The following is a 56,204-nucleotide window of genomic DNA, read 5'->3' as shown; positions in this document are numbered from 1 at the left end:
CGACGGACGCCGTGTCCCGGGTCGGGCGGAGGGGGCATCCTGGGAGGGGACTTGGACGAACCGAGTGGACCCGGCAGGCACCCGGCAGCACGCGTGCGTGAGGCGAGGAGAGCCCATGGCAACGATCCCGTCGCTCCCCAGCAGGGACGACGTCGCGCGTATCGCGCGCAGCACGACCGACATCACCGGCCAGCTCCTGGACACCGCGGGCAACCTCACCCGAATCGCCGTCAACACCTTCGATCCGAGGGACGGTTCGGGGGCGGAGGTGCTGCGGGTCCTGCGCGAGACGACCGCCGAACTGGCCGAGGCGAGCGCGTCGCCGCAGGCGCAGGAGGCGTTCTACCGGATGGTGGACACACTGACGCGGCTGGGGACGAGCGGGGCGCCCCTCGCCGTCCACCCGGTCAGCGAACCGGCCCGCGCGCTCCTCACCGCGCTCGGGGACAGCCTGCTGCCGCTCCTCGACGCGGTGGAGCCCGCGGTCGAGGAGGCGGCGGAGGCACTGGGGGAACTGGTGGACGCCTCGTCGCCGCTCCTGCCCGCGGCGGCGGGGATGGCGGCCGGCACGCTGCTGGTGCTCGCGCCGGTGATCCGGGCCGCGGCGGAGGTGCTGCGGGACTCGTCGCCCGAACTGCGGCGTATCGCCGACGCGTTGACGTCCGCGGTGGCTCCGCTGCTGCCGGTGCAGGTGGCGTTGGCCGAACGGGCCGCGGGGGCGGGGGCGGGGGTGGTGCGCGCGGTGGTGCCGCCGCTGGCGGACCTCACGGAGGTGGCCGCGGCCGGCTTCCGGGTAGGACGGCCGGTGCTGATCGCGGGGGAGGAGATGGTGGTCTCCGGCCTCGAACAGCTCCAGCCGCTGCTGTTCGCTTCCGCGGGGTGGGCGGGTCGGGTGGCACGGGTTGTGGCGGTGCGGGTGTCCGCGGCGGTTTCGCCTGCGGCGGGCTCGGCGGTGGTGGTGACGGGCCACCCAGCCTGACCCGCACCCGCGGACGGGCCTGGGGTGCGCGTCCGCGGGGGGCTTGGGGCCGGTTCGTCCGGTGCGGGCCGGTGGGGGCTGGCCGCGCAGTTCCCCGCGCCCCTTAGAGGCGGGGCTGAGGCCGGATTGTCGGGTGCGGGCCGGTGGGGGTTGCTCGCGCCGTTCCTCGCGCCCCTGATGGGGCGCAGCCCCTCTTGGGGGCGCGGGGAACTGCGCAGTCTTTTGGCTTTTCAGGGGCGCGGGGAACTGCGCGGCCCGCCCCCACCGGCCCGCAGGCGGCAGGGCCCCGCCCGGTAAGGTGGGCGTATGCGTGATCTTGGGGTGGGGTTCAGGTACTTGATGCGCGGCCAGCGCTGGGTCGCCGGGCACGGAAAGCAGTTCGGTTTCGGACTGATCCCCGGCCTCATCACCCTCGTCCTGTACGCCGCCGCCCTGATCGCCCTGGCCCTGTGGGGCACGGACTTCATCACCTGGGCCACCCCCTTCGCGGACGACTGGTCGAGCCCCTGGCTCGGCCTCTTCCGCGGCTTCCTGACGGCAGTCCTCTTCGCGCTCGCCCTGCTCCTGTCCGTCATCACCTTCACGGCCGCCACCCTGATCATCGGCCAGCCCTTCTACGAGAGCCTCTCCGAGAAGGTGGACCGGGACGTGTCCCCGGACGGCACGGCCCCCGAGTCCGGCCTCCCGCTCTGGCGCGAACTGGTGATCTCGACCCGCGACAGCCTCCGGATCGTGGCCAGGGCCCTGGTCTGGGCCGTACTGCTCTTCGCGCTCGGGTTCATCCCGTTCGTCGGTCAGACCGTCGTCCCGGTGATCGGCTTCTTCGTCACGGGCTTCTTCCTCACCGAGGAACTGACGGCGGTCGCGCTCCAGCGCCGCAACGTCGTGCTCCGCGACCGCCTCACCATGCTCCGTTCCCGCAGGATGCTGGTCTGGGGCTTCGGCACCCCGCTGGGCCTCGCCTTCCTCGTCCCCTTCGTCGCCGTCTTCCTGATGCCCGGCGCGGTCGCGGGCGCCACCCTGATGGCCCGCGACCTGCTGGGCGAGGAGACCCGCGAGGAGAACGAGGACGACCAGGCCCCCGCGGGCTCCCTCAGCGACTGACGTCACTCACCGGCGTCCGCCGCCACCGTGAGGATCGACCGGACCTGGGCGATGATGTCCAGCCGGTTCTGCACGAACTGCGCGTCGGTGACCGTCCCGCTCGCCGGATCGGTGTTGCCCGCCCCGAACTCCAGTACCGGAGTGTGGACATGGCCGCCGGGCAGCGAGCCCGCCAGGCCGAGCCGGTCCCGCAGGAGCGTCGCGCGGTACGCGATCTCGTTGGACAGGTAGTTGCCCCCGCCGCCCGACCGGGCCGTCGAGCCCGCGGTCGGCCCCTCGGGGCGTACGACGGGATCGGTCCCGCCCGCCGGGATCTCGGTCACCGACGTGTTGTCGTACACGGGGAAGCGTCCCGTGTCCGCCGCGACGATGTCCTTGTACGGCAGGGTCGTCGTCGTCCACTGCGGCTGCGAGGCCGGGTCGGTCACGGGGACGGTCTCGGTGCGGGAGAGGTTCTCGTTGTCGGGGAAGCCGCCCCGCCAGGCCCCGTTGGTGCGCTCGATGTCGATACGGCCCACCCGGCCCTGGCTGACCGTGGTGAACAGGTCGACATGGGGGAGGTGGGCGCGCAGGGTCCGTTCCACGGTCCCGTCGGCGAAGTCCTGCCAGCGGACCGGGAAGACGGCCGTCTCGATGCGCGCGGGACCGTCCGCCGTCCTGATCACCGTGCCGTCCAGGGCGAGCGCGGTCGCCCCCGACGGGTTGGAGATCCGTACGTCCCGGTCCAGCGTGAACGGATCGAACCCGGTCACCAGGATCCGCTTGACCTTCCTGGACCCGGATGCGGATTCGGCTGCGGACCCGGCTGCGGACGTGTCCTTGGTCGCGGACCTGGACCCGGAGTGCGGGTAGCGGATGGAGTCCTGGCCCCGTGACGTCCGCTCCAGCGCGGCCAGCAGTTTCGCGCGCCGGGTCTCGGTGAGCCCGAACTCCGGCTGCCACTGCCGTACTTCACGCGTCATGCCGAGCCGGGCCCAGTACAGCGGCCGGTCGTCGTCCCTGCTGAGGTCGCCGCCCGCGGGCCCGCGGCCCTGGGCCCGGTCCACCGCCCGCTGCCACAGCCGCGAGCCCTGCCGTTCGACCAGCCGCTCGGCCTGCGCGTACGAGCGGGCCCTGCCGAGGGCCCGGGCGAACTCCGGTGCCACCGTGTCGAATCCGGACCGGACGAGGATCTCCTGGGGCGCGGCCCGGTCGAGGCGCTGCTCCTCCACGGTGGGCGCGGCCGCGGGGTTCTCCGCGGCGAGGGCGGGCGGTGCGGCGAGTCCGGCCAGGAGAGCCAGGCCGAGGGCGCCGATCCGAACACGTATGTGCGTCAAGGCGGTTCAGGTCCTTCCGTCGCGAGTGGGGACGTCGTCGGATGGCGGCAGTATGCGCGACGCACGGGACGCACGCCATAACGCGTGAGCCCTGTGACGTGCGTGACCCCGTGAAGGTCAGCCCTCGCCCAGCAGCGTGAGGAAGTCCCGGAACGCCGCCGGCATGTCCACCGACTCCGGCGCGAGCAGCCACTGGTACTGCAGCCCGTCCATCACCGCGACGAGCAGCGGAGCCGCCCGCTCCGGCGTGAGCCCGCTCGGCAGCCGCTCCCCGTACTCGGTCCGCAGCACCTGTGCCATGTTCGCGCGTACGGCCTCGTACCGCTGCGTGAAGAACTCGCGCGCCGGATGCCCCTCCGTGACGCTCTCGCCGAGGAGCGCCGAGAAGGTCTGTACGATCCCGGGCCGCATGGCGTTGTACTCGACGAGCTGGCCGAGCAGTTCGAGCCGCCACCCGGTGCCGGGGACCGCGTCCCACTGGTCGCGCTCCGCCAGGACGGCGACGAGCAGCGCCTCCTTGGTGGGGAAGTGGTGCAGCAGCCCCTGCGGGGTGAGGGCGACCCGCTCGGCGACCGCGGCCAGGCTCGCGCCCCGGTAACCGCGCTCGGCGATCACCTCCAGCGTCGCCCGGAGGATCTCCGCACGCCGTTCCGTGCCCCTGGCCGATCTGGGCGCCCCGCTCGTCATGACGTCACCGTACGACGGACGGGGTCCCCCATGCGGCTTCCCATGACATAAATATAACGCGGACGTAACGAAACCTACCGATCAACAGGTGACGCGGGCAGGATGGCAGTGACGGATCGGTGCGCGACGGAACACAACGCGACGGACTCGACGCAACGGACTCAACGAGGAGGCACGGCCATGGCAGGAACGCGGCCCACCCCGGCCGATCAGGCGCGTGAGGCAGTGGTCGAGGCGGCTCTCGCCCGTCTCGACCTGGACACGAAGGCGCGGCTGCTCGCCGGCCAGGACATGTGGTCCCTGCCCGAGCTGCCCGGGATCGGGCTGAGGTCACTGGTCATGTCCGACGGCCCGATCGGCGTCCGGGGCGTGCGCTGGACCGCCGACGACCCGTCCGTCGCCCTGCCGTCCCCGACCGCGCTCGCCGCCACCTGGGACCCCGCCCTGGCCCGCCGGGCCGGCCGGCTCCTCGCCCAGGAAGCCCGCCGCAAGGGCGTCCACGTGCTGCTCGCCCCCACGGTCAACCTGCACCGCTCCCCGCTCGGCGGCCGGCACTTCGAGGCGTACAGCGAGGACCCGTACCTCACCGGCCGGATCGGCACCGGATACGTGACCGGTGTGCAGGAGGGCGGGGTCGGCACCACCGTCAAGCACTTCGTCGCCAACGACGCCGAGACCGACCGCTTCACCGTGAACAACGTGGTCTCCCCGCGCGCCCTGCGCGAGCTGTACCTGGCCCCCTTCGAGGCCATCGTCGAGAACGCCCACCCCTGGGGCATCATGACCGCCTACAACTCGGTCAACGGCAGCACGATGAGCGAGCACCGGTACCTCGTCGAGGAGGTCCTGCGCGGCGAGTGGGGCTTCGACGGCTACAACGTCTCCGACTGGATGGCCGCCCGCTCCACCGTCGGCGCCATCGAGGGCGGCCTGGACGTCGCGATGCCCGGCCCGGTCACCGTGTACGGCGCCAAGCTCGCCGCCGCCGTCCGGGCCGGTGAGACCGACGAGGCCAAGGTCGACGAGGCCGTGCGCAACGTCCTGCGCCTCGCCGCCCGCGTCGGCATCCTGGAAGGCGCGGAACCGGTCGTCACCGACCTGCCCGAGACCGTGGACGGCGAGTCCCTGGCCCGCGAGATCGCCCGCCGCGCCTTCGTCCTCGTACGCAACGAAGGCGCCCTGCCCGTCCCCGCCGGCCACTCGGTCGCGCTCATCGGCGCCGCCGCCCGTGACGCCCGCGTCCTCGGCGGCGGCTCCGCGACCGTCTTCCCCGCCCACGTCGTCTCCCCGCTCGACGGCCTGACCGCCGCACTCCCCGAGGGCACGCTGACGTACGCGGTCGGCGCCGACCCGAGCCAGGAACTGGCCGCCGCCGACAAGGGGTTCGAGTTGCGTGCGGTCTGCCGCGACACCGGGGGCGACGTCCTGGGCACGCGCTCCGCGCCGAGCGGCCACATCCAGTGGATGGGCAACGACCTGCCCGACGGCGTCACCCACGACCGCCTCGACAGCGTCGAACTGACCGGCACCTTCACCCCGCGCGAGAGCGGCCCCCACACGTTCGGGATCAAGGGGCTGGGCGCCTTCACGCTCACGATCGACGGCACGGAGCACTTCGACGGCGTCCAGAGCACCGACCTGGACGACCCGTTCGTGACGTTCTTCGGCGACCCCGTCGAGCGCGCCACGGTGGACCTGACGGCCGGCCGCTCCTACGACGTCTCCCTGCGCCACACCGTCGACGTCCCCGACGACGTGCCCATGCGGGTCATCAGCTTCACGCTCGCCCACCAGGAGCCCGCGCGCGACCCCGACGAGCTGATCGCCGAGGCCGTCGAAGCGGCCCGCGCCGCCGACACGGCGATCGTCGTGGTCGCCACCACCGAACGCGTCGAGTCCGAGGGCTTCGACCGCGCGGACCTCCGACTCCCGTGCCGCCAGGACGAGTTGGTGCACGCGGTCGCCGCCGCCAACCCGAACACCGTCGTGGTCGTCAACTCCGGCTCCCCGGTGGAACTGCCGTGGCGCGACGAGGTCGCCGCGGTCCTCCTCGACTGGTTCCCGGGCCAGGAGGGCGGCGCGGCCCTCGCGGACGTCCTCACCGGCGCCCACGAGCCCGGCGGCCGACTCCCCACCACCTGGGGCTCGCTGGACTCCGCCCCGGTCACCGAGGTCACCCCCACCGACGGTGAACTCGCCTACACCGAGGACGTGTTCATCGGCTACCGCGCCTGGGAGAAGGAGAACCGCACCCCGACGTACCCGTTCGGCCACGGCCTCGGCTACACCGACTGGACGTACGACGAGATCGACGTGACGGGTACGACGGTCACGGTCCGCGTCACCAACACGGGCACCCGCACCGGCCGCGAGACGATCCAGCTCTACCTCGCCCCGGCGGAACCCACCCCCGACCGCCCCGCCCGCTGGCTGGCGGGCTTCGCGAACGTCGAGGCCGCCCCGGGGGAGTCGGCCCACGCGACCGTCGACCTCCCGCCCCGAGCCTTCGAGGTCTGGGACGAGACGTCCGACGCGTGGACACCGGTGAAGGGCACCTACGAGATCGAGGCGTCCCACAGCCTCACGGACACGAGGCTGACGGCAACCTGTGTCTTTTAGTTTTTGCCTTTAGGGGCGCGGGGAACGGCGCAATCTTTTGTCTTTCAGGGGCGCAGCCCCTCCAGGGGCGCGGGGAACTGCGCGACCAGCCCCCACCGGACCCGCACCCGACAACGCGACCCCCGTCACCGGGACGGCGTACGGGACGTAACGACCCCGTACGCCATCTCCGCCAGCCGCGCCTGCCCGTCCACACTCGGATGGAACCAGTCCCAGTGACTCAACTGCGCGGTCCCGAACCGGTACTCGAAGACCGCCCCGCCGTCGAACCGGCACCGCCGCTCCTTCGCACACACCTCTTCCAGCACCGTGTTGTACGACTCCACCCGGTCCTGCACCCGATCCCGCCGCGACGTCGCCGCCGCACTCAACGAGTCCGCGTCACCGAGCATCGAAGGACAGATCCCCAGCTTCCAGATCTGCTTGCCCACCGGATTCGTCCGCCCCTGCGACCACAGCCGCTTCAGATCGGGCACGCTGGACACGTACACCTGCGTCTTCGGCAACGCCGACCGCAGCGTGCCCAGCGCGTCCTCGAACTGGCTGCGGAAGTCCGCGACCGACGTCATCGCGGACACCGACGAACGGCAGGCGTCGTTCGCGCCGGCCATCACCGTGACCAACTGGGGCTTCTTCGCCGCGGCCTGCGCCATCTGACCGGGCAGGTCCGCCATGCGGGAGCCGGTCACCGCGTAGTTCCAGCTGCGCTGCGAGGCCCCGGTCCTCCCCAGGAGCCGTACCGCGAGACTCTTCACCTTCGTGTCGGTGCCGGTCGCCCACGAGACCTCGGGGCAGTCGGTCAGCACCGAGCAGGCGTCGAACCCGCGGGTGATCGAGTCGCCGACGGCGGCCAGCGAGCGCGGGCTGCGGTCCCAGTCCGGCGTGGGCTTCGGTGAAGGTTTTCCGCTCCGCGCGTCAGTTCCTGTCGGGCCCGGGGAGTTGCCGCCGACCGCGTCGCATCCGGTCAGTCCCGCGACGCCGACGAGAGCCGCCACGACGGCCGCGAGGAGGCCCCGCGAACGGTGACCACGGTTCCGCATCCCCAGATCCCCTCGTTCATCACGCAACGACACTCCGCCCCGGAGCGTCCTCCCGGGTGAAACCTCCGTGTTTCCGGGCGCTTGGACCGACGGTACGTCACACTCCTTGCGCCCTCGCACGGTAGCCTCGGCACACGTGGCTGCCCTGCCACTGAACGATCCGCCAAGCCGCAAAGTGCCCGCTCTGTCCGGAGGTGCCAGTGACGACACGTGGAGTTCTCTACGTGCACTCCGCGCCGCGTGCGCTGTGCCCGCACGTCGAATGGGCGGTCGCGGGCGTGCTCGGTACGCGGGTCAGCCTCGACTGGATCCGGCAGCCCGCCTCGCCCGGGACCTGGAGATCCGAGTTCTCCTGGAAGGGCGAGGTCGGCACGGCCTCCAAGCTCGCCTCGGCGCTGCGCGGCTGGCAGATGCTGCGCTTCGAGGTGACCGCCGAGCCGTGCGCGACCGCCGAGGGCGAGCGCTACAGCTGCACCCCTGATCTGGGCATCTTCCACGCGGTGACCGGGATCCACGGCGACATCCTGATCCCCGAGGACCGCCTGCGCGCCGCCCTGGCCCGCTCCCAGCAGGGCGAGACCCACTTGGAGTCGGAACTCACCCGCCTCCTCGGCAAACCCTGGGACGACGAACTGGAACCTTTCCGCTACGCAGGAGAGGGCGCCCCGGTCCGCTGGCTCCACCAGGTCGTATAGGGGCGCTTGCTTCCAGGGGCGCGGGGAACGGCGCAATCTTTTCGCTTTTAGGGGCGCGGGGAACTGCGCGACCGGCCCCACCGGACCCGCACGCATCCACAACGCGAAGTGGCCCGGCCCCTCAAAGAGGAGCCGAGCCACTCACACCTGGCCAGGGGCCGAAGTCAGACCGTGCGGAACGCCAGCACCACGTTGTGCCCACCGAACCCGAACGAGTCGTTGAGCGCGGCGATCCGCCCCTCGACAGGCAGCTTCCGGGCCTCACCGCGAACGATGTCCGCGGTGGCCTCCGCCTCGGGGTCGAGGTTCTCGACGTTGATGGTGGGCGGCGCGATCCGGTTGTAGAGCGCCAGCACCGTGGCCACCGACTCCACCCCACCCGCACCACCGAGCAGATGCCCGGTCATGGACTTCGTACCGGACACGGCGAAGTGGTCGGCGTCGTCGCCGAAGACCTTCCGCAGTGCCTTCAGCTCGGCGACGTCACCGGCCGGCGTGGAGGTCGCGTGCGCGTTGACGTGCACGATCTCCGCCGGGTTCAGGTCCGTGCTGTCGAGCAGGTGCTGCAGCGCGGCAGCGATACCGCGGCCCTCCGGCTCCGGCTGCACGATGTCGTGGCCGTCGGAGGAGATGCCCTGGCCGACCGCTTCCGCGTAGACACGGGCTCCGCGCTTGGCGGCGTGCTCGGCCGACTCCAGGACCAGGACGCCGGCGCCCTCGCCGAGGACGAAGCCGTCACGGCCGATGTCGTAGGGACGCGAGGCGCCCTGCGGGTCGTCGTTGTTCTTGGACATCGCCATCATGTTGCCGAACGCGGCGATGGGCAGCGGGTGGATGGCCGCCTCGGTGCCACCGGCGACGACGACGTCGGCGCGGCCGGTGCGGATCATCTCGATGGCGTAGCCGATGGCCTCGGCGCCCGACGCGCAGGCGGAGACCGGGGTGTGCACACCGGCGCGGGCGCCGACGAGCAGCCCCACGTTGGCCGAGGGGCCGTTCGGCATGAGCATGGGAACGGTGTGCGGGGAGACGCGGCGTACGCCCTTCTCCTTCAGCACGTCGTACTGGTCGAGCAGGGTCGTGACGCCACCGATGCCGGAGGCGATGACCGTGCCGAGCCGGTCGGGGTCGACGGTCGCGCCCTGCTCGGCGGCGTCCGACGCCTCGGCGCCGGCCTTGTCGGTGAAACCTGCGTCGGCCCAGGCCTCCTTGGCCGCGATCAGCGCGAACTGCGCCGAGCGGTCGAGGCGGCGGGCCTGCGGGCGGGGAATGACCTCGCCCGGCTCCACGGCGATCTGTGCCGCGATACGGACCGCCTGGTCGGCGGCCCAGTCCTGCTCCAGAGGGCGGACGCCGGAACGTCCGGCGACCAGGCCCTCCCAGGTAGAGGCTGCGTCGCCACCCAGCGGTGTGGTTGCGCCGATACCGGTGACGACCACGGTGCGATTGGTCGGGCTCACGGGAATTCTTTCTCCAACGGATACGAGGATTCAGCGGCGCCACCGCCGGGTGGCGGGGCTAAGCGGGTCCGGTGCTGTCCGGTGTGGTTCGGCAGTGCCCCGAAGGGGCGCGGGGAACTGCGCGACCAGCCACAACGGACCCGCGGGCGAAGCAGTGCACTCTCAGCGGAGCGCTCAGCCCTGGTGCTTGAGGATGTACTCGGTCGCGTCGCCGACCGTCTTGAGGTTCTTGACGTCGTCGTCGGGGATCTTGACGTCGAAGCGCTCTTCGGCGGCGACGACGACCTCGACCATGGACAGCGAGTCAACGTCGAGGTCGTCGGTGAAGGACTTCTCCAGCTGGACGTCCTCGACCGGGATGCCGGCGATCTCGTTCACGATGTCGGCGAGACCGGCGACGATCTCTTCCTGAGTGGCGGCCATGTCAGGCGCTCCTTCTTGTGTATCCAGAGGGTGTGGCGGTACGACCGCCCGGAAAGTTCCGGACGGTGTGCCTAGGGGAGGGTAACGACCGTCGCGGCGTACACGAGACCCGCCCCGAAGCCGATGACGAGCGCGGTGTCGCCGCTCTTCGCCTCGCCGGTCGCCAGGAGCCGCTCCATAGCGAGCGGGATCGAGGCGGCCGAGGTGTTACCGGTGGTGCGCACGTCACGCGCGACCGTGACGTGTTCCGGCAGCTTGAGAGTCTTCACCATCGAGTCGATGATCCGCTCGTTGGCCTGGTGGGGAATGAAGACGTCCAAGTCGTCCGCAGTGAGTCCGGCGGCTTCCAGCGCCTCCTTGGCGACCTTGGCCATCTCGAACACGGCCCAGCGGAACACCGCCTGGCCTTCCTGCGTGATCGCGGGAAACTTGACCTCGCCCTTGGAGTCCAGGGGCAGCTGGGACACGTCCCCGCTCCTGAACCGGTCCCAGGGCACGGTCTGCTTGATGGTGTTGGACTTGTCGCCCTCGGAACCCCACACCGTGGGGCCGATGTGCGGCTCCTCGGAGGGGCCCACGACGACCGCGCCCGCGCCGTCACCGAACAGGAAGGCCGTCGCGCGGTCCTCCAGGTCGGTCAGGTCGGACAGCCGCTCGACGCCGATGACCAGCACGTACTCCGCGGAGCCGTCCACGATCATGCCCTTGGCGAGAGTCAGTCCGTAGCCGAAGCCGGCGCAGCCCGCCGAGATGTCGAAGGCCGCGGCCTTCGCCGTGCCGAGCTTGTCGGCGATCTCGGTGGCGACGGCCGGGGTCTGGCTGAAGTGGGAGACGGTCGAGACGACGACGGCGCCGATCTGCTCGGCGTTGATCCCGGCGTCGGCGATCGCCTTGCCGGACGCCTCGATCGACATCGCGGCGACGGTCTCCTCGGCGTTGGCCCAGTGCCGGGTCTCGATGCCGGAGCGCGAACGGATCCATTCGTCGGACGAATCGATGCGTTCGAGGATGACCTCGTTCGGGACGACACGAACCGGGCGGTAGCCGCCCACACCGAGGATCCGCGCGAACGGGGCGCCCTTGCGGGCCTTGATCTTCGACATGCTCAGTCGACTCCTTACGCGCTCAGGCCGAGGCGTGCTCGGCGATGAGCTCGCGAGCCGCTTCGAGGTCGTCGGGTGTCTTCAGCGCCAGCGTCTTCACGCCGGGCAGCGCGCGCTTGGCGAGACCGGTCAGTGTGCCACCGGGGCACATCTCGACCATCGCGGTCACGCCGAGTTCCTTGAAGGTCTCCATGCACAGGTCCCAGCGGACCGGGTTGGCGACCTGACCGACCAGCCGGGAGACGACCTCGGCCCCCGTGGTGACGGCGAGGCCGTCCTTGTTCGAGACGTACGTGAGCTTCGGGTCGGCCGGTGACAGCTCCGCCGCGGCCTGCGCGAGGACGTCGACCGCCGGAGCCATGTGACGGGTGTGGAACGCGCCCGCGACCTTCAGAGCCACCACCCGGCGTACGCCCTCGGGCTTGTCCGCCTCCAGGGCGGCCAGCTCCTCCAGCGTGCCGGCGGCCACGATCTGGCCCGCGCCGTTCACGTTCGCCGGGGTCAGGCCCAGCTTCTCCAGGTGCGGGATCGTCACTTCGGGGTCGCCGCCGAGCAGCGCCGACATTCCGGTCCGGGTGACGGCGGCGGCCTCGGCCATCGCCAGACCCCGCTTGCGCACGAGCGTCAGTGCGGCTGTTTCGTCCAGGACGCCCGCGAGGACGGCGGCCGTGATCTCGCCGACGCTGTGCCCCGCGACGGCGCCGGGTACCGCGGCGCCGGGCGCCGTGGCACCGAGTGCCGAGGCGGACAGGAGACCCGCGGCGACCAGCAGCGGCTGGGCGACGGCGGTGTCCCGGATGGCGTCCGCGTCGGCCTGCGTGCCGAAGTGGGCAAGGTCGAGCCCGATGGCGTCCGACCACGCGGCGACGCGGTCGGCGGCGCCGGGGAGGTCGAGCCAAGGAGTCAGGAAGCCGGGCGTCTGGGCGCCCTGGCCGGGAGCGACGAGTACGAGCACTCTCACACTCTCTCTTGTGAACGGGCACGGCCGCCCGTGGGGACAGGGACGAAGAACAGGAGGGGGAATTGTAGGTCCCCGACAAAAGCCTAGAGCTGGGGATCTCCATCGGCCAGACGCCCCAGGATCAGCGCGATCCGCAACGTGAACGCCGAACGTACGTCGGAAGGCGACCAGCCGGTGACGTCAGTCACACGTCGAAGCCGGTAGCGCACGGTGTTGGGGTGCACGAAGAGCATCCTGGCCGCGCCTTCGAGACTGCTCGCCTGTTCGAGATACACGCTCAGGGTCTCCAGGAGCGCCGACCCGGCCTCCTCGAGCGGTCTGTAGATCTCCTCCACCAGCTGGTCGCGCGCCGCCGGGTCACCGGCGATCGAGCGCTCCGGCAGGAGATCGTCCGCCAGTACCGGCCGGGGCGCGTCCTGCCAGGCGAAACACGCTTTGAGCCCGGCGGCGGCGGCCTGCGCGGACCGGGTCGCGGCCAGCAGGTCGGGGACCACGGGACCGGCCACCACGGCCCCCGCGGCGTACGGCCCGATCAGCGATTTGGCGACGGCCAGGGGGTTGTCGCTGCCGCCCGCGATGACGACCAGCCGGTCACCGAGGACGCCGGTGAGCACCTGGAGCTTGGCGTGCCGGGCGGCCCGCCGGATGGCCTCGACGGTCAGCTCGCTGTCGCCGTCGGGTGCCGTGCCCAGCACCACGCACACATGCTCGGGCGAGTTCCAGCCGAGGGCCGCGGCCCGGGACACCGCTCCCTCGTCGGCCTCTCCGGAGAGCACCGCGTTCACGACGAGCGACTCCAGGCGGGCGTCCCAGGCACCGCGTGCCTCGGCGGCCTGCGCGTACACCTGGGCGGTGGCGAAGGCGATCTCCCGGGCGTACACGAGCAGCGCCTCGCGGAGGACGTTCTCGTCGCCCGGGGCCGCGACCTCGTCGATCGCGGACTCCATCACCTCGATCGTCGTACGCACCATCTCCACGGTCTGGCGCAGGGTGATCGCCCTGGTCAGCTCGCGCGGCGCGGTGCCGAAGACGTCCGTGGAGATCGCCTGCGGGGCATCGGGATACCGGAACCACTCAGTGAACGCGGCGATACCGGCCTGTGCGACGAGGCCGATCCACGACCGGTTCTCCGGGGGCATCGCCCGGTACCAGGACAGCGTCTCGTCCATGCGTGCGATGGCCTGGGCGGCGAGACTGCCGGACGACTTCTCCAGCCGCTTCAGAGTCGCGGTGTGCGCGTGGGCGGCGCGCGCGGCGCGTTCGGTGTTGCTGGATTCGGGTTCGGGCACGGAACAAGACTGCCTTATCCGGACGGCAGGATGCGGCGGAGGGTCGCAGGCGGCACGCCCGGCGGGTCTACCGTGGGTCGCGTGATGGACGTACGGCGCGCCGGTGAGCGCTACCGCGGAGGCGACCCGGCGGCCGGGATCGAGTCCCTGCACGCCTTTTCCTTCGGCCCGCACTACGACCCGGACAACCTCCGCTTCGGTGCGGTCATCGCCTGCAACGAGGAACGCCTGGCGCCCGGCGCGGGCTTCGACGAGCATCCGCACAGCCACACCGAGATCGTCACGTGGGTCGTCGAGGGCGAGCTGACCCACCGGGACTCCACGGGCCACGAGTCGCTCGTACGCCCCGGGGACGTGCAGCGTCTCAGTTCGGCGGGCGGGGTCCGCCACGTCGAACGCAACGACGGCGAGGTGCCCCTGCGCTTCGTCCAGATGTGGCTGGCCCCCCTGGAGCCGGGCGGCGACCCCGCGTACGAGGTCGTCCACGGCATCGCGGACTCCACGCCGTACGCGCTCCCGGCGGCGGGGGCGATGCTCCACGTACGCCGCCTCGTCCCGGGACAGCGGACCGCGATCCCCGACGCACGCTTCCTGTACGCGCATGTCGTACGCGGCGAAGTGCTGCTGGGCGGCGAGGTGCTGGGCCCCGGGGACGCGGCCCGTGTCGGGGACGCGAAGGATCTGGAGGCGGTGGCGCGCGGGGCGGCGGAGCTGCTGCTGTGGGAGATGGCGACCGGCTGAGGGCCGGACGTCACCGTACGGGCGGCGTCACCGTGCAGACGGCACCATCGTGCGGGCGGCGTCAGCGGGTGGGCAGGCGGGCCATCGCCGACCGGCTCTCGTCGTCGGCGGGCCGGTAGATCACCACCCGCTGGTCCAGATCCTGGATCGGGGTGAGCACCTCGAAGTCCACCGCGATCTCGCCGGCCTCGGGATGCCGCATGACCTTGCGTCCGCGGCCCTTGACCTTGACGTCCCGCTCGGCCCACATCCGCGCGAACTGCTCGTCGTGCGTACTGAACTCGACGATGAGGTCGCTCAGGGCCCGGTCCTCGGGATGCGCGGCCCACGCGGCACGCAGATGGGCCACCCCCTCCCGTACGACGCGTTCGCGGTCGACGTACAGCTCGCGGGTCCGCGGATGCATCAGGCACATCCACATCGAATTGCGCTGCGACGGCGGCAGGGCGGCGAAGTCCACCAGCAGCCCCGCCATCTCACGGTTCCAGGCCAGGATGTCGTAGCGGTGGTTCAGCACCATGGCAGGCAGGGGTGACAGGTCGCCGACCAGCCGGGCGAGGGTCGGCGCCGCGGTGGTGGCGGGCTCGTCGGCGTCGTCGGGGCGGCGCTGCCGGGACAGGTCGAAGAGGTAGGCGCGTTCGTCGGGGGTCAGGCGCAGGGCCCGCGACAGCGCGGCCAGCACGTCCACCGAGGGCCGCAGTCCACGTCCCTGTTCCAGCCTGACGACGTAGTCGACGCTGACCCCGGCCAGTTCGGCGACCTCCTCGCGGCGCAGTCCCGGGGTCCGCCGGGACCGCCGGCGCGCGGGCAGCCCGAGGTCGTGCGGGTCCAGGCGTTCGCGCCGGGTCCGCAGGAACGCGGCCAGTTCCTGTGTCGCGTCCACGGTGCGGTCCGTCGAGCGGGTCGTCGAGCTGGTCGTCATGTCCGACCCAACAGTCAGGGTGGGACCGCTGTTCCCAGGAAGATCCTTCCCTTACCCCTGTCCCGGGGCGCTCGCAGACTCGCTGTCGACGACGGATCACGAGCGAGCACAGGAGAAACACCACCATGTCACTCACCCTCGACACCTACCGGCTGCTGGGCCGTTCCGGGCTGCGGGTCTCACCGCTGGCCCTGGGCACGGCGACCTTCGGCACCGAGTGGGGCTGGGGCGCCGAGCGGGACGAGGCGCGCAGACTGTTCGACCTCTACGTGGAGCGCGGCGGCAACTTCATCGACACCGCCAACACGTACACCGACGGCAGCTCCGAGCGCCTGCTCGGCGAATTCACCGGCGCCCGCGCCGGCGTCGGCCGCGAGAGCCTGGTGCTGGCGACGAAGTACACGACACTGCGCCGGCCCGGCGACCCCAACTCCGGCGGCAGCCACCGCAAGAGCCTGTTCGCGTCGGTGGAGGCCAGTCTGCGCCGGCTGAACACGGACTACCTGGACCTTCTCTACCTGCACGTGTGGGACTTCACGACCCCGGTCGAGGAGATCCTGCGCGGCATGGACGACCTGGTCCGCCAGGGCAAGATCCTGTACGTGGCGATCTCCAACGCCCCGGCCTGGCAGGTGTCGCGCATGCAGGCGATCGCCGATCTGCGCGGCTGGTCGCCCCTGGTCGCCCTGCAGATCGAGTACAACCTGATCGAGCGCACCGGCGAACGCGACCTGATCCCCATGGCCCGTGAGATGGGGCTCGGCGTGGTCCCGTACTCGCCGCTGGCGGGCGGGGTGCTCACCGGCAAGTACAGCCGCGACGACCTGACCGCGACGGACGCGGCGCCCGGCGACAGCACCCGCAAGAACTTCAACCTCGCCCTGGGCACGGTCACCGAACGCACCCTCGCCGTCGCCGACGTGGTGAAGGAGGTCGCGGCGGAACTGGGCCGCACGCCCGCGCAGGTCGGGCTGGCCTGGACGCTGCGGAACCCGGCTGTGACGGCGCCGGTCCTCGGCGCCCGCACCCCCGCGCAGCTGGAGGGCAACCTGGGCGCCCTGGAGGTCGACTTCACCGCCGCCCAGCTGGCCCGCCTCGACGGGGCGAGCCGTATCGGCCTCGGCTTCCCGCACGACATGCTCGCCGGTGACCACATCCGCCGGGTGACCGCGGGCGACCTGCGGATCGAGTCCCGCCGCTGACACCCGTGGCAGATGTCCAGGAGGTTTCGGGCCGCGCCGGCCGGCCGGGGTGCCCGGCGTCGTGAGGCCGTCGGTGCTCGCCCCGGAGGTGCGCTCGCCCGCCTTCGGTCCCTACTCCGTTGCTGCGGAACGGAGTTGCGCTTCTTTTCTCTTCGGTTCGGCGGGTCGCCCTGGGCGCCCGCCGTCCGTCGTTGCGCTTCTCTGCCGCCCGGTATCGGCGTACGGGCCGTTGTTACGCCCATGCGTCCCGTGTAAACGTCTTGTTCCCAATGTCCGTGAAGTCTTCCGGCTGAAAATGATCGGCCGTACGTTCGCTTCATCAGATGGTCTGACCATCACACCTACCGGTCCGGGAGGAATGGCGTTGGACAAGTCGATCAAGTCGGTCACGTTCGACGCGTTCGTGCGGCAGTCGACAAGTGTGAGCAGCGAGATCGTCGCCCACATCGAGACACTGATCAGCAGCGGTTCCCTGGCACCCGGCACCAAGCTGCCCGCCGAACGCGAACTGGCGCAGGTGCTCAAGGTCTCGCGGGCCTCACTGCGCGAGGCCATGCACGAACTGGAGGCCAAGCGGGTCGTCGAACGCAGGCCGGGCCGCGGCACCATCGTGCTGGAGGCACCCGCCCACGTACGCACTGTGTACGAGGAGATGCCCGAGTCCGAGCGGACCCTGCGCGATGTGGCGGAGCTGCGCGAGACGATCGAGCCCAAGTTCGCCCAGCTCGCCGCGGAACGCGCCACCAAGGCCGGCCTGTACGCGCTGGAACGGGTGCTGGAGACCACCGCCCGTGACGACCTCACCCAGGAGGAGTCCCTGAGGGCGGACATCACCTTCCACATGCTGCTCGCCCAGGCGTCGCAGAACCCGCTGATGGTGGCCCTCAACTCACTCGCCAACAGCTGGACGGAGTCGGTACGCGCCTTCTCCCACGGCACCGACGAGGCCAGGCGCTCCTCGCACCTCGGCCATCAGCTCATCTTCACCGCAGTACGGAGCGGCAACGGCGCCGCGGCCCGGGACGCGATGCTGGCGCACCTCGCGGACGTCACGCATCTCACGAAGAACAACCTGCCTTCGTTCTGACGTTCTGATCCGGCCCGGCAGATCCATCCACCGGCCCCTCCCCGAAAGAGCACCCCATGCACCTCCAGACCTTCCTCCGGCATGCCCGGCCGTCCCGCACCGCCGTCGCCGTCTCGGCCACCGCGCTCGCCCTGGTCGCCGTGTCGGCCTGCGGCTCCGACTCCTCCTCGACCTCCGCGGCGGCCGGGTCCGGCGGCACCACCGACTTCAAGGTGGTCCTGCCCTGGTACGCCGACGCCGAGGGCGGCGGCTTCTTCGCGGCGAAGGCCGAGGGTCTGTACGACGACCGGAAGCTCGACGTCACCCTGCAGTCCGGCGGCCCCCAGGTCTCGGCCACCCAGCTCGTCGCCGCGGGCCGCGCGCAGGTCGGATTCGCCGACGCCGCCGGGATCGTCCAGGCCCAGCAGCAGGGCATCCCGATCGTCGCGATCGGCGCCCTCTACCAGGACAACCCGGTCGGCGTGATGACACACGCGGACGCGGACATCAAGTCCTTCGACGACATGGACGGCAAGACCTGGGTGACGCAGACCGGCCAGCTCGGCCCGGCGTGGGTCAAGAAGAAGACCGGCATCGACTTCTCCACGCAGGTCTACCAGGGCTCCATCGCCAACTTCCTCAAGAAGGACAGCCTCGTCCAGCAGGGCTGGCCCACCAACGAGGCGTACCAGGCGGAGAAGGCCGGAGTGAAGGTCGACTTCATCCCGTTCTCCGACTCCGGCTACAACCCGTACAACGACGTCTTCTTCACCTCCGAGTCCTACCTCAAGAGCCACCGCGAGGAACTGACCGCCTTCCTCGCGGCGAGCATGCAGGGCTGGCAGGACTACATGGGTGACGTGAGCGTCGCCAAGACCGCCAACGCCGCCATCCTCAAGGCCAACGACCAGCAGACCAGCGGAAGCGTCTGGTACGCGTGGGACAAGCAGCGCAAGTACGTCGTCGCGGGTGACGGCAGGAAGCAGCTCGGCACGATGACCGCCGACCGCTGGAACACCCTCATCGACCAGATGAAGCAGCTCGGCCAGCTCAAGACCACCCCGAAGGCCGCCGACCTCTACGACTCCTCACTGCTCCCGAAGGTCGCCGCGCCGTCCGCCCTCCCCGCCGCGCCCGACGGTTCCTACTGACGGACTCCTGCCGACGGAAAGGAGCGACACCCATGAGTACAGCCACCGTGCACGACCCCGCCGCGGACCTCGGCCCGCTCGTCGACTTCGACGGCGCGGACAAGGTCTACAACAGCGGCTTCCGCGCCCTGGCCCCCATCGACCTGCGGCTGCCCCGGTCCGAGATCACCGCCCTGGTCGGCCCCTCCGGCTGCGGCAAGTCGACCCTGCTGCGCATGGCGGCCGGCCTGACCGCCCCGACCAGCGGCACCATGAACCGCCGCACCGACCGCATGTCGTACGTCTTCCAGGACCCGACCCTGCTGGCCTGGCGCTCGATCCGCGCCAACGTCGAACTCGTCGCCAGACTCCAGGGCGTACCCCGCGCCGAACGGCGCGAACGCGCACAGAAGGCGATCGACCTGGTCGGCCTCCAGGGCTTCGAGAAGTCCTACCCGCGGGAGCTGTCCGGCGGCATGAAGATGCGCGCCTCGCTCGCCCGGTCCCTCACCAGCGACCCCGAACTGCTGCTGATGGACGAGCCGTTCGCCGCCCTGGACGAGTTCAACCGGGAGAAGATGGGCGTCGAACTGCTCCACCTGTGGCGCACCCGCCAGGTCACCGTCATGTTCGTCACCCACTCCATCCCCGAGGCCGTGCGCCTCGGCCATCAGGTGGCCGTGATGGGGACGGGCCCGGGGCGCGTCATCGAGGTGTTCCGCTCCCCGAGCCCGCCCACCACGGACCCCGCCGCCCCGCGCGACGACGCCGCGCTGCGGGAACTGCGCACCGAGATCTCGACCATGCTGGGAGGCGCGGGGATATGACCGTGCTCGACACCGCGCGGACCTCCGTCGAGGACGCGCAGCCCGCCAAGTCCCCGCGCGCAGGGCGGCCCGTGGCCCTGCGGACCGTACTGCCGCCGCTGGGCGCGCTGGTGGTGATGATCGCCCTGTGGCAGCTCGTGATCGTCGCCTTCGACATCCCCGGGTACATGCTGCCCTCACCCATGACGATGGTGGACACCGTCCTGCACGAGGCCGACTCCATCCTCACGCCGACCTGGGTGACCCTGCGCGAGTCGGTGCTGGGCTTCGTGCTCGCGGCGGTGGTCGGCGTGAGCAGCGCGCTGGTGATGGGGCGCTGGCGGCTGATGGAACGCAGCCTGTACCCCTACCTGATCCTGCTCCAGACCATCCCGATCGTGGCGATCGCGCCGCTGTTCGTGGTGTGGCTCGGCCCCGGTATGGCCACCAACACCATGGTGGCCGCGATGATCGCGCTGTTCCCGGTGGCCGCGAACACCCTCCAGGGCCTGAAGTCCATCGACCGCAACCTCGTCCAGCTCTACTCGATGGCCGGCGCCCCCGCCCGCGTCCAACTGCTGTTCCTGCGGCTGCCGGGCGCGCTGCCGGAGATCCTGACCGGGCTGCGGGTCGCCGCCGGTGCCTCCGTGATCGGCGCGATCGTCGGCGAGTTCGTGGCCGGTGTCGGCGGCGGCGCGGGCGGCCTCGGGTACGTCATCACCGAGAGCGCGGTGCAGCTGCGTACGCCTCAGCTGTTCCTCGCGGTGTTCGGCGCGAGTGTCGTGTCGCTGCTGCTGTTCGCGGTCGTCGTGGGCGCCGAGAGGTTCCTGCTCGGCAAGTGGCACGAGTCGGCGCTGCCGACCGACGAATAGGCCGCCGACCGCAGGACGAGCCGCCCGCCGAAGCCCGGCGCAGCCGGCCGAAGCTCGCTGAAGCCCGCCGAAGAAGAACGACAGGAAATCACCATGAACGACGACAGCACCCGCATGTGGGCCGACCTCACCACCGAGGACGTCGCGGGCCTCGCCAAGGACCGCACCGTGGTGGTCCAGCCGATCGGAGCGGTGGAACAGCACGGCGCCCATCTGCCGCTGATCACCGACGCGTTGACCGCCGAGACCATCGCCCGCAGCGCGGTGCGCCGGCTCGGTCCCGACAGCGGCACCTGGGTCCTGCCGACCCTGCACTACGGCAAGTCCACCGAGCACCTGGGCCGCGCCGGAACCATCGCCATGTCCACGAACACCCTGCTGTCGGTCTGCCTGGACCTCGGCGAATCGCTTGCCGCCGGCGGAGTGCGCAAGCTCGTCTTCGTCAACGGCCACGGCGGACAGCCGAGTCTCCTGGACGTGGTGTCACGCGACATCCGGCACCGCTTCGGCCTGGAGGTCTTCTCCATCATGCCGTCGCGGTTCGCCCTCCCGGACACGGTGGAGGACCCCGACCCCTTCGGCATCCACGGCGGCTTCCTGGAGACCTCCCTGGTGATGGCGATCGCACCGGAACTCGTCAAGCCGGACAAGGCGGTCGCGGACGGACTGACGGTCGGCGCGTTCTACCGCACGCAGAAGCACCTCACCCTGGAGGGCGTGGTCCCCACCGCCTGGCTGATCGACGACGTGTCGGCCTCCGGTGTCGTCGGCGACCCGACCGGGGCGAACGCCGACACCGGCAGACTGCTCCTGGACCACTGGAGCGGCCTGCTCGCGGAAGCACTCACCGAGGTACGGGACTTCGCGTTCCCCGCGCTCGACGGGAGCACCGCATGACGGCCGGGCCGACCGAACCGGCCGAGCCGACCGAACTGACGGTCGTCAACGCCCTGTTGCTCACCATGGCCGACGGCCAGGACCCCTTCACCGGATGGTTCACGGTCGGCGCCGACGGCCGCATCACCGGCATCGGCCCCGGCGAACCCCCGGCCCTCGAAGGCACCGTGCTCGACGCGTCCGGGAAGATCGTCGCCCCCGGGTTCGTCTCCGCCCACAGTCACCTGCACACCTCGGGACTGCGCGGACTCGCGGCGGGGGAGACGCTCTACCCCTGGCTGCGCGCCAACAACGACATCCTGCTCGGCGCCGGCCCCGAGGACATGTACTGGTTCGCCCTGCACGGCTGCCTGGACTTCCTCGGCAACGGCATCACCTCGGCGTACAACTTCGCCCAGAACCGGGTGCTGTGGATGTACGACCGGGACACCCACCGCGATGTACCGGGTGCCGTCCACCCCGAGGAGTTCCTCACCCGCCAGTTCGACGCCGCGGCCCGCTCCGGGCTGCGCGTGATGACCGCGATCCGCCTGGACGACCAGGAGTTCGGACCCGACGGCGCCCGCGACAACTTCGCCGGGATGGCCGGCGAGGCACGCGGACGCATCCCGCGGGACGCCTTCCTCGGCGCCTCCGTCTACGGCGCCGTGCAGTGGTCGGACTCGCCGGACACGGCGGCCCTGGAAGCCGAGACCATGCGGCACCACGGGGTGCTCAACCAGGCGCACTTCGTGGAGACGGCCGAGAACATCGAGGCCCAGCAGGCCAAGTTCGACTGGTACGCGAAGGCCGGGGCGCTCGGACCGGACATGCTGTTCGGGCACTTCGTCCACCCCACCGACGAGATGATCGACGCGGTGGCGGCCAGCGGCAGCGCCGTCGTGTGGCAGCCGGCCTCCAACGGGCGGCTGGGCTCCGGATTCGCCGACATCGCCCGCTACCGCGAGCGCGGCATCCGCGTCGGCATGGGCCTGGACGACCAGTCCTGCACGGACGTCTCCGACCCCTTCCAGAACATGCGGATCGGCCTGTACGCGCTGCGCGCAGCGCACTCGCGGGCGTCGGTGATGATGCCGCGCGAGGTACTGCGCCTGCACACCCTCGGCTCGGCCGAGGTGCTCGGCGCCGACGACCGGATCGGCAGCCTCGAACCGGGCAAGTTCGCCGACTTCCTGGTGGTCGACCCGGCCGACCCGGACACCGGTCCGGTCTGGGACGCGTACGCGGGATACGTCCTGGCCTGCGGACTGCGCAACCTCAAGGAGGTCTACGTGGGCGGGCGGCGGGTCGCCGCCGACGGCCGGCCGGCGCATCCGCTGGCGGCCGACGCCACGGCGGAGACGCACGCCCGGATGGCCCGCGCGGCACACGACCGAGGGCTTCCCGCGCCCGTCCTGACCGCACCCGCCCGGACCGCTCCTGTCCGGACCGCTCCCGGCCTGACAGCTCCCGTCCCGGCCGCCGCGCACCCGCGTGGCGCCCTGCACCCCATGAACCACGCGGAGGAACGATGACGACCGCCGTACGCCGGCACCTCGGTGCCACGGTGGCCACGACCCTGTGGGGCCGCCTGCCCAGCGGCGACGACGCCCCGGTGCTCTCCGTCGAGCCGGGCGAGCAGATCACCCTGGACACCGTCAGCCACGAGGGCGTCATGGAGGACCAGGGCCGCGACCCCGTCACCTTCTTCGGCCGCCACGGGGTCGCCCCCGAGGACGTCCTGGCCGACACCGTCGCGATCGCCGCGAACGCCGCACACACCCCCGCCGACGGCCCGCACATCGTCACCGGACCGATCGAGATACGCGGCGCCGAGGTCGGCGACTACCTGGCCGTCCACGTCGACCGGCTCCTGCCGCGCACCTCGTACGGAGTGATCTCCAGCCGCCACGCCAAGGGCCTGCTCCCCGAGTCCTTCCCCTCGAACTCCCCGCTGACCAGTGTGTTCTGCTCGGTGCTCGGGCTGAACGGGGCAGATCCGGCCACCGCGCTGGCGACCCTGCCGCTCGTCCCCGGCGCGACGGAACGGCCCGTCCGCTTCCCCCTCGCGCCCTTCCTCGGCGTGATGGGTGTGGCCACACCCGGCCCCGAGCGGCTGCACTCCACCCCGCCGGGCCTGCACGGCGGGAACCTCGACATCTCGCTGCTGCGCGAGGGCAGCACCCTCTACCTGCCGGTGCAGGTACCGGGCGCCGGCTTCTACGCCGGGGACCCGCATCTGGCGCAGGGCAACGGCGAGATCGCGCTGACCGCCCTCGAAGCGCCGCTGCGCGCGACGCTGACATTCGACGTCGTGCCCGCGGCGCGCGCCGCGGAACTGTTCGGCGCGGCCCGCGGCCCCGTGGCGCGCACCCCGCAGTTCCTCGTGCCGACCGGCCTCGACCCCGACCTGGACGAGGCGGTCGCCGCCTGCGCCCGCAACGCCCTGGAAGTGCTGGGCGCGTCCTTCGGCATGGCTCCCGAGCTGGCGTACGCGTACCTGAGCGCCGCGACCGACTTCGACATCTCGCAGGTGGTGGACGTCGTCAAGGGCGTCCACGCCCGCATCAGACTCTCGGACTTCGCCCTGGTGGAAGGAAGTGCGTGGTGACGACGCACACAAGCACGACAGACACGACGGACACAGCGACCACTGCCGCCGACACGTGTGAGGTGATCGCACCCGACGCGGTGCCGGACGGACTGCTCGACGCCTTCTGGCGCTACGACGCGGCCCTGCTGGCCAACGACCGCACGACCCTCGACGAACTGTTCATGCCGGGCCCGCACACCGTCCGGGGCGACGGCCGGACGCTCCTCGTCGGCCACGACGCCATCGCGGGCTTCCGCTCGGCCCGCGCCAGGGTCCCCACCAGGGCCGTCGTCCAGCTGCACGTCCAGGTGGTCGCGCCCGACGCGGCCCTGCTGATGGCGAGCACCCGCGACGGCGACGCCACCGGCCTGCAGACCCAGCTGTGGCGGCTGCTCGACGGCGACCGCTGGGCCGTCGCCGCGGCCCATGTGAGCCTGCCGACCGCTGCCCCGCAGCCGGGTTCCGGGGCCGGGTCGGGCGCCGGGTCGGGCGCCTTCGACCGTACGGTCTGGCGGACCGTCGGAGATCCGCTGGCGGCGGCCACGGCACCCGGTCCGCTGGGCGGGTACGGCCTCGCCGTGAAGGACCTGTTCGACGTCGCGGGCCACCCGGTCGGCGCGGGAGTGCCCGCCTGGCTCGCCGAACAGCGCCCGCGTACCCACACGGCTCCCGCCGTCGCCGCGCTCCTCGAAGCCGGTGCCCACGCGGTCGGCATCGCCCGCACCGACGAGTTCGCGTACAGCCTCGCCGGAACCAACGCGCACTACGGCACACCGCCGAACCCGGCGGCCCCCGGCAGCGTCAGCGGCGGCTCCACCAGCGGCCCGGCCGCCGCCGTCGCACTCGGCCAAGCGGACGTGGGCCTGGGCACCGACACGGCGGGCTCGATCCGGGTACCGGCCTCCTACCAGGGCCTGGTCGGACTGCGTACGACGCACGGCGCCATCAGTACGGCCGGTGTCCTGCCGCTGGCCCCGTCCTTCGACACGGTGGGCTGGCTCACCCGCGACGTACGCACCTGCGCCCTGGTCGCCGAGGCCCTGCTCGGGCCGCCGCAGCCGGGCGGGGACGACGCGGTGGCCGCTCGCCGCACGGTACGGCTGCCGGTGCTGGAGGAACTCGCGAGCACGGAGGTACGGAACGCCTTCGCCTCCACCGTCGAGGCACTGTGCGACGCGGGAAAGCTCCCGCCGCCGGAGTCGGACGATCTGCAACTCCCCGTGCTGGAACGGTGGTTCACCGCCTTCCGTACGGTCCAGGCGTGGGAGGCATGGCAGGCCCACGGCGCGTGGATCACGGCTCGTCCGGGTGCGCTCGGCGCGGATGTCGGCAGCCGGTTCGCGCAGGCGGCCGAGGTGACCGAACGGCAGGCGGACCAGGCGCGCGAGGTCGTCGCCGAGGCCCGCGAACAGCTATGGACCCGGCTGACCGGCACCGTACTGGTGATCCCCTCGGCGTCCGGTCCGGCGCCGGGGCGTACCGCGACCGGTGAGCGGATCGAGGCGGAGCGGGCGGCGACCCTGCGCATGACCTGCCTCGCCGGGCTCGCCGGGGCGCCCGCCCTGTCCCTGCCCCTGCTGCGACTGCCCGACGGCCGCCCGGCCGGTGTGTGCCTGCTCGGCGCGCCCGGCACGGACCACGCCCTGCTCGCCCTCGCCGCCGGTCTGGAGGCCCGTCGATGAACACCGGTACCGAGGCGGTCGTCCCCGACGGCCGCGCACCCCTGCGGCACCGCAACCGCTGGCAGTTCCCCGGCAACGGCAACGGCACCGGCACCGGCACCAGCAAGGGCAACGGCGTCGCCGGGAGGGTGGACCTGCACCGCCCGCACCTGCCCGAACGGTCCGTCACCCTTCCCGCCCTGCCGGCGCCCCTGACCCTCGACCCGTCACGCACCGCCGTCATCGTCGTGGACCTGCAGAACGACTTCTGCGCCGCCGACGGCTGGCTGGCCGGTATCGGCGTCGACGTATCGGTCCTGGCACCGGCCATCGGCCTCGGCGCGCGGGCGGTCACCGGCGCACGCGCCGCCGGGATACCCGTGATCTGGCTGAACTGGGGCAACCGCCCCGACCAGGCCAACCTGCCGCCGGGCGTGGCCCACGTCTACGACCCGCGGGGCACCGGCGAGGGCATCGGCTCCCGCACGGCACCCTCGGGCGCCCCCGTGCTGACCAAGGACAGCTGGGGCGCCGCCCTCGTGGACGGGGTGAGCGCCGAGCCCGGTGACCTCCATGTGGACAAGTACCGGATGAGCGGTTTCTGGGACACCCCGCTCGACAGTGTCCTGCGCAATCTGCGCGTGGACACGCTGCTGTTCGCCGGCGTCAACTCCGACCAGTGCGTGTACGCCACGCTCATCGACGCCGCGTGCCTGGGCTACGACGTCGTCATGCTCGACGACGCGTCCGCCACGACCTCGCCGTCCTACTGCCACGACGCGACCCTCTACAACGTCCGCCAGTGCTACGGCTTCACCGCGTCGACCCCCGACCTGCTGGACGCCCTCACGGCGGAGCCCGCCGATCCGACCGCCCCGAACCCCGAGGACACCGTATGAGCACCCCGCCCATCCTCCGCCGCCTGGACCAGGTGACACCGCAGTTGATCTCACCCACGGACACGGTCCGGCTCGCCCTGCTGGCGGGCCCGGCCGACAACTCGCCGACCAGCGTGTTCTACGAGGTCTGGGAGCCCGGCGGTGCCCAGCCCGACAACTCCCACCCGGAGTCCACCGAGATCTTCGTGGTCCTCGCCGGCCACGGCACCGCCCACAGCGACGAGCACTCCGTGCCGATCGGCCCCGGGGACGTCCTCGTGCTGCCGCCGGGTTCGCTCCACCGCATCGAGAACACCTCGGCCACGGAACGCATGTACACCGTCACGATCATGGCCGAGGACGGCGGGGCCATGCCCGGCGGTTTCGCCTCGCTCGTCACCGCGGGGACGGACTCGGCCTGGGACGACGCCGACCGGGCGGTGCTCAGCGGCGCGGTTCGGCCAGGACCGCGTCCGTGAACGCGGGCCAGACCTCCGTCGCCCAGGTGCCGAACGCCCGGTCCGTCAGGGCCACGCACGCGAGCCCCGCGTCCGGGTCGATCCACAGGAACGTACCGGACTGACCGAAGTGGCCGAAGGTGCGGGGGGAGGACGAACCGCCCGTCCAGTGGGGCGACTTGGAGTCGCGGATCTCGAAACCGAGGCCCCAGTCGTTGGGGTTCTGGTGGCCGTAGCCCGGCAGGACGCCCTTCGTCCCCGGGTACTGCACGGTCATCGCCTCGGCCACCGTGCGCGGGTCGAGCAGCCGCGGCGCCTGCACCTCGGCGGCGAACCGGACCAGGTCGTCGACGGTCGAGACGCCGTCCTTCGCGGGGGAGCCGTCGAGGGTCGTCGACGTCATCCCGAGCGGTTCGAGCACGGCCTGCCTCAGATACTCGCCGAAGGGAATCTCCGTCGCCTTCGCGACGTGCTCGCCCAACTGCTCGAACCCGGCGTTGGAGTACAGCCGCCGCTGTCCGGGCGGAGCCGTCACCCGGTGTTCGTCGAAGGCGAGGCCGCTCGTGTGCGCGAGCAGATGCCGCACGGTGGCCCCCTCCGGCCCGGCCGCCTCGTCCAGCTCGACGGCCCCTTCCTCGTACGCGACGAGCACGGCGTAGGCGGCGAGGGGTTTGGTGACGGAGGCCAGCGCGAAGGGCTGTGCGGTGGGGCCGTGGGCCCCGAGCAGGGTGCCGTCCGCCCGCACGACAGCCGCCGCGGCGGTGGGGACGGGCCACTTCTCGATCAGCGCGAGGCTCTGCAGAGACATGAGCAAGAGCCTACGACCACGGTGAAGGCACGGGTTCCGTCTCTAGGGGCGCGGGGAACTGCGCGACCAGCCCCCACCGGGCCGCAGTCACAATCGAAGCCGCATAAGAGGATCCGGGGTGCGGACGAACCCCATCGACTCGTACAGCGGCGCAGCCTCCGCCGAGGCGGTCAGATCGATCTGCCCGACTCCCCGCTCCCGGAACCACACCACCAGCTCCTCCATACAGGCCCGCGCATACCCCCGCCGCCGCGCACCGGGATCCGTCGCGACACTGAACACGTAACCGATCCGCCCGTGCGGATTCCCGGGCCGCCCGATCCGGTACTCCAGGGTCCCCGCCACCAGCGCGGCCAGCGCCCCCACCCGCTCGGGATGATCGACGACGAAGGCCGCGAAACCCCCGTCGGGATCGGCCAGCCGACCCCGTACGGTGGCCAGGGACTCGGCGTGCCAGCCGGTGGACGTGTCCGCCCCCGGCATCGAGTCGATCAGTACCTGACGCAGTCGGAGCAGTTCCTCGGCGTCCTCGGGCACGGCCCGGCGTACAAGGCTCATGATCGGCACGCTAGCCACCGCGGCGGCCCCGTGTCGCCGGAATTTCATCCGCGTCCGCTTGCTTGGAGTGCACTCCAAGGTTTTAGCGTGGGGGCCATGACGGTGATGGAGACCACGGAACCCGGGACCGACATCTGCGTAGCCCCGCCGCAGACGCTGAGGCGCCCCGACGGCCGGGACCAGTACACGATCAGCGAGGTCGTCGCGTTCACCGGCCTGACGGCGCACACGCTCCGCTGGTACGAGCGGATCGGGCTGATGCCGCACATCGACCGTTCGCACACGGGCCAGCGCCGCTACAGCAACCGCGACCTCGACTGGCTCGACCTCGTCGGCAAGCTGCGGCTGACCGGGATGCCGGTCGCCGACATGGTGCGGTACGCGGAGATGGTGCGCGCGGGCGACGAGACGTACGCGGACCGCTTCGAGCTGCTCGAAGCGACGCGGCGGGACGTGCGGGCCCGGATCGCCGAGCTGCAGGACACCCTCGCCGTGCTCGACCGGAAGATCAATTTCTATGCGGACGCCGGGCAGGCCCTGGCGTCGGAGAGGTCCCGATGACGGACAGCAGGATCGCGAAGGCACCGCTCGGCACGGGCGGCCCCGAGGTCGGCGTGCAGGGACTCGGCTGCATGGGCATGAGCTTCGCGTACGGTCCGACGGACGCCGAGGAGGCCCGGGCCACGCTGGAGCGCGCGCTGGAACTGGGCGTCACCCACTACGACACGGCGGACGCCTACGGGCAGGGGGAGAACGAGCGGTTCCTGGCGCCGTTCTTCGCGGCGCACCGCGACGAGGTGGTCATCGCGACGAAGTTCGCCATGACGATCCCGCCGGACGAGCCGACGCGGCGCATCATCCGCAACGACGGCCCGTACATCCGGCAGGCCGTCGAGGCGAGCCTCAAGCGCCTCGACGTCGACGTGATCGACCTCTACTACATGCACCGCCGCGATGTGGACGTCCCCATCGAGGAGACCGTCGGCGTGATGGCCGAACTGGTCCGCGAGGGCAAGGTCAAGCAGCTCGGTCTGAGCGAGGTGACGGGCGGGGAGCTGCGGGCCGCGCAGGCCGTGCATCCGATCGCGGCCGTGCAGTCGGAGTGGTCGCTGTTCAGCCGGGACATCGAGGCGGGGGTCGTTCCGGCGGCCCGCGAGCTGGGCGTGACCCTGGTCCCGTACTCCCCGCTCGGGCGCGGCTTCCTCACCGGCTCCTTCACGGACGCCGACAAGGAGCTGACCGCGGGTGACTTCCGGCGTCAGCAGCCCCGTTTCACGGGCGACAACGCGGCGAGGAACGCGGCCCTGCTCGACTCGATCCGGACGGTCGCCGAGGCGCACGGGGCGTCCGTGGGGCAGATCGCGCTGGCCTGGGTGCATCGGCAGGCGGCTGTGCACGGGCTGCCGGTCGTGCCGATTCCGGGTACGCGTCGGCGTACGCGGGTGGAGGAGAACACGGCGGCGACGCGGATCGCTCTGACCGATTCCGATCTCGACGTCCTGAACGCGATCGCAGCCGACGTCGCGGGCACGCGCTACGCGGACATGACGTTCGCCTCGGCGGGCCGGGAGTAGCGCGGCCTGCGGATGCGGGGCGGGGCCGGTTCGTCGGGTGCGGCCCGTTGGGGGGCTTGTCGCGCAGTTCCCCGCGCCCCTTGAAGGCGTGGGCCGGCGCCGGTTCGCCCGGTGCGGCTACGTCGTGGCTGAGCGCGCAGTTCCCCGCGCCCCTGAAAAGCGGGGCTGCGCCCCTGCTTTTCATCTTCGGGCTGGCGGGAGTGCTTTTAGGGGCGCGGGGAACTGCGCGGCCAGCCACGACGTGCCCGCAGTCGGCGAACTTCCCCGCACCCCGAGCCCAGCTGCAAGCGTCAAAGCTCCGCCAAAAGCTCCGCTTTCTTGACCGAGAACTCGTCGTCCGTCACAAGCCCCGCCTCATGCAGCTCACCGAGGTGCCGGATCCGTTCGGCGATGTCCGCCGGATCGCGCCGGGCCCGCGGGGCCACCGCGACCGCCCCGGCGGCCGGCCCCGACGCCACGTCGGGCAGCACCGCAGGCCCCCCGGACCGCGCGGCCGCCAGCACGGCAGCCGCGAACGGCAGTGACTCGTGCACCGGCCCGTACCCCAGCCCGAACACGACCGCGGCCGGATCCTGATCCGCCTGCCCCGGCTGCGCGCCCGCACCCCCCGCCTCGCGCCGCAGCAGCCGCAGATGCCCCTCGAAGATCTCGGGCGAGCGCCACTCCACCCCGCACAGGTCGGCGACGGCGAACGTCTGGTCGCCGGCCTTCCACTTCGCGGACGAGGCCCCCGTCCAGAACCACCGGAAGGCCACGGACTTCCCGTCGAAGGACGCCTTCCCGTCGTACGCCTTGAACTGGAGCGGTGTCTCCGGTGCCCGTACGAGATAGCGCTCCACCGGATCCGCGTCCGGCGGCCCGAGCATCGCGCGCAGCTCGTCCGCGTAGTACTCGGCGAGCGTCTCGCGCTCGGCGGGCAGCACGAGCCGGTACGGGTCGCACACGTCCCTCAGTTGCCCCGCGGCCGCCTCCATCAACGGATCGGCGCCCGGCCGCGGCTCGGCGCGCAGGACGACCGTCCCGCGCTTGCCGGGCGTCAGCGTCACCGACGCGATCGCGTCGAGCGGGATGCGCCGCTCACCGAGCGCCTGGAACAGCTTCGGTGTGCGGATCCCCCGTTCGAAGCGGATGAGCACGGAGTCGGACTCGAACTCCCAGGCGGCATGAAATCCGGCCAGTACGTCACCCATGCGGGCCATCGTATGCGGCATGCGCTTCCTAGTCCCCTCCCTGAGCGGCCCGCACTTGTCTCGTCCTCTACGCGCGTCCGGCTTCAGCGGTGCCGGGCAGACCCTCCCGGCACACGTCGTCGTCGTGCGCGCAGCTGACCGCGCGGTACGCGCCAATACCGATCTCGGCGAAGTTCCGCAGGCTGTCGGTCCCGGGCTCGAAATACCCGGTGTGTCCCTTCGCCCCGCGCGCGGACAGCACCCGCGCGCCGAAGTCCGAGGACATCGGGTCGGCGCCGTGTCCGAGCCCGCCGACCTCCAGATGCGGTACGTCCTGGATCCAGTCGTCGGAGTCCCGTACGGCCCACACCCGGGCCGCGGTGCGCAGTTGCGCGGCCCGTTCGACCCGCATGCCGGGACTGCCCGCCACCGCTATGTCGGAGACCCGGGGCGGCAGCGAGTGGGCGGCCACACCGCAGACCACGGATCCGTAGCTGTGGCAGTAGAGCGCGACCCGTGAGCGGCCGGGCAGCGCGCGGACGAGGGCGTCGAGCCGGACCGCGCCCTCCTCGGCGCGGGTGCCGGTGGCGGCGTCCATGCCGAGCCCGTTCGGTGTCGTGTAGTCGGCCCACGCGATCACGGCGGTACGTGTCCGGGGGCCGGCCTCCCGCTCGGCGCGGTACAGCGCCTTGGCCATGCCGACCGGAGCGGTGTACTGGCGCTCGGTGCGCTGGAAGGTCAGCAGGTCGGTGTCGACGCCGGGCACCACGACCGAGACCCGCTCGGCCCCGCCGAGGTCTCCGAAGACCTCGGCGACGCGGCCCGACCCCATCGGGTCGAAGGCGAGGATGCGGCGCTCGCCGGCCATCAGTGCCTGGTAGCGGTGCATCCGGCGGCCCGCGTCGCGCTGGCCGATCGCGGAGAGCCGTTTGTCACGCATGCGGGCGATCTCGACCTTGCGTGCCTGGCCGAGGGCGATCCGGTTGGCGCGGTAGCGCAGGGCCACCGGCGCCCCGTTCATGTTGCCGACCGCGAGCGGATAGCGGGTGGCGAGCCGGGTCCGCTGGTGCGCGTCGAGCGAGGCGAAGAACTGGGCCAGCCGGATCGGCGTCGTCTCGTCCGGGTCCGGCAGCCGGTGCCCGCCTATGTGACCGCGGTCCCAGGCGGCGAGGGAGGCCGCGATCGGGGTCGCCGCCCCTCTGTGACCGCGTACCGCGGTCCAGCCGGTGGTCCCGAGCATCACGAACACCACGGCCAGCGCGAGCAACATGCGCCAGACGTTGAGTTGGGGGGTGGAGTCGAAGGAAGTCACTGAAAGGACACACTAGGAGAACGAGAGGGTCTCGCGTTAACCGAGTGAGGCGGATCACGTTTCCGTTGGGGTAATTGGGGCAAAGTGGCCCTGCTCTTTGCCGGGCCATCACACTGTGTACGCACATGGGGTGATCCGTACTCATAGGGTCACCACTTTGTGTGCAGCAGGAGTTACTCCGCGTCCCCGTGGCCGCTTCCGTCACGCGTGTGCCAGTTCTCGATCAACGCGGGCCCCATCCCGTCGAGATACGAGGCGGTCAGCTCACGCATCGCGGCCACGCTGAAGTCGTCGCCCGCGCCCCACCGGCGGGCCGCCAGCCGCATCACCCCGCCGAACAGGGCCACCGCCACGCGCGGGCGCGGATCGGCGTCCACGTCGATGCCCTCCCGGTCCGCGATCAGCCGGGCCAGCTGCTCCTCCAGTCCCTCGTGGCGGCGCAGATGGGTGGCGAGCAGCGCGGGGGTCGACTCGATCAACTGGTAGGTGCGCATGTGCAGTTCGATCGGCACGACGGCCTCGATCGCCTCCCCGATGGTGTCCCAGCTCGCCATGACGGCCCGGCGCAGCGCGTCCAAGGGTGCTTCGTGGGGCGGGCGTTGGCGTACCGCGTCGAGGAAGTGCGCCTCCGTCATCTCCTGGACGGCGAAGGCGGCCTCCTCCTTGCCGGCGAAGTAGCGGAAGAAGGTGCGCTGGGAGACGTCGACCGCCTCGACGATCTCGTCGACGGTCGTCCGCTCGTACCCGTGGGCCGTGAACAGTTCCAGGGCGGACCGCACCAGCGCGTCCCGCGTGCGCTGCTTCTTGCGTTCGCGCAGGCCCGGTCGGGGTGCCGTGTCCATGAGTCCTCTTTCCCGTCCCCCGGGAGGCGCCCAGGTGACCATCCGTCGCGCGTGTCCGCCCCGCGGATGACTTGTCAGTTACCGAATTGTGAATTGGTTTGTCAATTGTCAGCGGCTGTCACTAATCTCGAACGTATGACTAGTCAGACCACCGTCGACAAGACGGGCCCCGCCGACGAGGCCCCGGCCGCCTCCGGCCCGGCTCCGGCCGAGGGGCTGCGCGGCCACCCGTGGTTCACCCTCATCACCGTGGCCGTCGGCGTCATGATGGTGGCCCTCGACGGCACCATCGTGGCCATCGCGAACCCGGCCATCCAGAAGGACCTCGGTGCCACCTTCGCCGACGTCCAGTGGATCACGAACGGCTACTTCCTCGCGCTCGCCGTCACGCTGATCACGGCGGGCAAGCTCGGCGACCGGTTCGGCCACCGCCAGACCTTCCTCATCGGCGTGGTCGGCTTCGCGGCGGCCTCGGGGGCCATCGGGCTCTCCGACAGCATCGCCTTCGTGGTGGTCTTCCGGGTGCTCCAGGGTCTGTTCGGCGCGCTGCTGATGCCGGCCGCGCTCGGCCTGCTGCGCGCCACCTTCCCGGCCGAGAAGCTGAACATGGCGATCGGCATCTGGGGCATGGTCATCGGCGCCTCCACCGCGGGCGGCCCGATCCTCGGCGGAGTGCTCGTCGAGCACGTGAGCTGGCAGTCCGTCTTCTTCATCAACGTGCCGGTCGGCATCCTCGCGGTCGTCCTCGGCGCGGTGATCCTCACCGACCACCGGGCGAAGAACGCGCCGCGCTCCTTCGACCTGCTCGGCATCGGCCTGCTGTCCGGCGCCATGTTCTGTCTGGTCTGGGCGCTCATCAAGGCCCCCGCGTGGGGCTGGGGAGCCGCGCTGACCTGGTCGTTCCTCGGGATCTCCGTGGTGGGCTTCGCCCTGTTCGCGTTCTGGGAGAACCGGGTGCGCGAACCGCTCATCCCGCTCGCCCTCTTCCGCTCGGTGCCGCTGTCGGCCGGTGTGGTCCTGATGGTGCTCATGGCGATCGCCTTCATGGGCGGCCTGTTCTTCGTCACCTTCTACCTCCAGAACGTGCACGGGATGAGCCCGATCGACGCGGGTCTGCATCTGCTGCCGCTCACCGGCATGATGATCGTCGGCTCGCCGCTGGCCGGCGCGCTGATCGGCAAGACCGGGCCGCGCGTGCCGCTCGCGGGCGGCATGGCGTTCACGGCCGTCGCCATGTTCGGCATCTCGACCCTGGAGACCGACACCGGCAGCGGGCTCATGTCGATCTGGTTCGGACTGCTCGGCCTCGGCCTCGCGCCCGTCATGGTCGGCGCCACGGAGGTCATCGTGGGCAACGCGCCGATGGAGCTGTCCGGTGTCGCGGGAGGCCTTCAGCAGGCCGCCATGCAGATCGGCGGCAGCCTCGGCACGGCGGTCCTGGGTGCGGTGATGGCCTCCAAGGTCGACAACGACCTCGCGGGCAACTGGGCCGCCGCGGGCCTCCCGGAGCTCTCCCCGGCCGAGCTGGACCAGGCCGCGGAAGCGGTGCAGGTCGGCGCGCCGCCGGTGGCCCCGGGCACCCCGCCCGAGATCGCCGCGAAGATCACGGACGTCGCCCACGACACGTTCATCTCGGGCATGAGCCTGGCGAGCCTGGTCGCGGCGGGTGTCGCCGTCGTCGCCGTCTTCGTCGCCTTCCTCACCAAGAGGGGCGCCAACGCGGAGGCGGGCGCGGGAGTCGGCCACATCTAGTCCGGCACATCCAGTCCGGTTCCGGAATCCCTTTACACCCCGCCGAGTTCTCTCGGCGGGGTTTTCGCTTATCCGGGTGACACCTCTGCGTATGACTTTCATACCGCCCGTATCCCAGGTCAGAGTGGTCTCAACTGATCTGTACGGAACGGGCAGTTCGGTTGCAGTGGCGGCGTGCTGCCGGAGGGGGGCAGCACGCCGCGCAACCGCTTCAAAGAAGTACGCGTCTGAATTGACATGACCGGGGTACCCGACTTCCGAGCCCGAACCGACCGGCATTCGGTCGGCTCAGAGGTCCAGGGAGTTGATGATGGCGGGCTTCGGTCACACCACGCGCAAACACCCTCGCTCACGTAGCCGGACGAGGTCACGGAGCGGGCCGGACAGCGCGACGCTCGGAATCATCGGAGTCATCTGCGCGGTCGCCGGATTCTTTGTGCTGGGGATCATCCTCGGCCCGGCGGCCATCGTCTGCGGCTGGCTGGCAATGGGGCGCCGATGGAACGGCGCCCGCCCGGTACCGGCATTGATTGCCCTGGTACTGGGAGCGATCGACACCGTTCTGGCCGTCGTCTGGATGGTCGGATCGGCAGCCCCCGGCGGCATGATGTTCTGACCGGGCCGGACAAGCGAATGGTTCCCCGCCCCCGAAAAGGGGGCGGGGAACCGCGCGTTGATCCGGAATCAACGCGGTGACCAGCGCCCGAATGCTCCGGACCTCCTCCGTCAGCGCCTCGATCGCCGCGGTCTGCCGCCGTTCCTCCACGTCGTCGGACTCGAACCGCGAGATGAACCACGCCGCGATGTTGGCGGTCACCACACCCAGCAGGGCGATCCCGGAGAGCATCAGCCCGACCGCTGTGACCCGCCCGAGCCCGGTCGTCGGCGCGTGATCCCCGTACCCGACGGTCGTCATCGTGGTGAACGCCCACCACACCGCGTCGTCCAGCGTCCGGATGTTGCCGCCGGGCGCCTCCCGCTCGACGGACAGCACGGCGAGCGAGCCGAACATCAGCAACGCCACCACCGTGCCCACGACATAGGTGGTGAGCCGTATCTGCGGGGCGATCCGCGCCCGCTGCCCGACCAGCAGCAGGGTGGACACGAGCCGCAGCAGCCGCATCGGCTGGATCACCGGCAGCAGCACCGCGCACAGGTCGAGCCAGTGCGTACGCACGAACTCCCGGCGCCGCTCGGAGAGAGCGAGCCGCACGAGGTAGTCCAGGGCGAAGACGCCCCACACCCCCCACTCCACCGCCATGCACCAGAAGGTCACGTCCGGGTCGGCGGCGGGCCACACGATCGGCACGGCGTACGCGACGGCGAACACCGTCGCGAGCCCCAGCAGCACCCGCTGGGTCCGCCGCTCCCAACGGACTTGAGCCGACTGCTCTTCCATACCGGCATCGTAGAAAAGCCGAAAGGGCGGCGAACCCGAGGTCCACCGCCCTCCCCGCACTGTGCTAGGGCCTGTCTGACAATTCCCGTCTGCCGGGCGACGCCATGCACGCTCCCCCAGCCTCCGGCCGGGGGGACCCCCACTCGCCGCACCGGGCACAGAGCCAAGTACGTCCAGTACGAGGCTCTGTGCCCGGCACGGCGAGAGCACGCACCTGACGCCGCCCGGCCGCCCTCCGGGCGACGACGGGAATTGTCAGACAGCCCTTAGGCCACGCTCACCAGGGGCGCCCCGTCAGGGGCGCGGGGAACGGCGCGCCCGGCCCCCACGCACCCGCGCCCGGAGGCGCGACCCCGCGCGGAGCGCGACGCGTTACGCGTCCCCACCCGCGGCTCCGGGATCGGCCGCAGCCACATCGAGCAACTGATACCGGTCGATCGCCTGCTTCAGCAGCGACCGATCGACCTTCCCCTCGCGGGCGAGTTCCGTCAGGACCCCCACCGCGATCGACTGCGCGTCGATGTGGAAGAACCGCCGGGCGGCTCCGCGCGTGTCGGCGAACCCGAACCCGTCGGCGCCCAGTGACTGGTACGTCCCCGGCACCCACCGCGAGATCTGGTCGGGAACGGACCGCATCCAGTCGGAAACGGCCACGAACGGCCCCTCGGCGCCCGACAGCTTCCGTGTCACATACGGAACCCGCTGCTCCTCCTCCGGGTGCAGCAGGTTGTGCCGCTCCACCTCCACGGCCTCGCGCCGCAGCTCGTTCCAGGAGGTCGCCGACCACACGTCGGCCCGTACGTCCCAGTCCTCGGCGAGCAGCCGCTGCGCCTCGACGGCCCACGGCACGGCCACACCGGACGCCATGATCTGCGCCGGGATGGAGCCCGAGGTCCCCGCCGCGAAGCGGTGGATGCCCGCGAGGATGCCCTCGACGTCGACGTCCGCCGGCTCGGCCGGGTGCTGGATCGGCTCGTTGTAGACGGTGAGGTAGTAGAAGACGTCCTCGCCGTGCGGGTGCTCGTCGGACGAGCCGTACATCCGCCGCAGCCCGTCCTTCACGATGTGCGCGATCTCGAACCCGTAGGCCGGGTCGTACGCGACACAGCCCGGGTTGGTCGAGGCGAGCAGCTGCGAGTGCCCGTCCGCGTGCTGCAGACCCTCACCGGTCAGAGTCGTACGTCCCGCGGTCGCACCCAGTACGAAGCCGCGCGCCAACTGGTCGGCCATCTGCCAGAACTGGTCACCGGTGCGCTGGAAACCGAACATCGAGTAGAAGACGTACACCGGGATGAGCGGTTCGCCGTGCGTGGCGTAGGCCGATCCTGCCGCGATCAGGGAGGCCGTACAGCCCGCCTCCGAGATGCCGTCGTGCAGCATCTGACCGGTCGGCGACTCCTTGTACGCGAGGAGCAGATCCCGGTCCACGGCCTCGTACTGCTGCCCCAGCGGGTTGTAGATCTTCGCGCTCGGGAAGAACGAGTCCATGCCGAACGTGCGGTACTCGTCCGGTGCGATCAGCACGAACCGCTTGCCGATCTCCTTGTCCCGCATGAGGTCCTTGAGTAGCCGTACGAACGCCATGGTCGTGGCGATCGACTGCTGTCCCGAACCCTTCTTCACACTCGCGTACGTCTTGTCCTCGGGCAGTGCGAGCGGCTTCGAGCGCACGACACGCGTCGGGACGTACCCGCCGTTCCCCTTGCGGCGGTCGTGCATGTACTGGATCTCTTCGGAGTCCCGGCCCGGGTGGTAGTACGGCGGCGCGCCGGACTCCAGCTCCTTGTCGGTGATCGGCAGGTGCAGCCGGTCGCGGAAGCCCTTGAGGTCGGCGACCGTCAGCTTCTTCATCTGGTGCGTGGCGTTGCGGCCCTCGAAGTTCGGGCCGAGCGTCCAGCCCTTGACCGTCTGGGCGAGGACCACGGTCGGCTGGCCCTTGTGCGCCTTGGCCGCCGCGAAGGCCGCGTAGACCTTGCGGTGGTCGTGACCGCCGCGGCCCAGGTGCAGGATCTGGTCGTCGCTCATGTTCTCGACCATCGCCCGCAGCCGGTGGTCGTGACCGAAGAAGTGCTCGCGGATGTACGAGCCCGTCTCGGTGGCGTACGTCTGGAACTGGCCGTCGGGCGTGGTGTTCAGCTGGTTGACGAGCACGCCGTCGCGGTCCTGCGCGAGCAGCGGGTCCCAGCTGCGGTCCCAGACCAGCTTGACGACGTTCCAGCCGGCACCCCGGAACTGCGACTCCAGCTCCTGGATGATCTTTCCGTTGCCGCGTACGGGACCGTCGAGGCGCTGCAGGTTGCAGTTGACGACGAACGTGAGGTTGTCCAGGCCCTCGCGCGCGGCGATGGACAGCTGCCCGAGCGACTCCGGCTCGTCCATCTCGCCGTCGCCGAGAAACGCCCAGACGTGGGATGTGGAGGTGTCCGCGATGTCGCGCGCCGCCATGTAGCGGTTCATCCGCGCCTGGAAGATCGCCCCGAGCGGACCCAGACCCATGGAGACGGTCGGGAACTCCCAGAAGTCCGGCATGGAACGCGGATGCGGGTACGAGGACAGCGCGCGCGGGGCCTTCGACTTCTCCTGGCGGAACGCGTCCAGCTGCGCCTCGTCGAGGCGGTCCAGGAGGAACGCGCGGGCGTAGATACCGGGGGAGGCGTGCCCCTGGAAGAAGATCTGGTCGCCGCCGTCACCCCCGTCCTTGCCGCGGAAGAAGTGGTTGAAGCCGACGTCGTAGAGCGAGGCGGAGGACGCGAAGGTGGCGATGTGGCCGCCGACACCGATACCGGGCCGCTGGGCCCTGGACACCATCACGGCCGCGTTCCAGCGGGTCGCGTTGAGGATCTTGCGTTCGATCTCCTCGTTGCCGGGGAAGAACGGCTCGTCCTTGGTGGCGATGGTGTTGATGTAGTCGGTGCTGCGCATCTCGGGAACGGCCACGCGCTTCTCGCGGGCGCGTTCGATCAGCCTCAGCATGAGATAGCGCGCCCGCTCCCGGCCGCGCTGGTCCACGGCGGCGTCGAGGGAGTCGAGCCACTCCTGGGTCTCTTCGGGATCGAAGTCAGGGACCTGACTCGGAAGGCCGCCAATGATGATCGGGTTGCGATCGGGTCCGGAAGCCACGCTGTTCCTTCGCTCTCGGGGGGCCGCTTCTTCTCAGTTTTTTCTTTGCTTTTTCTCTGGTTTCCTGGGCGTCTGCACCGTTCCCCATCGTGTACCTCGGGAGCGGAAACGTCATCTCTACCGAGAGGTAACCGACACGTTCGAACCGTTCTCCCAAGGGCGGGTCCGGCAAATCGCAACGATACGCCCGACCCGTGACGCGTACCGCAAAGGCATTCGAGTCTCGTACCCTCGTAGGGTTCCGAAATTCACAAACCGGGCAGATTCCTGTGGTGTGCGTCACCAACGGCTGTGATTCCCTGACTGGAGTTGCGGCGACACGGCCTGGATCGTCACCGTTTCGGCGGTCTTGACGGCCGGGTACTTGCGCGATCCGCCCCGCCCGTGTGGACTACGGCCAATGCTGCGCGCACGCGCGTGGCTTGAACTTCCCCAGGATCTCGGCTTCGCCCGGGCCGGGGAGGACCCCATTACCGAACATGATCAGGAGGCAACCCGTGAGCGCGACCGCGGACCACGCGGAGGAGCGGACGAGCCTGGCCGCCAGGCTGGGATTCCAGCCCGAGCAGGTGGTCCAGGAGATCGGCTTCGACGACGACGTCGACCAGGAGCTCCGCTCGGCCATTGAAGAAGTAATCGGCAGCGAGCTCATGGACGAGGAGTACGACGACGTCGCCGACGCCGTTGTGCTCTGGTTCCGAGACGACGACGGCGACCTGACGGATGCGCTGGTGGATGCCACCACGTACGTCGAAGAGGGCGGCGCCGTCCTGCTGCTGACGCCCAAGACCGGCCGAGACGGTTATGTGGAGCCCAGCGACATCGCCGAAGCTGTGACGACCGCGGGTCTGTCCCAGACCAAGGGCATCAGCGTGGGGAAGGACTGGAGCGGCACGAAGCTGGCTACGCCGAAGACGGCGGCCAAGAAGCGCTGAGGCGCTGCCGAGGCCAGGAGGCCCCCGCCGACTCTGTCGGCGGGGGCCTCGTCCCTTTGGGGGCGCGGGGAACTGCGCGGCCAGCCCCCACCGGGCCGCACGGGGATCCACGGGCCTGTCTGTCGGGTGCGGCGCCGTCGTGGCTGAGCGCGCAGTTCCCCGCGCCCCTTACAGGGCCGGTGGGGCGCGTGGTCCGCTTTCGGGGGGTCTGCGTAGGGTGGGTGTCACCCGAACAGCCCGATCTACCGAAGGGACGCAGGACCATGGCGATCGAGGTCGGCGACAAGGCCCCGGACTTCGAGCTGAAGGACAACCACGGTGCCACCGTGAAGCTCTCCGACTTCCGGGGCGCGAAGAACGTGGTGCTGCTCTTCTACCCCTTCGCCTTCACGGGCGTGTGCACCGGCGAACTGTGCGAGCTGCGCGACAACCTGCCGCGGTTCGCCGACCGCGACACCCAGCTCCTCGCCGTCTCGAACGACTCCATCCACACCCTGCGCGTCTTCGGCGAGCAGGAGGGCCTGGAGTACCCGCTGCTGTCGGACTTCTGGCCGCACGGCGAGGTCTCGCGCGCGTACGGAGTGTTCGCCGAGGACAAGGGCTGCGCGGTGCGCGGCACCTTCGTCATCGACAAGGAGGGCGTCGTCCGCTGGACCGTCGTCAACGCCCTGCCGGACGCACGGGACCTGGACGAGTACGTGACGGCGCTCGACGCCCTGTAGGGCGTGGATGCCGACACTTCGGGATTCTTCGTGCCCCAGGCACTGCGGGGACGGGGAACCTCTCACTAGGATCGACACGTTGATCCGATACCAACGCACTACGGGGCTTCCCGCCCCCGGACACCAATGGGAGTACTCGTGGGAGTCAGCCTCAGCAAGGGCGGCAACGTATCGCTGTCGAAGGAGGCCCCGGGCCTGACCGCGGTCATCATCGGTCTGGGGTGGGACATCCGCACCACCACCGGTACCGACTTCGACCTCGACGCGAGCGCGATCCTGACGAACGCGGAGGGCAAGGTCAGCAGTGACGCCAACTTCGTGTTCTTCAACAACCTGAAGAGCCCCGACGGCTCCGTCGAGCACACCGGTGACAACACCACCGGTGAGGGCGAGGGCGACGACGAGCAGATCAAGGTCAATCTCGCCGGGGTCCCCGCCGACATCGAGAAGATCGTCTTCCCGGTCTCGATCTACGACGCCGAGAACCGCCAGCAGTCGTTCGGCCAGGTGCGCAACGCGTTCATCCGCGTCGTGAACCAGGCCGGCGAGGCGGAGATCGCCCGGTACGACCTCTCCGAGGACGCCTCGACGGAGACCGCCATGGTCTTCGGCGAGCTGTACCGCCACGGCGCGGAGTGGAAGTTCCGCGCCATCGGCCAGGGCTACGCCTCGGGCCTGCGCGGCATCGCGCAGGACTTCGGCGTCAACGTCTGAGCCGTTTCCCGGGGCCGCAGGACGGCCCCGAGTCGCTCCACCGCTTTCCGTCCGGCGCCGCACACTCCTAGTGCGGCGCCGGACGTGCTGCTACCACGGCACAACCAAACGGCTTCACCGGGGAGGACCAAACATGGGTGTCACGCTCGCCAAGGGAGGCAATGTCTCCCTCTCCAAGGCCGCACCGAACCTCACGCAAGTGATGGTCGGGCTCGGCTGGGACGCACGCTCCACCACCGGAGCGGATTTCGACCTCGACGCCAGCGCGCTGATGTGCAACTCGGGCCGGGTGCTCGGCGACGAGTGGTTCATCTTCTACAACCAGCTCAAGAGCCCCGACGGCTCGGTCGAGCACACCGGGGACAACCTCACCGGTGAGGGCGAGGGCGACGACGAGTCCATCCTCATCGACCTCCACAAGGTGCCCGCCAATGTGGAGAAGATCGTCTTCCCGGTCTCCATCCACGACGCCGACAACCGCGGCCAGACCTTCGGCCAGGTGAGCAACGCGTTCATCCGGGTCGTCAACCAGGCCGACGGCCAGGAGCTCGCCCGCTACGACCTCTCCGAGGACGCCTCCACGGAGACCGCGATGATCTTCGGCGAGGTCTACCGCTACGGCGGCGAGTGGAAGTTCCGCGCGGTCGGCCAGGGCTACGCGTCCGGGCTGCGCGGCATCGCCCTCGACTTCGGGGTCAACGTTTCGTAAAGCCGAGTGCGCGGCAGGCGACCCCTGTGGTCAGAGGGTCGGCCGTGGTGTCACGAAGTGGTGCCGGTGCGTGAGACGGCCCAGGTGGCAGAAGGCGCGTCACCTGGGTGGGGACCCCCTGGACCTGCGACTTTTCGAGCGAAAGGGCCCGGCCCTCTCCTTCGGGGAGTCGGCCCTCTAGACTTCGAGGTCAATGTTTCGTAAAGCCGGGTACGGCGGGGGGAAACCCCCTCCGGACTTCGTCCGGGGGTAGCCCCCCAACTCACGATTGGGTAGCCAGTGGTTCTGAAAACCTTCGGCTGGTCGTTCGCGGTCACCGCGCTCGGTCTGGTCGCAGCGGTTTTGATCGGCGGATGGACCGCGTTCGGGATCGTGCTGATCCTGTCCATCCTCGAAATCTCGCTGTCCTTCGACAACGCGGTGGTCAACGCCGGAATCCTGAAGAAGATGAGTGCCTTCTGGCAGAAGATCTTCCTCACCGTCGGCATTCTGATCGCCGTCTTCGGAATGCGGCTCGTCTTCCCCGTCGTGATCGTCGCGATCAGTGCCTCGCTCGGCCCCATCGAAGCGGTCGACCTCGCCCTGAACGACGCCGACCGTTACCAGGAACTGGTGACCGACGCCCACCCGTCGATCGCCGCCTTCGGTGGCATGTTCCTCTTGATGATCTTCCTCGACTTCATTTTCGAGGACCGTGACATCAAGTGGCTGGGCTGGCTGGAGCGTCCGCTCGCCAAGCTCGGCAAGGTCGACATGCTGTCGGCCTGCATCGCCCTGATCATCCTGCTCTTCACCGCGCTGTTCCTGGCCCCGCAGGCCCATCTGCACGCGGGCTCCGCCGACAAGGCGGAGACGGTCCTGCTCTCCGGAGTCGCCGGCCTCATCACGTACCTGGTCGTCGGCGGGCTCTCCGGGTTCTTCGAGAACCGCCTCGAAGAGGCGGAGGAGCGCGAGCACGAGGCCGAGGAGGAGGCCAAGGCCAAGGGCAAGGAGATCTCCGCCGGAGCCCTCGTCGGCAAGGCCGCCTTCTTCATGTTCCTGTACCTCGAAGTGCTGGACGCGTCCTTCTCCTTCGACGGCGTGATCGGCGCGTTCGCCATCACCAACGACATCGTCCTGATGGCGCTGGGTCTCGGCATCGGCGCGATGTACGTCCGTTCGCTGACCGTGTACCTGGTCCGCCAGGGCACCCTCGACGACTACGTGTACCTGGAGCACGGCGCCCACTACGCCATCGGCGCGCTCGCCGGCATCCTGCTGATCACCATCCGCTTCGAGGTCAACGAGATCATCACCGGCCTCATCGGTGTCGTCCTGATCGCCTGGTCCTTCTGGTCCTCCGTGCGCCGCAACAAGGCGCTGGAGGCGGCGGAGGGAAAAGCTGACCCCTCGGACGACAAGACAGAGGTCTCGTCCGGGGTGTGACACCGGTCAGGTTGAGGAACGCTCTGTGAGGGGCGGCTGCCGAGGAGTCCTCGGCAGCCGCCCCGGCGCATGAGGCCCCGATCCTTCGTCGGGGCGGGGTGAACGGGCGAGGTGGGGGCGGGAATGAGTTTCTGGGAAGGCCTGTGGCGCGGGCGGTCGACGCAGTTCGACTCGGGCAGCGCGGCGACCAACGCCATCGAACTGACCAAACGGAACCAGACGATCTCACTCAGCAAGCAGGGTGCGGCGACCGGCAATCTCCGTATCAACCTCTCGTGGCGGATGCGGACCTCCGACATAGGCGGGGCCCAGCGGGGCAGTCTGCTGCGGCACCCCTTCAAGGCCCTGAAGCCGGAAGTGGTGCAGGCGCACACCCAGTCCATGGTCAACGTCGACCTCGACCTCGGCTGCATGTACGAGCTGACCGACGGCAGCAAGGGAGTCGTCCAGCCGCTCGGGGGCTTCCTGGGGGACCTGAACGGCGCGCCCTACGTGAAGCTCAGCGGTGACGACCGGTTCGGCTCCGGTTCGGGCGAGACGATCTTCGTCAACCTCGACCACCGGGAGAACATCAAGCGGCTGCTGGTCTTCGTCTACATCTACGACCAGACCCCCGCCTTCGACCGTACGCACGCGATCGTGACCCTCTACCCGAGCAACGGGCCCCGGATCGAGATCGGGCTCGACGAGCGGCACTCCCAGGCCCGCTCCTGCGCGGTCGTCATGATCGAGAACGTCAAGAACGAGCTGGTCGTGCGACGCGAGGTGAAGTTCGTGTACGGCTTCCAGGCAGAGCTGGACCGCCTCTACGGCTGGGGCCTTCAATGGGGCCGAGGCTACAAGGCCAAGGCCGACCGTTAGCGCCCGTCAGGGGCGCGGGGAACTGCGCGCCCAGCCACGAACCACCCGCGGCCATGGACGTACGGTGCCCCGTCAGGGGCGCGGGGAACTGCGCGATCCGCCCCCACCGGGCCGCAGCCGACGTGCTGCCCGCGGTTGGCTTCGCCGGGGCGCCCCCGGGCTCGGGAATGTGCGTTCGGGGGCGGGTGCGGCGCCGTCGTGGCTGGTCGCGCAGTTCCCCGCGCCCCTAAAAGCGCTCACGTCCGCCCCCGCGCCCCCAAAGGCAAAGGATTGCGCCGTTCCCCGCGCCCCTGAAAGGAGCGGCCTGTCGCTATCGGCCGATGAACTGCGGTCCCTGCGGCGGGAGCCGGAAGTCCGGGTCGGGACCCGGCCCCACCGGCTGGGGGTAGCCGTACCCGGACGGAGCCGCCGCCGCGGGCTGGGGCGGCGGCGGATACCCGTACGCAGGCGCACTGGTCGGCTGCGGATACCCGTAGGCCGGCTGCGTGGCAGGCGGCTGCTGCCGCGTCGGCTCCGGACCGGGCGCCGCCGGCGGATACCCGTACGCGGGCTGCACCGGCTGCTGCGGCACCTGCGTGGTCGGCTCCTCGGGCGGCAGCGGCTGCGCACCGGCCCGCCCGGCGGACGCCAGCCCTTCCTCGGCCCCGGACTCGTCCACCGAGATGCCGAAGTCGGCCGCGAGCCCCTGCAGCCCGTTCGAATAGCCCTCGCCGAGGGCCCGGAACTTCCAGCCCTCGCCGCGCCGGTACAGTTCACCGCAGATCAGCGCGGTTTCCTCACCGGTCTCCGGCTTGATGTCGAAGTACGCCAGCGGCTCCGCGTCCCCGATCGTGGCGTCGAACACCACGATCCGCAGCCCGCGTACCCGGTCGAAGGTGACGCCGTCGGCGGAAGCGACAAGGAGAATCCGTCCCACACCGTTGTCAACGCCCGCCAGATCCGACTGAATCGTATCGGTGAGCCCTTCGGCGAGACCGTCGTTCACGCGCTTCTTGCCGAGTCGCCAGACCTTCCCCGAAGGATGCCGGGGCTGGTTGTAGAAAACGAAGTCCTCGTCGGACCGCACACGGCCGTCGGGACCGAGGAGGAGTGCGGAGGCATCCACGTCCGGGACACCCCGTCCCGGCGTCCAGCGCAGCACGGCGCGCACCGCCGTGGCGTCCAGCGGGACGTTCGACCCCTTCAGCATGGCGTGCGTCATACGGTCATCCTGCCTTCTCGGCCCTGGTCACGACAACGTGGGGGTGCGCTCCCGTTCGGCTTGCCGCACGGCAGGGCGGGCACAATGGTGTTTGTCTGCGTTACCTGAATTTCATGCCCGATGGGAATCCCGGACACGGATCTCTACGTACTATTACCGGCCACATATCGTCAGGCCATCTAGCCGCCCCGGGGGAGACTCATGCGTCATTTCGGGCATCTTGCCCCTGAGGTGCGGGACCGCCTCTTCTTCCAGGAGCCGTGCGTCTTCACCGCGGACTCCTCGCCCCGGGTGCTGGCCGCAGCACTCGGAGCCACCCTCTACAGCCCCGCGACCAGGCAGAAGCTCGCCGACGACATCGTGAAGCAGGCCGGTCGCGGAGTCGTCTCGATGGTGGTGTGCCTGGAGGACTCGATCGGCGACGCGGACGTCGCTGACGCCGAGGAGAACCTCGTCCGGCAGTTCCACGACCTGGCCGATCGTCCCGGGGACGAGCTGCCCCTGCTCTTCATCCGGGTCAGAGCGCCCGAGCAGATACCCGACCTCGTCCGGCGGCTCGGTGCCTCCGTGCGGCTCCTGTCCGGATTCGTACTGCCGAAGTTCACCGAGGAGCGGGGCGTCCCGTTCCTGGAGGCGCTCACCGAGGCCGAGGGCGCGAGCGCGCGGCGGCTCTTCGCCATGCCCGTCCTCGAATCGCCCGAACTGCTGTACCGCGAGTCCCGGGCGGAGACCCTCGCCGGGATCTTCCGGGCCGTCGACAAGTACCGCGACCGCGTGCTGGCGCTGCGGCTCGGCGTCACCGACTTCTGCTCGGCGTACGGGCTGCGCAGAGCGCCCGACATGACCGCGTACGACGTGCAGATAGTGGCCTCCGTCATCGCGGACGTGGTGAACGTCCTCGGGCGGGCCGACGGCACCGGCTTCACGGTGACCGGACCCGTCTGGGAGTACTTCCGCGTCCAGGAGCGCATGTTCAAGCCGCAACTGCGCCGCAGCCCCTTCACCCCCGAGGCCGAGGACCTGCGCGCCGCCCTCATCGAGCACGACATGGACGGCCTGCTCCGGGAGATCTCCCTCGACCGGACCAACGGGCTCCAGGGCAAGACCTGCATCCACCCCTCGCACGTACTGCCCGTGCACGCCCTCTCCGTGGTCAGCCACGAGGAGTTCAGCGACGCCCAGGACATCCTGCGGCCCGAGCGAGGCGGCGGAGGCGTACTGCGGTCCGCGTACACGAACAAGATGAACGAGGTGAAGCCGCACCGCGCCTGGGCGGAGCGCACCCTCCAGCGCGCCGAGGTCTTCGGCGTCACCAACGAGGACATCGGCTTCGTGGAGCTGCTCGCCGCCGGAATCCCCGGCTGACACACATCCCTCCCGGCTGACACACAAGGAATCCATGAACAAGGCTGTGAACGACGGGTCCGGCGTCTGGTCCGCGACGGGCTTCCGCCCCGGAACCAGGGCCGGATCCGCCGACGGCCCCGCCGCCGAGGTCTGGTCCGGGAGCTGGGTCGCCGGGCGCCTCGGCGTCGAACTCGTCGGGGACGAGGGACTCGGCGAACTGCTCGGGCTCGCACTCCGGCGCAACCCCAAGCGCGCGCACCTGCTCGTGTCGAACGTGCTGGGCAAGCACGTACCGCAGTCACCCGCCGTCGTGTACGGGTACGGATTCGCGCTCGGGCTGCGCGTACGCGACCTGCTCGGCGAGGACGAGGCCGGCCGCGCCGTCGTCCTCGGGTACGCGGAGACCGCCACCGGGCTCGGCCACTCGGTCGCGGACGGCGTGGGCCTCGCCCCCTGCCTGCACTCCACCCGGCGCCCGGTCGAGGGCGTCGCGACGGCCGGCGGCTTCGAGGAGTCCCACTCGCACGCCACCTCGCACCTCCTGCTCCCGGAGAACCCGGACCTGCTCGCCACCGACGGCCCGCTCGTCCTCGTCGACGACGAGTTCTCCACCGGCAACACGATCCTCAACACCATCCGTGACCTGCACGCACGCTATCCGCGCGGCCGGTACGTGATAGTCGCCCTGGTCGACATGCGCTCGGCCGCCGACCTCGGCCGCCTCGCGGACTTCGCCCAGGAGATCGACGCGACCGTGGACCTGGTGACGGCCGCCTCCGGCACCGTACGACTGCCCGAGGGCGTACTGGAGAAGGGGCAGGCGCTGGTCGCCGAGCATGAGCGCGAGTACGAGCGGGAGGTGGTGGCGGCCGAGCGCGGGGGAGCGACGGTGGCCCCGGCCTCCGGGTCGCGTCCCGGGCCCGGCGCGATCGCCCGCGTCGACCTCGGCTGGCCGCAGGGCCTCGCCGACGGCGGACGGCACGGCTTCACGCCCGAGCACCGCGTCCGGCTGGAGGGCGCCCTGCCCGCCATGGCGGCCCGAATAGCCGAGGCGCTCCCGCTCCGCGCCCGCCGGGGCCGCGTCCTCGTCCTCGGCTTCGAGGAGCTGATGTACGCGCCGCTGCGGCTCGGGGTCGCGCTGGAGAAGCTGACCGACGCCGAGGTGCGCTACTCCACGACCACCCGCTCACCCGTGCTCGCCGTCGACGACCCCGGCTACGCGATCCGCACCCGGCTCGTCTTCCCCGCCCACGACGGCCCGGCCGACGGACCCGGCGAGCGGTACGCCTACAACGTGGCGGGCGCCGGCTTCGACGCCGTCGTCGCCGTGGTCGACTCCGCCGCCGACACCCCCGAACTGCACGCACCGGACGGCCTGTTGGCGCAGCTCGCCGCGCACGCGGGCAGTGTCCTGCTCGCCGTCGTCCCCTCGTACGTTCCCGGATCCGTACCGGAAACCGCAAAAGAACCTGCACCAGAGTCAGTTGAAAGGCCTTCGATGCTGCCCGAGCCCCTCCGCGGCCCCGACTTCTCCTCGTACGCGGCGGACGAGGTCGGCTGGCTGCTGCAGGACCTCTCGGACACCCGCCTCGAAGCCCCGGTCGAGGAGCGCGAGGAGGCCATCCAGAGCGGTGGCGCCCACTACGCGGAGTCGCTGCCGGTGGAGTACCAGCCGAGCCCCGAGTACCAGGAGCTGTTCCGCGACGCGCTCGCCGGTTCGGCCGCCCGGATCGCCCTGGCCGTCGGCGCGGTCACCGAGACCGTCCTCGCGGAACGCTCACCGCGGCCCGTGCTCGTCTCCCTGGCCCGCGCCGGCACCCCCGTCGGCGTCCTGATGCGCCGCTGGGCCCAGCACCGCCACGGCCTCGACCTGCCCCACTACGCCGTCTCCATCGTGCGCGGACGCGGTATCGACGCCAACGCCCTGCGCTGGCTGGCCGCCCACCACGACCCGGCCGACGTCGTCTTCGTCGACGGCTGGACCGGCAAGGGCGCCATCACCCGCGAACTCGCGGAGGCCCTGCGGGAGTTCGAGGCCTCCGACGGCATCGGCGGCTTCGACCCGGAGATCGCGGTCCTCGCCGACCCCGGCTCCTGCGTGCGCACGTACGGCACCCGCGAGGACTTCCTCATCCCCTCCGCCTGCCTCAACTCCACGGTCTCCGGGCTCATTTCGCGTACGGTGCTCCGCGCCGACCTGGTCGGGGAGCACGACTACCACGGGGCGAAGTTCTACCGCGAACTCGCCGCCACGGACGTCTCCGTCGAGTTCCTGGACGCGATCTCCGCCCGCTTCGACGAGGTCGGCGACGCGGTCGACGACCGGGTCAAGGAACTGCTCTCCGCGGACCGTTCGCCGACCTGGGAGGGCTGGGCGGCGGTCGAGCGGATCAGCGAGGAGTACGGCATCCACGACGTGAACCTCGTCAAGCCGGGCGTCGGCGAGACGACCCGGGTGCTGCTGCGCCGCGTCCCCTGGAAGATCCTCGCCCGGGCCGGGGCGGGCGCCGACCTCGACCACGTACGCCTGCTCGCCGAACAGCGCGGCGTACCCGTCGAGGAGGTCGCCGAACTCCCGTACACCTGCGTCGGACTGATCCACCCCAAGTACACGCGCGGCGCGACCGGCGCCGACGGTAAGGCGGTGACGGTCTGATGGCCGGACCCGCTCCGCGCGCACTGGTCGCCAGCGACCTCGACCGCACGCTGATCTACTCCGCCAACGCGCTGGCGCTGACCGGCCCCGACGCCGAGGCACCCCGGCTGCTCTGCGTCGAGGTCTACCAGAACAAGCCGCTGTCGTACGTGACCGAGACCGCGGCCGGACTGCTCACCGAACTGGGCGGCGCGGCGGACTTCGTCCCGACCACGACCCGTACACGCGAGCAGTACCAGCGGATCCGACTCCCGGGCCCCGCCTCGAAATACGCGATCTGCGCCAACGGCGGCCACCTCCTCGTCGACGGAGTCCCCGACCCGCAGTGGCAGGCCCGGGTGACCGCGCGCCTGGCGGACGAGTGCGCCCCCCTGGACGAGGTGCGCGCGCACATGGCGGCCACCGCCGACCCGGCCTGGGTGCTCAAGCAGCGGGTCGCCGAGGACCTCTTCGTGTACTTCGTCGTCGAGCGCGAACTGCTCCCGGCCGACTGGGCGAAGGACCTGGCCGGCTGGGCGGAGAACCGCGGCTGGACGGTCTCCGTCCAGGGCCGCAAGGTCTACGCCGTACCGAAGCCGCTCACCAAGAGCGCGGCCATGCGGGAGGTGGCCCGCCGTACGGGCGCGGACCTCACCCTCGCGGCCGGCGACTCCCTGCTCGACGCCGACCTGCTGCTGGCCGCGGACCGCGCCTGGCGCCCGGGCCACGGCGAACTGGCCGAGGCGGGCTGGACGGCGCCGGGGGTCACCGCGCTTCCGGAGCAGGGTGTGGCCGCGGGGGAGCGGATCCTCGGGGAGTTCCTCAGCGCGATCCGGTAGTGGTATCGGTAGGAGTGCGGGGCGTACGGGCGTCAAGGGGATCACGGCGATCACGGGGATCACGGGGGGCCTTCGCCTCACGGCGTCGGCCGCCGCGCCCCGGCCTGAAGAGGCGCACGCCCACGAGGACCAGCAGCGCGAGCGCCGCGCAGGCCAGCACCACCTTCGAGTACGCGGACACATAGCCGGCGACGTCGGTCCAGTTCTCGCCGAGCAGATAGCCGGCGAGGACGAAGACCGTGTTCCAGATGGCGCTGCCGAGGGTGGTCAGACCGAGGAAGACGGGCAGGGGCATGCGTTCGACGCCCGCCGGCACCGAGATCAGGCTGCGGAAGAGAGGGATCATCCGGCCGAAGAACACGGCCTTGGTCCCGTGCCGGGAGAACCACGCCTCGGTCCTCTCGATGTCCGACACCTTCACCAGCGGCAGCCGCGCCGCGATGGCGATGGTGCGGTCACGGCCGAGCAGCGCCCCCACGCCGTACAGCGCGAGCGCCCCGACCACCGAACCGGCCGTCGTCCACAGCAGGGCGGCGAACAGGTTCATCTGCCCGGTGCTCGCCGCGAACCCCGCGAGCGGCAGGATCACCTCGCTCGGGATGGGCGGAAACAGGTTCTCCAGGGCGATGGCGATGCCCGCGCCAGGAGCGCCGAGCGTGTCCATCAGGCCGTTGATCCACTGCGGTGCGCTGCTTTCGGTCACGCACCCGACGCTAGAGAACGGAAGCTGAAGCCAGACTGAAGCCGGAGCCGAAGCGGGGTGTCAGCGGGTGCGTGACGGATGCGTGACGGGTGCCCGATGTGCGGGTGTCAGCCGCAGCATCCCCCGCCGCAACAACCGCCACCGCCGCCACCACTTCCGCCGCCCGGTGCGGGCGCGGGTGCCGAGGCGGAACCGCCCACCGCCACCGTCGACAGCAGCTTCACCGTGTCGTCGTGACCGGCCGGACAGTCCGTGGGCGCGGACGACTCGGCCATCGGACGGCTCTTCTCGAAGGTGTCGCCGCAGGTCCGGCAGCGGTATTCATAGCGAGGCATGCGCTCAGGTTAGCGGTCGGAGCGTCCCTCTCCCAGAGGAGCCGGAGGGGGAGCCGAGCCGGAGACCATGGGGGCCGCGCCCCGGTCCAGTGCCTTCGCCCGCAACTCGGCCCCCGCCTTCACCCGCTGCTCCTGCTCGGCCTGTTCGGGATGGCGGGACCGCCAGTACGGATTGTCGTGAGGCAGGGCCGAGCCGACCCGCCCGTACATCCCGAAGAACATCAGCATCACGCCGACCACGAAGCTGAACAGCACGTTCGGGATGCGGAAGGCGAGGAAGTTGGAGTCGGTGTCGAGCAGGGCGAGGTTCACGAAGCCGCTGAGGATGAAGAGGACACCGAGAACCATGTTGATCGTCGAGGCGACGTTGCCGCCGATGACCATGCCGACGAGGAGCAGCAGCCCGGCACAGATGGAGAGCACGCTGAGCGCGCCGTTGGTGCTCAGCCCCGACACCTTGTCCCCGTGGGTGTCGAAGAACCCGACCTTGTCGATCAGCCCCAGAATGCCGAAGACGAGCAGCACGAGCCCCATGAGCCCCGCGCCGATCCGGTAGAACATGCTGAGCCGATGATCGACCGGCAGATGCTCATCGAGCCTGATCCGCCGCCTGGGCGCCGTACGCAGAACATGCGCGGCCATGTCCGCCTCCTCGGGTGCGATCCTCGGGTGGACCCTCAGGTGGGTGTGAGGGGAGGACATCAGTCCTCTCCCACCCCAGCATCCGCCCGGACAGCCGGTCCCGCCAGCTCTGGCCCGAAGCGGCCAGGGCAGACTGTGCCTGTCCGCACAGGCGGCTCTGACCGGGGGAGACGTGCACAAGGGTTGGCCAGAACGCTGGTGGACGACGGCGCTCGTGGCCGCGACGCTGGCCGTCATCGTGGTCTACGACGTGTGGTGGATCGCGAAGTTCCTCACGGAGCCGGAGCCGGAGGCGGATCCGGAGGCGGCGCCGGCGGACTGGTGGGAACTAGCCGTCCGATGCCTGGGCGGAACATGGTTCGCGTTCCTGGGGGTGGCAACGGCCCAACGCACGACCGCTCTCCGGAGGGCGACGACGCAGGACCGATAACCCTCACCGCCCCCGACGACCCCCACGGCCCCATCGGCCCCAACGAAAAAGCCCAAGGCCCAGGCATCCGGCATCACACCGGCTGACCTGGGCCTTGGCTGTGTCCTGGACCTGGTGGGCGCGGACGGTTTCGAACCGCCGACATCCGCCTTGTAAGGGCGGCGCTCTACCACTGAGCTACGCGCCCGGGACGAGTCGACAGCCTACATTGCCCGGGGTGGTGCCCCGCAAACCCGTTCCCGGGGGGTGCCGTGCGGGGGTTTTCCCCACCCTGGATCCGGGAGTGGTCCGGATCCCCCGGCCGGGCCCGGATCCGTACGGTCGAAGTGTGTCCCGGTACGGGGCGGGGCGTTGGGTGTTCGAATCTGGGGGAGTTCCGGTATGAGTGGTCGTCAGCGTTCTTCGGGCAGTGGTGGGTGGCGGCGGCGCGGGGGTCTGGCCGCCGTCGGCGTGGGGGTTGTCGCCGTGGGGCTTCTTGCCTCCGGGTGCGGGAACAGTGCCGATGAGGACAAGGATCCTGAGACGCGGTCGTTCGCGCTCGACGGCCGGACATTGACCGTCGACTCCGACGACTCGGCGCTGGAGCTGGTCGTGGGGGACGTGGACGAGGTCAAGGTCACCCGGTGGTTCAAGGCCAGTGTCGCGATCGGCAAGGATCCCGAGATCACCTGGAGCATGGACAAGGACGACACTCTCAAGCTGCGGGTGCACTGCTCCGGTGTGGTCGCCGACTGCTCGGCCAAGCACCGGATCGTCGTGCCGCGCGGGGTCGCCCTCACGGTGAAGGACCAGGACGGGAGCGTACGGGCCACCGGGTTCGAGGAAGCGCTCGACATTCGCGCCGCTGACGGGTCCGTACGGGTCCAGGATGTGTCCGGGCGTCTGACGCTGCGTACCGAGGACGGGTCCGTCCATGCTTCCGGTGTCGACTCGCGGCGCGTCGACGTGAACACGCAGGACGGGTCCGCGCGCCTTGAATTCGCCTCCGTTCCGGACCGGGTCTCGGCGCGTGGGCAGGACGGATCGCTCACCATCGGGCTGCCGGACGCCAAGTACCGGGTCACGACCGGTGCCCAGGACGGGGCAGTGGACGTGTCGGTGCCGCGTGACAACAGCAGCTCCCATGTGGTGTCCGCCCACACCCAGGACGGGAAAGTCACGGTGCGTACCGCGAACTAACCGGCCCGTGTGTTCGTCCTTACCTGGTGGGAGAATGAATCGGGGCCACCACCGGGGCAGGACGGATCTCAGCACGGGAGAGGGAAGTGACGGCGACACCGGCGACACCTTCACAGCCGTATACGCCGTTTGTGCCGTGCGCACAGCAAGTACCTCGGTCCCGTGCGGGCCGTGATCTGTTGGGCCTGGTGCTGCTGCCGCTTCCGCTGGTCGCGCTCATGCTTCCCGCCGCCTTTGCCGGCGGGGGTACGCGGCGGTGGTTCGGGGGGCGTTCCGAGAGCCAGCGGGCCGAGGCGCAGGCCGCGAAGGACGCCGCGGCGGCCGCGTTCTACGAGCTCGATACGGCGCAGCGCGATCTGCGGATCTCGATCGAGACCATCACCGCCGTCGACGACACCCCGCCCGCCCGGCGCGCGGTCGCCGACTTCGAGGCGCTCGGTCGGCGCATCGACGAGGTCAGCCATACGTACATCGACGCCGTGGACGCCCATGATCTCGACCGGGACGACCTGGAGGCCTCTGTCGCCGCTCAGGCGCGTACGGAGCTGACCAGGGCCAAGGATGAGCTGACCCGGGTCAAGCGGGAGCTCGACCGGTTCGAACAGGGGCTCGGGCCGCTGCTCGGCAAGGCCGAGACGCAGCTTGCCCGGCTCGCCCCGGCCGTGGAGCGGGCCCGCCAGTCCCTGCTCGCCGCGTCCAACGCGCTCGACGCGGTACGGGGGAGCGGCCTCAAGGCCGACGATCTGGCCGCCCGTCTTGCCGCGCTCGCACCCGAGCTGACCAAGCTCAACCAGGGTGCCGGGCAGCACGGGGTGCCGGAGACGCTGGAGCGGGCCGACCGGGTCGCCCGGGATGCCGGGGCCGTGCGCGCGGAGGCCGAGCGGTTGCCGGAGCGGGCCACCGAGATCGACCGCCGCCTTGTGTCGCTGCGGACGCGCGCGCAGGCGCTCACCACGCGGTCCGGGCAGGTGAATCCGGTGCTCAGCGAGTTGCGGCGGCGGTTCGTGGCCGAATGCTGGCAGGACCTTCAGCATGTGCCCGACCAGGCCGCGGAGGCCGTGCGGCAGGCGGAGACGAAGCTGGCGGAGGCGCGGGTCGCTCGGGAGGAGCAGCGGTGGGCCGACGCGACGGCTCTGCTGTCCACGGTGCGGGCTCTGCTGAACACGACCGATGAGGCGGTGTCCGCGGCGGGGGATCGGCTGCGGCGGCTGAACGAGGTGTCGAAGGATCCGCAGCAGGAGATCGAGCGGACGCGGTTCGCCATCCGGGATGCGCAGCGGCTTGCCATGGCCGGGCGCAACACGCCCGATCCCCGGCAGGCGCGGCCGCTCGACGAGTCGGTGGCTCGGCTGGAGCGGGCGATCGGGTCGTTGGAGGGGCGGCATCCGGACTACTGGCACTTCTTGACGGAGCTTGAGGGTGTGCGGGGGGCTGTTGCGGGGGTTGTTTCGCAGATCCGGGAGGAACGAGGGGCCGGCGCCTAGGACCTGTCCGGTCGATCACGGCGAAGACGCGGGGTGTGGCACGCACATCTGCGGCGTTGTCGTCGGTTGCCGACGCTCCGCGTCGACGCCCTCCTCCGCCTTGCAGCTGCACGCACCACACCCCGCTCACCGGCGCCCACAAGGCACCGCAGCTTTCCTTCGCCGTGATCGACCGGACAGGTCCTAGCTGGGGCGTACACCTCCCGGACGGGCGCCCTCGGGCACCCGTCCGGGTTCGGCAGTCGGCTAAAGGTCCACTTCCGTATTGCCCCTAGTAGGCGCCGCCGCCGTAGCTGTACCCGTCGGAGACGTCCGGGTACATCGACGACGAGCGGTGGCGTGACTGGCTGGCCATGCGTCGGCGCGACTGATTGCGCCGGGACCGCGACCGGGACCGGCCGGTGCGTTCGTCGTCGTAGCCGTCGTCGTGGCCGCCGTAGCTGTACGCCTCGCTGATGTCGGGGGCGATGGAGGACGCGCGGGTGCGTGACCGGCTGGCCATGCGGCGGCGTGACTGGCTGCGCTGCCGTGAGCGGCCGGTGCGTTCGTCGTCGTAGCCGTCGTCGTGGCCGCCGTAGCTGTACGCCTCGCTGATGTCGGGGGCGATGGAGGACGCGCGGGTGCGTGA

Annotated in this window: 52 protein-coding genes, 1 tRNA gene and 1 pseudogene; 32 read left to right on the top strand and 22 right to left on the bottom strand. The window is 70.7% G+C overall.

Going from position 1 to position 56,204, the window contains the following annotated elements; translation table 11 throughout:
• The first annotated feature begins 115 nt into the window (after positions 1-115).
• On the top strand, positions 116-979 hold the full coding sequence (locus tag ACZ60E_RS31025; RefSeq protein WP_469444720.1) for a hypothetical protein: 864 nt from the start codon (positions 116-118) through the stop codon (positions 977-979).
• A 306-nt stretch (positions 980-1,285) separates the two neighbouring features.
• Positions 1,286-2,083, top strand: a complete 798-nt coding sequence (locus ACZ60E_RS31020; RefSeq protein ID WP_469444719.1) for an EI24 domain-containing protein — start codon at positions 1,286-1,288, stop codon at positions 2,081-2,083.
• A gap of 2 nt (positions 2,084-2,085) precedes the next feature.
• On the opposite strand, the gene ACZ60E_RS31015 is transcribed toward ACZ60E_RS31020, so the two are convergent.
• Both ACZ60E_RS31015 and ACZ60E_RS31010 read right to left on the bottom strand, forming a co-directional pair.
• Positions 2,086-3,399, bottom strand: coding sequence for a pyroglutamyl-peptidase I (locus tag ACZ60E_RS31015; protein ID WP_469444717.1), 1,314 nt, complete (start codon positions 3,397-3,399; stop codon positions 2,086-2,088).
• A gap of 117 nt (positions 3,400-3,516) precedes the next feature.
• Entirely contained in the window at positions 3,517-4,086 is a 570-nt protein-coding gene (locus ACZ60E_RS31010; RefSeq protein ID WP_469444715.1) for a TetR/AcrR family transcriptional regulator, read from the bottom strand.
• 180 nt (positions 4,087-4,266) lie between these two features.
• Between ACZ60E_RS31010 and ACZ60E_RS31005 the strand changes: the two genes are divergently transcribed.
• Positions 4,267-6,705: a glycoside hydrolase family 3 protein gene (locus tag ACZ60E_RS31005; protein WP_469444713.1), complete on the top strand. Its 2,439-nt coding sequence runs from the start codon at positions 4,267-4,269 to the stop codon at positions 6,703-6,705.
• Positions 6,706-6,830: 125 nt separating this feature from the next.
• On the opposite strand, the gene ACZ60E_RS31000 is transcribed toward ACZ60E_RS31005, so the two are convergent.
• Positions 6,831-7,745, bottom strand: coding sequence for an SGNH/GDSL hydrolase family protein (locus ACZ60E_RS31000; protein ID WP_469444711.1), 915 nt, complete (start codon positions 7,743-7,745; stop codon positions 6,831-6,833).
• 200 nt (positions 7,746-7,945) lie between these two features.
• Between ACZ60E_RS31000 and ACZ60E_RS30995 the strand changes: the two genes are divergently transcribed.
• Complete coding sequence (locus ACZ60E_RS30995) at positions 7,946-8,440, top strand: DUF3145 domain-containing protein (protein WP_107018521.1); 495 nt, start codon at positions 7,946-7,948, stop codon at positions 8,438-8,440.
• 164 nt (positions 8,441-8,604) lie between these two features.
• Here the strand turns inward: ACZ60E_RS30995 and ACZ60E_RS30990 are convergent, their stop codons facing one another.
• The 5 genes from ACZ60E_RS30990 to ACZ60E_RS30970 all read right to left on the bottom strand — a co-directional run bounded on the left by ACZ60E_RS30990 (position 8,605) and on the right by ACZ60E_RS30970 (position 13,676).
• On the bottom strand, positions 8,605-9,900 hold the full coding sequence (locus ACZ60E_RS30990; RefSeq protein ID WP_384807422.1) for a beta-ketoacyl-[acyl-carrier-protein] synthase family protein: 1,296 nt from the start codon (positions 9,898-9,900) through the stop codon (positions 8,605-8,607).
• A gap of 174 nt (positions 9,901-10,074) precedes the next feature.
• Positions 10,075-10,323 carry an acyl carrier protein gene (locus tag ACZ60E_RS30985; RefSeq protein WP_055611752.1) on the bottom strand — a complete coding sequence of 83 codons (249 nt, stop codon included), beginning with the start codon at positions 10,321-10,323 and terminating at the stop codon, positions 10,075-10,077.
• Positions 10,324-10,394: 71 nt separating this feature from the next.
• Positions 10,395-11,426, bottom strand: a complete 1,032-nt coding sequence (locus tag ACZ60E_RS30980; RefSeq protein ID WP_384807423.1) for a ketoacyl-ACP synthase III — start codon at positions 11,424-11,426, stop codon at positions 10,395-10,397.
• Positions 11,427-11,448: 22 nt separating this feature from the next.
• Positions 11,449-12,381, bottom strand: coding sequence for an ACP S-malonyltransferase (locus ACZ60E_RS30975; RefSeq protein WP_469444707.1), 933 nt, complete (start codon positions 12,379-12,381; stop codon positions 11,449-11,451).
• 89 nt (positions 12,382-12,470) lie between these two features.
• Positions 12,471-13,676 (bottom strand): PucR family transcriptional regulator, encoded by a 1,206-nt coding sequence (locus tag ACZ60E_RS30970; protein ID WP_384807426.1) that lies wholly within the window; start codon positions 13,674-13,676, stop codon positions 12,471-12,473.
• 81 nt (positions 13,677-13,757) lie between these two features.
• Between ACZ60E_RS30970 and ACZ60E_RS30965 the strand changes: the two genes are divergently transcribed.
• Entirely contained in the window at positions 13,758-14,417 is a 660-nt protein-coding gene (locus tag ACZ60E_RS30965) for a pirin family protein (RefSeq protein WP_453793766.1), read from the top strand.
• A gap of 61 nt (positions 14,418-14,478) precedes the next feature.
• On the opposite strand, the gene ACZ60E_RS30960 is transcribed toward ACZ60E_RS30965, so the two are convergent.
• Positions 14,479-15,339, bottom strand: coding sequence for a helix-turn-helix domain-containing protein (locus tag ACZ60E_RS30960; RefSeq protein ID WP_469444703.1), 861 nt, complete (start codon positions 15,337-15,339; stop codon positions 14,479-14,481).
• 125 nt (positions 15,340-15,464) lie between these two features.
• Between ACZ60E_RS30960 and ACZ60E_RS30955 the strand changes: the two genes are divergently transcribed.
• The 11 genes from ACZ60E_RS30955 to ACZ60E_RS30905 all read left to right on the top strand — a co-directional run bounded on the left by ACZ60E_RS30955 (position 15,465) and on the right by ACZ60E_RS30905 (position 26,902).
• Positions 15,465-16,541, top strand: coding sequence for an aldo/keto reductase (locus tag ACZ60E_RS30955; protein WP_469444701.1), 1,077 nt, complete (start codon positions 15,465-15,467; stop codon positions 16,539-16,541).
• A 364-nt stretch (positions 16,542-16,905) separates the two neighbouring features.
• Positions 16,906-17,628, top strand: coding sequence for a FadR/GntR family transcriptional regulator (locus ACZ60E_RS30950; RefSeq protein ID WP_384807430.1), 723 nt, complete (start codon positions 16,906-16,908; stop codon positions 17,626-17,628).
• A gap of 56 nt (positions 17,629-17,684) precedes the next feature.
• Positions 17,685-18,758, top strand: coding sequence for an ABC transporter substrate-binding protein (locus ACZ60E_RS30945; RefSeq protein ID WP_469444699.1), 1,074 nt, complete (start codon positions 17,685-17,687; stop codon positions 18,756-18,758).
• A gap of 32 nt (positions 18,759-18,790) precedes the next feature.
• Entirely contained in the window at positions 18,791-19,564 is a 774-nt protein-coding gene (locus tag ACZ60E_RS30940) for an ABC transporter ATP-binding protein (protein ID WP_384807434.1), read from the top strand.
• Positions 19,561-20,415 (top strand): ABC transporter permease, encoded by an 855-nt coding sequence (locus ACZ60E_RS30935; RefSeq protein ID WP_384807435.1) that lies wholly within the window; start codon positions 19,561-19,563, stop codon positions 20,413-20,415. Before ACZ60E_RS30940 ends, ACZ60E_RS30935 begins: the two co-directional genes overlap by 4 nt.
• A 93-nt stretch (positions 20,416-20,508) precedes the next feature.
• Complete coding sequence (locus ACZ60E_RS30930; protein ID WP_469444696.1) at positions 20,509-21,312, top strand: creatininase family protein; 804 nt, start codon at positions 20,509-20,511, stop codon at positions 21,310-21,312.
• Positions 21,309-22,826 (top strand): amidohydrolase family protein, encoded by a 1,518-nt coding sequence (locus ACZ60E_RS30925; RefSeq protein WP_469444693.1) that lies wholly within the window; start codon positions 21,309-21,311, stop codon positions 22,824-22,826. The genes ACZ60E_RS30930 and ACZ60E_RS30925 overlap by 4 nt, the downstream gene beginning before the upstream one ends.
• Positions 22,823-23,902 carry an acetamidase/formamidase family protein gene (locus tag ACZ60E_RS30920; RefSeq protein ID WP_469444691.1) on the top strand — a complete coding sequence of 360 codons (1,080 nt, stop codon included), beginning with the start codon at positions 22,823-22,825 and terminating at the stop codon, positions 23,900-23,902. The genes ACZ60E_RS30925 and ACZ60E_RS30920 overlap by 4 nt, the downstream gene beginning before the upstream one ends.
• Complete coding sequence (locus tag ACZ60E_RS30915) at positions 23,899-25,566, top strand: amidase (RefSeq protein WP_469444689.1); 1,668 nt, start codon at positions 23,899-23,901, stop codon at positions 25,564-25,566. The genes ACZ60E_RS30920 and ACZ60E_RS30915 overlap by 4 nt, the downstream gene beginning before the upstream one ends.
• Complete coding sequence (locus ACZ60E_RS30910; protein ID WP_469444688.1) at positions 25,563-26,444, top strand: cysteine hydrolase family protein; 882 nt, start codon at positions 25,563-25,565, stop codon at positions 26,442-26,444. Before ACZ60E_RS30915 ends, ACZ60E_RS30910 begins: the two co-directional genes overlap by 4 nt.
• Positions 26,441-26,902 (top strand): cupin domain-containing protein, encoded by a 462-nt coding sequence (locus ACZ60E_RS30905; RefSeq protein ID WP_453793757.1) that lies wholly within the window; start codon positions 26,441-26,443, stop codon positions 26,900-26,902. The genes ACZ60E_RS30910 and ACZ60E_RS30905 overlap by 4 nt, the downstream gene beginning before the upstream one ends.
• Here the strand turns inward: ACZ60E_RS30905 and ACZ60E_RS30900 are convergent.
• Positions 26,868-27,689, bottom strand: coding sequence for a serine hydrolase domain-containing protein (locus ACZ60E_RS30900; protein ID WP_384807447.1), 822 nt, complete (start codon positions 27,687-27,689; stop codon positions 26,868-26,870). The genes ACZ60E_RS30905 and ACZ60E_RS30900 overlap by 35 nt on opposite strands.
• An 87-nt stretch (positions 27,690-27,776) precedes the next feature.
• A complete protein-coding gene (locus ACZ60E_RS30895; protein WP_384807449.1) occupies positions 27,777-28,247 on the bottom strand; it encodes a GNAT family N-acetyltransferase in 471 nt (156 codons plus the stop codon).
• Positions 28,248-28,343: 96 nt separating this feature from the next.
• Between ACZ60E_RS30895 and ACZ60E_RS30890 the strand changes: the two genes are divergently transcribed.
• Both ACZ60E_RS30890 and ACZ60E_RS30885 read left to right on the top strand, forming a co-directional pair.
• Positions 28,344-28,808, top strand: a complete 465-nt coding sequence (locus ACZ60E_RS30890; RefSeq protein WP_384807451.1) for a MerR family transcriptional regulator — start codon at positions 28,344-28,346, stop codon at positions 28,806-28,808.
• Entirely contained in the window at positions 28,805-29,821 is a 1,017-nt protein-coding gene (locus ACZ60E_RS30885) for an aldo/keto reductase (protein ID WP_469444686.1), read from the top strand. The genes ACZ60E_RS30890 and ACZ60E_RS30885 overlap by 4 nt, the downstream gene beginning before the upstream one ends.
• A gap of 290 nt (positions 29,822-30,111) precedes the next feature.
• Here the strand turns inward: ACZ60E_RS30885 and ACZ60E_RS30880 are convergent, their stop codons facing one another.
• The 3 genes from ACZ60E_RS30880 to ACZ60E_RS30870 form a co-directional block, all read right to left on the bottom strand.
• Positions 30,112-31,020, bottom strand: a complete 909-nt coding sequence (locus ACZ60E_RS30880; protein ID WP_384807559.1) for a DUF4429 domain-containing protein — start codon at positions 31,018-31,020, stop codon at positions 30,112-30,114.
• Between the two features lie 58 nt (positions 31,021-31,078).
• Positions 31,079-32,302 (bottom strand): alpha/beta hydrolase, encoded by a 1,224-nt coding sequence (locus ACZ60E_RS30875; RefSeq protein WP_469444684.1) that lies wholly within the window; start codon positions 32,300-32,302, stop codon positions 31,079-31,081.
• 173 nt (positions 32,303-32,475) lie between these two features.
• The gene (locus ACZ60E_RS30870; RefSeq protein ID WP_469444683.1) at positions 32,476-33,144 is read right to left on the bottom strand and encodes a TetR family transcriptional regulator; all 669 of its coding nucleotides are present in this window, start codon (positions 33,142-33,144) and stop codon (positions 32,476-32,478) included.
• 135 nt (positions 33,145-33,279) lie between these two features.
• Here ACZ60E_RS30870 and ACZ60E_RS30865 point away from each other — a divergent pair, with 135 nt between their 5' ends.
• On the top strand, positions 33,280-34,896 hold the full coding sequence (locus ACZ60E_RS30865) for an MFS transporter (RefSeq protein ID WP_384807458.1): 1,617 nt from the start codon (positions 33,280-33,282) through the stop codon (positions 34,894-34,896).
• A 307-nt stretch (positions 34,897-35,203) separates the two neighbouring features.
• Positions 35,204-35,512 (top strand): small hydrophobic protein, encoded by a 309-nt coding sequence (locus ACZ60E_RS30860; protein WP_384807460.1) that lies wholly within the window; start codon positions 35,204-35,206, stop codon positions 35,510-35,512.
• A 69-nt stretch (positions 35,513-35,581) separates the two neighbouring features.
• Here the strand turns inward: ACZ60E_RS30860 and ACZ60E_RS30855 are convergent.
• Positions 35,582-36,295: pseudogene (locus ACZ60E_RS30855) on the bottom strand (potassium channel family protein); the annotation flags it as partial.
• Between the two features lie 372 nt (positions 36,296-36,667).
• Complete coding sequence (aceE, locus tag ACZ60E_RS30850) at positions 36,668-39,415, bottom strand: pyruvate dehydrogenase (acetyl-transferring), homodimeric type (RefSeq protein WP_469444680.1); 2,748 nt, start codon at positions 39,413-39,415, stop codon at positions 36,668-36,670.
• A 497-nt stretch (positions 39,416-39,912) separates the two neighbouring features.
• On the opposite strand from aceE, the gene ACZ60E_RS30845 reads away from it, so the two are divergent.
• The 6 genes from ACZ60E_RS30845 to ACZ60E_RS30820 all read left to right on the top strand — a co-directional run bounded on the left by ACZ60E_RS30845 (position 39,913) and on the right by ACZ60E_RS30820 (position 44,781).
• Positions 39,913-40,350: a DUF3052 domain-containing protein gene (locus ACZ60E_RS30845; protein ID WP_055519877.1), complete on the top strand. Its 438-nt coding sequence runs from the start codon at positions 39,913-39,915 to the stop codon at positions 40,348-40,350.
• A gap of 263 nt (positions 40,351-40,613) precedes the next feature.
• On the top strand, positions 40,614-41,072 hold the full coding sequence (locus tag ACZ60E_RS30840; RefSeq protein WP_384807464.1) for a peroxiredoxin: 459 nt from the start codon (positions 40,614-40,616) through the stop codon (positions 41,070-41,072).
• A 138-nt stretch (positions 41,073-41,210) separates the two neighbouring features.
• Positions 41,211-41,786, top strand: a complete 576-nt coding sequence (locus ACZ60E_RS30835; RefSeq protein ID WP_055617911.1) for a TerD family protein — start codon at positions 41,211-41,213, stop codon at positions 41,784-41,786.
• A 133-nt stretch (positions 41,787-41,919) separates the two neighbouring features.
• Entirely contained in the window at positions 41,920-42,495 is a 576-nt protein-coding gene (locus ACZ60E_RS30830) for a TerD family protein (RefSeq protein ID WP_384807466.1), read from the top strand.
• 279 nt (positions 42,496-42,774) lie between these two features.
• Positions 42,775-43,920 (top strand): DUF475 domain-containing protein, encoded by a 1,146-nt coding sequence (locus tag ACZ60E_RS30825; protein WP_384807468.1) that lies wholly within the window; start codon positions 42,775-42,777, stop codon positions 43,918-43,920.
• Positions 43,921-44,043: 123 nt separating this feature from the next.
• On the top strand, positions 44,044-44,781 hold the full coding sequence (locus ACZ60E_RS30820) for a TerD family protein (protein ID WP_384807470.1): 738 nt from the start codon (positions 44,044-44,046) through the stop codon (positions 44,779-44,781).
• 310 nt (positions 44,782-45,091) lie between these two features.
• Here ACZ60E_RS30820 and ACZ60E_RS30815 read toward each other — a convergent pair whose 3' ends face one another.
• Positions 45,092-45,982 (bottom strand): TerD family protein, encoded by an 891-nt coding sequence (locus ACZ60E_RS30815; RefSeq protein ID WP_385835230.1) that lies wholly within the window; start codon positions 45,980-45,982, stop codon positions 45,092-45,094.
• Positions 45,983-46,183: 201 nt separating this feature from the next.
• Between ACZ60E_RS30815 and ACZ60E_RS30810 the strand changes: the two genes are divergently transcribed.
• The 3 genes from ACZ60E_RS30810 to ACZ60E_RS30800 are packed head-to-tail and all read left to right on the top strand — an operon-like array spanning position 46,184 to position 50,803.
• Positions 46,184-47,347, top strand: coding sequence for an HpcH/HpaI aldolase/citrate lyase family protein (locus ACZ60E_RS30810; RefSeq protein WP_384807473.1), 1,164 nt, complete (start codon positions 46,184-46,186; stop codon positions 47,345-47,347).
• 34 nt (positions 47,348-47,381) lie between these two features.
• Positions 47,382-49,985: a phosphoribosyltransferase gene (locus tag ACZ60E_RS30805; RefSeq protein WP_469444675.1), complete on the top strand. Its 2,604-nt coding sequence runs from the start codon at positions 47,382-47,384 to the stop codon at positions 49,983-49,985.
• Complete coding sequence (locus ACZ60E_RS30800; RefSeq protein ID WP_469444674.1) at positions 49,985-50,803, top strand: HAD family hydrolase; 819 nt, start codon at positions 49,985-49,987, stop codon at positions 50,801-50,803. Before ACZ60E_RS30805 ends, ACZ60E_RS30800 begins: the two co-directional genes overlap by 1 nt.
• Here ACZ60E_RS30800 and ACZ60E_RS30795 read toward each other — a convergent pair.
• The 3 genes from ACZ60E_RS30795 to ACZ60E_RS30785 all read right to left on the bottom strand — a co-directional run bounded on the left by ACZ60E_RS30795 (position 50,787) and on the right by ACZ60E_RS30785 (position 52,483).
• Positions 50,787-51,467: a DedA family protein gene (locus ACZ60E_RS30795; RefSeq protein WP_469444963.1), complete on the bottom strand. Its 681-nt coding sequence runs from the start codon at positions 51,465-51,467 to the stop codon at positions 50,787-50,789. The two genes, ACZ60E_RS30800 and ACZ60E_RS30795, sit on opposite strands and share 17 nt — an antisense overlap.
• Before the next feature lie 146 nt (positions 51,468-51,613).
• Positions 51,614-51,841, bottom strand: a complete 228-nt coding sequence (locus ACZ60E_RS30790; protein WP_453793751.1) for an FmdB family zinc ribbon protein — start codon at positions 51,839-51,841, stop codon at positions 51,614-51,616.
• A 9-nt stretch (positions 51,842-51,850) separates the two neighbouring features.
• Positions 51,851-52,483, bottom strand: a complete 633-nt coding sequence (locus tag ACZ60E_RS30785; protein WP_469444671.1) for a DUF4383 domain-containing protein — start codon at positions 52,481-52,483, stop codon at positions 51,851-51,853.
• A gap of 172 nt (positions 52,484-52,655) precedes the next feature.
• On the opposite strand from ACZ60E_RS30785, the gene ACZ60E_RS30780 reads away from it, so the two are divergent.
• Positions 52,656-52,913, top strand: coding sequence for a hypothetical protein (locus tag ACZ60E_RS30780; RefSeq protein WP_469444669.1), 258 nt, complete (start codon positions 52,656-52,658; stop codon positions 52,911-52,913).
• Between the two features lie 112 nt (positions 52,914-53,025).
• Here ACZ60E_RS30780 and ACZ60E_RS30775 read toward each other — a convergent pair.
• A tRNA-Val gene (locus tag ACZ60E_RS30775) sits at positions 53,026-53,100 on the bottom strand.
• Between the two features lie 194 nt (positions 53,101-53,294).
• On the opposite strand from ACZ60E_RS30775, the gene ACZ60E_RS30770 reads away from it, so the two are divergent.
• Positions 53,295-54,092 (top strand): DUF4097 family beta strand repeat-containing protein, encoded by a 798-nt coding sequence (locus tag ACZ60E_RS30770; protein WP_469444668.1) that lies wholly within the window; start codon positions 53,295-53,297, stop codon positions 54,090-54,092.
• Between the two features lie 188 nt (positions 54,093-54,280).
• Positions 54,281-55,576: a hypothetical protein gene (locus ACZ60E_RS30765; RefSeq protein WP_469444667.1), complete on the top strand. Its 1,296-nt coding sequence runs from the start codon at positions 54,281-54,283 to the stop codon at positions 55,574-55,576.
• Positions 55,577-55,847: 271 nt separating this feature from the next.
• On the opposite strand, the gene ACZ60E_RS30760 is transcribed toward ACZ60E_RS30765, so the two are convergent.
• On the bottom strand, positions 55,848-56,204 hold a 357-nt coding region (locus ACZ60E_RS30760), incomplete at its 5' end, for a hypothetical protein (RefSeq protein ID WP_469444665.1).

It is taken from the genome of Streptomyces sp. NPDC102514 (genome assembly GCF_055584525.1).
This window is presented reverse-complemented; position numbering and strand designations above follow the sequence as displayed.

Coding starts and splice junctions, on each gene's coding strand:
- ACZ60E_RS31025 (WP_469444720.1), top strand. CDS start 116: ATGGCAACGATCCCGTCGCTCCCCAGCAGGGACGACGTCGCGCGTATC.
- ACZ60E_RS31020 (WP_469444719.1), top strand. CDS start 1,286: ATGCGTGATCTTGGGGTGGGGTTCAGGTACTTGATGCGCGGCCAGCGC.
- ACZ60E_RS31010 (WP_469444715.1), bottom strand. CDS start 4,086: ATGACGAGCGGGGCGCCCAGATCGGCCAGGGGCACGGAACGGCGTGCG.
- ACZ60E_RS31005 (WP_469444713.1), top strand. CDS start 4,267: ATGGCAGGAACGCGGCCCACCCCGGCCGATCAGGCGCGTGAGGCAGTG.
- ACZ60E_RS31000 (WP_469444711.1), bottom strand. CDS start 7,745: ATGCGGAACCGTGGTCACCGTTCGCGGGGCCTCCTCGCGGCCGTCGTG.
- ACZ60E_RS30985 (WP_055611752.1), bottom strand. CDS start 10,323: ATGGCCGCCACTCAGGAAGAGATCGTCGCCGGTCTCGCCGACATCGTG.
- ACZ60E_RS30980 (WP_384807423.1), bottom strand. CDS start 11,426: ATGTCGAAGATCAAGGCCCGCAAGGGCGCCCCGTTCGCGCGGATCCTC.
- ACZ60E_RS30960 (WP_469444703.1), bottom strand. CDS start 15,339: ATGACGACCAGCTCGACGACCCGCTCGACGGACCGCACCGTGGACGCG.
- ACZ60E_RS30955 (WP_469444701.1), top strand. CDS start 15,465: ATGTCACTCACCCTCGACACCTACCGGCTGCTGGGCCGTTCCGGGCTG.
- ACZ60E_RS30945 (WP_469444699.1), top strand. CDS start 17,685: ATGCACCTCCAGACCTTCCTCCGGCATGCCCGGCCGTCCCGCACCGCC.
- ACZ60E_RS30940 (WP_384807434.1), top strand. CDS start 18,791: ATGAGTACAGCCACCGTGCACGACCCCGCCGCGGACCTCGGCCCGCTC.
- ACZ60E_RS30935 (WP_384807435.1), top strand. CDS start 19,561: ATGACCGTGCTCGACACCGCGCGGACCTCCGTCGAGGACGCGCAGCCC.
- ACZ60E_RS30930 (WP_469444696.1), top strand. CDS start 20,509: ATGAACGACGACAGCACCCGCATGTGGGCCGACCTCACCACCGAGGAC.
- ACZ60E_RS30925 (WP_469444693.1), top strand. CDS start 21,309: ATGACGGCCGGGCCGACCGAACCGGCCGAGCCGACCGAACTGACGGTC.
- ACZ60E_RS30920 (WP_469444691.1), top strand. CDS start 22,823: ATGACGACCGCCGTACGCCGGCACCTCGGTGCCACGGTGGCCACGACC.
- ACZ60E_RS30910 (WP_469444688.1), top strand. CDS start 25,563: ATGAACACCGGTACCGAGGCGGTCGTCCCCGACGGCCGCGCACCCCTG.
- ACZ60E_RS30905 (WP_453793757.1), top strand. CDS start 26,441: ATGAGCACCCCGCCCATCCTCCGCCGCCTGGACCAGGTGACACCGCAG.
- ACZ60E_RS30900 (WP_384807447.1), bottom strand. CDS start 27,689: ATGTCTCTGCAGAGCCTCGCGCTGATCGAGAAGTGGCCCGTCCCCACC.
- ACZ60E_RS30895 (WP_384807449.1), bottom strand. CDS start 28,247: ATGAGCCTTGTACGCCGGGCCGTGCCCGAGGACGCCGAGGAACTGCTC.
- ACZ60E_RS30890 (WP_384807451.1), top strand. CDS start 28,344: ATGACGGTGATGGAGACCACGGAACCCGGGACCGACATCTGCGTAGCC.
- ACZ60E_RS30885 (WP_469444686.1), top strand. CDS start 28,805: ATGACGGACAGCAGGATCGCGAAGGCACCGCTCGGCACGGGCGGCCCC.
- ACZ60E_RS30880 (WP_384807559.1), bottom strand. CDS start 31,020: ATGGCCCGCATGGGTGACGTACTGGCCGGATTTCATGCCGCCTGGGAG.
- ACZ60E_RS30870 (WP_469444683.1), bottom strand. CDS start 33,144: ATGGACACGGCACCCCGACCGGGCCTGCGCGAACGCAAGAAGCAGCGC.
- ACZ60E_RS30865 (WP_384807458.1), top strand. CDS start 33,280: ATGACTAGTCAGACCACCGTCGACAAGACGGGCCCCGCCGACGAGGCC.
- ACZ60E_RS30860 (WP_384807460.1), top strand. CDS start 35,204: ATGATGGCGGGCTTCGGTCACACCACGCGCAAACACCCTCGCTCACGT.
- ACZ60E_RS30840 (WP_384807464.1), top strand. CDS start 40,614: ATGGCGATCGAGGTCGGCGACAAGGCCCCGGACTTCGAGCTGAAGGAC.
- ACZ60E_RS30830 (WP_384807466.1), top strand. CDS start 41,920: ATGGGTGTCACGCTCGCCAAGGGAGGCAATGTCTCCCTCTCCAAGGCC.
- ACZ60E_RS30820 (WP_384807470.1), top strand. CDS start 44,044: ATGAGTTTCTGGGAAGGCCTGTGGCGCGGGCGGTCGACGCAGTTCGAC.
- ACZ60E_RS30815 (WP_385835230.1), bottom strand. CDS start 45,982: ATGACGCACGCCATGCTGAAGGGGTCGAACGTCCCGCTGGACGCCACG.
- ACZ60E_RS30810 (WP_384807473.1), top strand. CDS start 46,184: ATGCGTCATTTCGGGCATCTTGCCCCTGAGGTGCGGGACCGCCTCTTC.
- ACZ60E_RS30805 (WP_469444675.1), top strand. CDS start 47,382: ATGAACAAGGCTGTGAACGACGGGTCCGGCGTCTGGTCCGCGACGGGC.
- ACZ60E_RS30800 (WP_469444674.1), top strand. CDS start 49,985: ATGGCCGGACCCGCTCCGCGCGCACTGGTCGCCAGCGACCTCGACCGC.
- ACZ60E_RS30795 (WP_469444963.1), bottom strand. CDS start 51,467: ATGGACACGCTCGGCGCTCCTGGCGCGGGCATCGCCATCGCCCTGGAG.
- ACZ60E_RS30790 (WP_453793751.1), bottom strand. CDS start 51,841: ATGCCTCGCTATGAATACCGCTGCCGGACCTGCGGCGACACCTTCGAG.
- ACZ60E_RS30785 (WP_469444671.1), bottom strand. CDS start 52,483: ATGGCCGCGCATGTTCTGCGTACGGCGCCCAGGCGGCGGATCAGGCTC.
- ACZ60E_RS30770 (WP_469444668.1), top strand. CDS start 53,295: ATGAGTGGTCGTCAGCGTTCTTCGGGCAGTGGTGGGTGGCGGCGGCGC.